Raw genomic sequence first — 54,665 nt, forward strand, 5'->3', positions numbered from 1 at the left:
GCGCCCATATTGACCACCGGACGTCGAGCTGATCGCATGCGAGTGCACGCACGCTTCTCACGTCAATCGATGTGTCCTCAACCAGTCTCTCAAAGCGTTGTTGATCCGCGTCTGCCAACCCTGTCCGGTCGCCTTGAAAGCTGACAAGATCTCCTCATCAAGACGAATGGTGGTCGCCGACTTTCGCGTTGCAGCGGTGCTGCCCACGGGCCGGCCACGACGACGCACAATGTCGTCGGGCTTATGCACACGAGCGTATTGGCCTTGCGCAGCCTGCTTCGCGCTTCGCAGCAGAGCTGCCTCAAATTCGGCAATCTCGGGATCAGGTTTCTTGGCCATCAAAGCTCTCCTTGAGTTTGGCTAGGAACGAGACAGGAAGATTGTCGAATTTGGCTTTGGCGTACACGATCAAGAGCACCACCTCACCATGGGCCAATCGCAGGTAATAGATCACGCGTGCGCCGCCGCGCTTTCCCATACCGCCGCGCGACCACCTCACCTTTCTACAGCCGCCAGAACCGGGGACAACGTCCCCCGCTTCAGGATTCTCCGCGATCCAGTCAACGAATGCCTCGCGTTCCGAATCACTCCACACCTTAGCCGCCCAAACACCAAATTCGCCCGTCTCAATAACGGTTAGCACGATTTAATTGTACTAACAATTTATTGATCAGCGCAAAGCTGGTTGAAGCGCCGCAGCCGACGTATTTGACCTTGGTTCGATACGCGCGCCATCGACCGACCACGCTATGCAGTTTTCGTCCTTCCACTTCGCTGGCCCCTCCGTTTAAACGCGGCAGTGCGAGCTGCGTGTTTTCGAACACTCAGCTTCTCGGATGAGATCAACGCTGCTCGCGAGGAGATTTATTGTGACGAAGCTGATCCGGCCGTTCCACGTGCGGAAGCTGAAATCAGACGAAGAGAAGCAAAAGCAGTCTTTTCGCCGAAAAGACAACTTCCGATTGAATGCGCGAATCTTCGGCTGATCACTTGCCGTCCCAGATGCGGAGGCGGTACCTAATAGGGGGGTTACGCCTCACAACGGCCGATTTTCAATCCAAGCCGAAAAGCGCAAAAGGTAGCCGTCTGGGTCTTGCACTAAAAACTGCTGCACGCCAATCTCGACTGCCCCGCTTCTGTACCATCGCTCCTCAGGCTCCCTGTACAACGGGCAATCGGCATCCCGCAACGTCCTGCACAGCCCGTCGATCGACTTCACCTTGATCTCGAAATTCACACCACGACCCAACGGTGCTTCAAGCGGTGCCGTGATCCAGCCGTCGTCGCCGCGGACCTCTTCGAGCATGAACTGTGCGCCCTCGCGGTCAAGGAAAACAAACCCCTCCTCTTCGCGCTGATAGACGACCTCGAAGCCGCACAAGTCGATCCAGAATTTCCGACTACGTGCGAGGTCTTTAACCATCAGCTCAGGGACCATGCGTGCTCGGTACGATTTATCTTCCATCGTCTCTCCTTTTTATTCGCGCCATCGTATCGCCCTTGACTGCACCGGGCCATGGAAGCCCCGCCAACTGCGACCCGCGTTACTTCCAGCTTTCCTTGCTCATCTCAAACCGGTTCGACGCTCCAACGGCCGGATCGAAGAAATACTTGGGCTCCCGATAAACCAGCCCCTGCAGCGCAGCATCCAGCTTCGGCAGTTGAAAGCTGGCAGCACTAGCCGCCTTCCGAAAATCCTCAACGCTGGCGGGCAGACGCTCCAGCGTCATCGACTCCAGCAAACACACCCATTCCCGCGCCAACAGCCCGCACGAATCCTTGACCATGACCGGCTGATCATCTGGCACCTTGAACCCATCCATCAGCACCACATCACCCGCTTTCAGCATGATCGTGGCCAACGGCGTAAACAGCAATTCCGTATTGACGCCGGCAACGGGCACCATCTCTGCCGCGCGTTCCGGGACGGCGCGCTTGGCCTCCTCCACCCAGCGATACTCCCGGGCAGCCTCATCGCAGCCGTTCCCAAAGCGCAGCGTGACCTCGCAGCCTGAGCCCAGCATGTCCTCGCTGGGTGACAGCGGCGTCCAGGGTCCCGTCTTCTTGTAATCGACATCCGCCGTCTCCTTCAGCGTCGCCATGCCGAGGTCTTTCAGATAATCCATCGATTTCGCGCGCGCATCCGTATCCGGCAACGCCGTGCGCGGCTGGTGATAGGTAATGCGATTGAGCCGGTATTCTCCGGGCCACACCGGAATCACCTGATACGCGACCGCGCCGCGCGTCGTCTGGAACATCGGCCCGAGATCGGCGGCATCGAACTTGTGTTTGCCTTGGCCCACCGTCATCGCGTATCCCTTCTCGGACACATGCTGCCAATGCATGAGCGTGCTGCTCTGGCGGGTGAATCGGTCCCGCGTAGCCGCATCATCAAAATCACGCTGTGGCTGCGCATCGAAATTGACGGTCGGGATCACCACCAACGCCATGTCCTCGCGAGCCTGGTCGAACAGCTTGTCGGTGTTTGCGCGATGCCGCTCCCTCATGGCTGTCGCTTCGGCCTGTAGCGCTTTGTCCGTGGGCGACTGTGCCAACGCGGCGAACGGGGCAAACAGCGCAGATACACACACAACGGCAAGCACGCGGCGAGACAGCGTCATCGGTCTTGGTTCCTCTGTGGGTTCAGTTATTGGGCAAATCAGCGGCTGCCACCCATCCGGCTGAACAGAGCCTGGGCGAGAGCGCCAGGGCATGATATCGCAGTGAGCATTCATGCAATGCGTCAAGCCGCGCCCGCTGCCAAACCGCATCACACAAGCGCCGCCCCCGCCGCACAGAGTAGACTGACACCCTCTCTCACCATTCCGAGTCCCCATTCATGCTCGTCAAAGCCCTGCGTGTCGGCCTGGGTCAAATCATTGTCCTGGGCGACGCACTGACCCGTCCGCGTCCGCAGAAGCGCTCGCCGCAAGGCCAGGCCGCCGTCAACGCCGACGCGGCCGCGCTCTCGCTGTATCAATTTCAGGCCTGCCCGTTCTGCGTGAAGACGCGCCGCGCAATGCACCGGCTCAACGTGCCGGTCGCGCTGAAGGACGCGAAAAACGACCCCGAAGCACGCGCCGCATTGCAGGCGGGCGGCGGCAAGGTGAAGGTGCCTTGCTTGCGCATCGAAGACGCCGATGGCACGCGCTGGATGTACGAGTCCAACGACATCATCGCGTACCTGGAAAAGCGCTTCGCCAACGTCGCCTGACCGCGCATAAAGCGAACGGCCTGCCGAAACATCCAGCAGGCCGTTTTCAATTGCACAAAGAACGCGTCAGAACCTTCCCCGCAGCGTCAGCAGCACACTGCGCGGCGCGCCGTAGTTGTTGCGGTTTTCCAGATAGCCCGGGTACTCGTAATAGACCTTGTCGAACAGATTGTTCACGTTCACCGCGGCGGTCCAATGCGAAGTCAGGTCATACGCAACGCGCGCGTTCCACACGCTATACGAAGGACGCCGCACGTTTGAAATCGTGTTCGTCAGCGCGCTCTGCCAATTGACACCCGCACCGACGCTCAACCGATTCAGGTCCCCCGGCAGGCGGTATTCGCTCCACACGCGCAGCATGTGCCGCGGCGTTTCCTCGCTGAAGGTCTGGCCCTCGCGCTCGGGGTCGCTCAGATACTTGTTGCTGTTGAACGTATAGCCCGCGGCCACTTGCAGGCCCGGCGCCAGTTCGCCGCTCATCTCGGCCTCGAAGCCCTGGCTGCGCACCTTGCCCGCCGCGCGCGAGCAATAGCCGCCATTGCAGACCGGTCCGACCTCGTAATCCTGCACCGCGCGATTCTTCTGGTCGATGCGGTAGACGGCGAACGACGTGTTCAGCCTGCCGTCCATCAACTCGCCCTTGATGCCCACCTCATAGTTGGCGCCCACGATCGGCTTGAGGACGCTGCCGTCCAGCGTGGTGGCGGTTTGCGGCTCGAAGATATCCGCATAGCTGGCATAGGCCGACCACTGCGGCGTCAGCGCGTAGACCAAGCCCAGGAACGGCGTGAACTCCGCGCTGGCTTTCGCGGTGCTCACGTCGCTCCACGTTGCGGCCTGCGTCGTGTAGCGGCTTTCAAACCAACTGAATCGACCGCCGGAGACCAGCGTCAGGTCGTCCGTCAGGCTGCTGCGCAACTGCGCATAAATGCCTTTTTGCACATGCGGGTCATAGCGGGACAGCCGCTGCGAGTCCGGAAAGCTCTCGGGCTTGGGTACATGCGGATCCGGATGGAACACATCCAGCGGCAGGTAGTTGGACGCGTACTCGATCCGATCGCTGGATTTCAGGCGCGACATGCTCACACCCACCGTCAGGTCCTGCGCCATGCCCCACGTCGTGAAGCGGCCGTTCACATTGGCATCAAACCCAAAGTGCTCAGCGGACTTGTCGTAGTTCCAGGCATTGCGCATCGGCCCCATCAACGTCACCGGGTCCACCGCACCCGTCGCATCCAGTGCCGACGTCAGACTGCTTTCCTTCACGTACGTGCCCGCGATGTTCAAGCGCCAGTCGTTGTTGAAGCGATGCGTCAGGTCGGCGAAGACCTGCGTCTCGTCGCGGTCCCATTGGTTCCAGTCCGCGCCCAGAAAGGTCGAGCGCTTCAGGTCCAGCGAGCGGCCGTCGCTGTAGCGCGGCAGCCCGCCAAAGAAGGGCGTCGACCGCACCCGCGACACAAGCACACCCGCGCCCACCGTCGTGCGCGGCGACACGTCGTAGTCCAGCGCAAAGTACAGGTTGGTGTTGCGCTCCTTCACCACGTCGATGAACGAACCCTTGGTGTCGTAGTCCAGCACCGCACGCGCCCGCAGACTGCCGTCGGCGTTCAGCGCGCCGCCCGCATCTAGCATGCCGCCCACGTGATCCCACGAGCCCGCGCGCGCTTCCATCAGCACCTGCGTCTCGGCCGTAGGCCGCTTGCGCACTAGGTTGACCGATCCGCCCGGCTGGCCCGCGCCTTCCATCAGGCCTTGCGCGCCCCGCAACACCTCGACGCGATCCAGATACGCCGTGCTGCCCGTGAAACTGTTGCCCACCGCGTAGAAGCTGCGCGACAGCGGCACGCCGTCGTACTGGATGTTCGTGATCTTGAAACCGCGCGAATAGAAATTGCGGCCACCGTCGGCCACTTCGCTGATCGTCACGCCCGTCGTGTTCTCCAGCACCTCGCTGATGGTCGACAGGTTCTGATCGTCCATGCGCCGGCGCGTGATCACCGTGACGGACTGCGGAATGTCCTTGAGCGCCTCTTCCGTCTTGCCGATGGTCGCCGCCCGGGCCGCGTAGGAGTTCGTGTTCTCGGTGGTCGCATTGAAGACGCCCGTCACCAGCACCGGCGCCAGCGTGCTGGCCGCGGACTGCGGCTCGGCCTCGATGCGGATGCCGCCATCCACATTGACGGCGCGATAACCCGTGCCAGACAGCAAGGCGCGCAAACCGTCTGCCACGCCATACTGGCCATTCAGGCCCGCGCTACGCGCACCGTTCAACTGCGCGGACGAGTACGCCAGCGAAATGCCGGCCTGTCTGGCGAATTCCGCCAGCGTGTCGTTCAACGGGCCCGGCGCGATCGCATAGGCGCGCGATGCAACAGAGGGCGAGTTTGCGGCGGACGCTGTCTGAGCGCGCGCAGTCGTCGGGTTGGCGGACAACGCGGCCAGACCGAGCGCCGCCGCCAGCGGCAGCAGAACGGCAAGGGAAGGGGTGGGGCAGGCGCGCAAGCAAGCCCGGGCGCCCGGCGCCGTGGCGGCCGGGTGTCGGTAGGTCTTCACGAAAGGGTTACTCCAATGAGGGTCGGTCCATCTTGGGCAGTGCGCACTGCTTCAAGCGGTATGACGAACGAATTCGCCGATCCCCTCAAATATTTTTCGCCAGGCGTTGTCCATCAGGCGCGCGCCCGCACCCGCGTCACGCGTCCGCCCCACCACAGACGGCCGGCTTGCGGTTCGATCGGCAGGATCTGACGCAGCAGCGCCAGCACCTTGCGCGTGTCGTCCAACTGGAACACGCCAGAGACGCTAAGCCGCGCCACCGCAGGGTCGCATTCGATTGCGCCGTGATAGCGCGACAGTTCCTGCAGGAATGCGGCGAGCGGCATGTCCCGCACCGACAGCGCGCCTTCGACCCAGGCGCCGGCATCCATCACGCGCGCGTCGGTTGGCCCCGCACTGAATACCTTCTGTCGCGTCATCCGCGCGGACTCGCCTGCCTGCAGTGTCTTTCCGGCCTCGTCGCCGCCATCGCGCGGCAGCATGGCGACCATGCCTTCGTCCACCGACACTTCACTGGCCTCGTCCCACTGACGTACCCGATAGCGCGTCCCCAACGCCCGCGCCTGACCATCGCGCGTCTCTACAAACAGCGGACGCGACAGCGGGTCGCTGCCGGAGATCAGATAGACCTCGCCGGCCAGCAACGTGATCCTGCGCGCTTGATCGCCATAATGGATGTTGACCGCCGTATCCGTGTTCAGCACCAGCGTGCCGCCGTCCGGCAACACGACCCGCCGCCGCTCGCCGCGCGACGTGGTCACATCCGCCAGCGCGTACTGAACCAACTGCGCGTCGCGCGCCTGCCACGCCATCCAGCCGCCCGCCGCCAGCATGCCCAGCGACATCAACGCCTTGCGCCGCGAACGAAGCGCCTGCGCCGTTCCCGTCTGCCGAAGAATTCGCGCCGCGGCTTCCGGCGGCATGTCCATCGCGGGCCGCTGCAAACGCGCGCTAAGCGCCTGCAACCGCTCCCAGACGAGCGCATGCGCCGGGCTCGCGCCCAGCCACGCGTCGAACGCCTGCCACGCTTTAGCGTCCGCTGTGTTGTATTGGAGTTTGATGCGCCAACGGATGGCGGCGTCCAGCACCGCCGCATCGCCCGCGCCGTTCAGGGTGGCATCCGCAACAGCGCCGGGCTTGCCGGACGCAACGCGATCAGCACTCATAGACCAGGCGATAGCAGTGTTGCAATGCCTGCGCCAGATAGCGCTCCACCGTCGCCACCGACTTGCCCACCTGCCGCGCGATCTGCGGGCAGGTATGGCCCTCCATCTGCGCCAGCAGGAACACTTCGCGCACCTCGGGCTTCAACCGGCCTAGCATCTGCGCGATCTGCTCCAGCGATTCCAGAATCAGCAGGCGCGATTCTTCGGACGGCCAATGCTGTTGGGGATAGGTCTGCAACACCGCCAGGTAATTGCGCTCGATTTCCTGGCGGCGCCAGTGGTCCACCAGCAGGCGATTGGCGATGGTGCGCAGATAGGCGCGCGGTTCGCGCAGGGCAGTTTCGGTCTGGGTGGTGGAATTGGCCGAGAGCAGGCGGACAAACGTGTCCTGCGCCAGATCCGCCGCGCGATGCGCGTCGCCGAGCTTCAGGCGCAGCCAGCCATGCAGCCAAGAATGGTGGTCACGGTAAATCGTCGAGATACCGGCGTCGGGACTGGCGCTGGGCTTGGCGGACATCGGACGGGCTTTGTTAATGGGAATGGTTCCCATTATAGGCGTGAAGGCGGAATGGGTCGGACTGGATGATGCGGGCGGCTTCGGGATGGGTTCTGCGCTTTGCGGCTGTCGGTCTGGCGTGAGTTTGGTATTTGAGGCCTAAGATGTCGCCCAAGGAGCGAGTATGGCCACCCAGAAAACAACACCATCGCTGAAGCTTTCCGTCCGCCGCGTCGCCATGACGCTATGCGCGACCAGCCTGCTTGCCGCATGCGAACCGTCACTGCCTCCACCGCCGGCTGGGTCGAAGCTCACCGCTGAAACTATCGCTACGCGCGAGGCGCCGGCTGAACATCAATTCAAGGGTGTGCTCGCGGGAAAGCCTATTCATCTGCTTGCGCACAACTGCAAGGTGTATCGGGTCGATCCTGCCGAAGGGGAGAACGTGAGCTGGACGCTGGTGCTGGAAGGCGATTTCTATCCCTTGCCGACGTCATGTTTGAGTCAATCCATCACGGAGGAGAAGGGCGGCTTGAAGGTCTTCATCGGGCGGCAGGCGCTTGGAGCGGGTGGGTGCTGCACGGGGACGCCGGAGTATCGGACGAAGGATGGCGTGACGTGGAAGCCGAACTGAAAGCGGACATCATCAACCAGAAATTCAGCTCAAGTGGCCGAGCCGCACCTTTTGCAGATACATCCCTGTACCCGGAAGCGGCTCGCCGTTGGTGTCGAACTTGAGACGGTGGAGTTCATGAATTCACATCGCCTCCGGCATTTTCCATATACCCGGCAGATCAGGAAAATGGCCCCAATGCGACCATTGCACACGACTCTCACCCGCCGGTCTAGAAGCAAGGCCCCATTCCGGGGGGTCCGGAAACCCGTGCCAAATATTTTGAATCAGGATCAGATCTTCGGCATCGAACGTAGCGTAGAAAGCGATGTCGTTTGAGCTAAACCAGGCGCGGTCATGACCGAAGATGCCGGACAGGGGGAACTCGTTCCTCGAAACTCGTTTCCAAGGGATCGGCTTGATAGCCCTTTCGTGAAAGCTTAGCTCTTGAACGTCGACGGCCGCACCCTGCATATCCCAGGGATGAGGCTCCCATTCCGGAAGCACGTCATCTCGGCGGTAAATGCTCGTGGTATGGGTGCGCAAAGTTCGTTCTCCTTCCCTGGCTTGCGCTAGTGCCTCGAATCCTTCGGCAATCTCTGAACTTAAGTCCCGCTTCTTCATGCCTTTATCTTCCCATCGTGTTCGAGCATGCCCTTGAACGCCTACGCAGGCATCGGCAATGAGCAGCTCATTATGAAGAGCCATCCTTCATCGATGAATTCTAAAGGCGCCAATATCAGACGACAGAACAATGCTCCGGACGAATTCGTGTCGCCCCCTTGAGTTCGGGTCGCATGGGCCACGGAGGTTGCCTCTCATGTCCCATTCCCCAAGTCAGCGCGATGACGCCGAACGCCCGCGCGTCATCGATTCCAGCACGCCATCCCGCCGCACCCAGCCATGAAACAACGCCGCGGCCAGATGCAGCAGCACCGTGGCGAACAGCAGGAAGGCCAGATAGCGATGCGCACCTCGCAGCCAACTGAACAGCGCCGCATCCGCAGGCGCAATGGGCGGCAGCTGCCAACCGCCCGCCACGATCGGATAGCCGCCCGCCGACAGCATCGCCCAGCCGATCAGCGGCATCGCGAACATCAGCGCATACAGCAAGACGTGCGAGGCCAGCGCCGCGTGACGTTGCCAGGCCGGCAGATCAGCCGGCAACGCAGGCGCACCCTCGAACAATCGTCTGGCCAGCCGAATGCATACCAGCGCCAGCAGCGCCAAGCCCAACGGCTTATGGATCTGCACCAGCCATTGATGCCGCTCGGACACCGACGCCACCATGCCCACGCCAATGAACAGCATCGCGAGTATGCCGGCCGCCATCGACCAATGGAGCACGCGTGCGAATAGGCTGAAGGTGGCGGGCGGCCGGCGGATTTGATTAGGCGACGAGATCATTGGGCGCGCTCCGGTTGAGTCGAATGGGATGACGCAACGGCGGCTTGAGGCGGCCCTTCGCCCGTGCGGCGTTCATAAGAGGCCGCATATGCCGCGGAACGCGCCGCCAGCAGCGGATCGTCGGAAACCGCAATGCCTTGCGGCAACACCGTCGGGTCGTAGTTCACATCGCGACAGGGACCATCGCTTTGCGGGGCGCTGCTGGTTATCACCACGGTGCCGGCGTCGACAGTCGGCCGGTCCGCCGGCCACTGGCGGGTTGCGTCGTTAGTTGAATCGCCGGGTTGTCCCAACGTGAGCAGCAGACGCCAACGCAACGGCCCTTGCGTCAGACGCTGCTGCAGGTCGGTTTGCAGATAGTCCGCATCGTGCCCCGGCTGCGCCAGAGGCGCCGCCGCCGCGTCCAACGGCGCCAACTGCCAGCGCACCGGCTGCCGCTTTCCATTTCCATCGATCAGGTAGAACGCGTTCAGACCGTAGTAGTCTTCGGTGGCGTAGCTGGCCGAAGGCTTGGCGGTCTTGGCCCACGCAAGGAACGCCGCCGCTTCAGGATGCGCCGCGAAGAAGGCCTGCATGCGCTGCGGATCGGGCTTGCCCGTCTTGGGATCGGGCCGGCCGGCAAGCTGCTGATCGTAGAACGCCTGCGGTGTCGACAGTGGAAACACCGGCATGCTGTTCATGCCGGTTCGCCACTGTTCGCCATTAGCCGACGTGAACATCAAGGCAAAGCTGCGGATCGGAACACTGGAGTCCGACGCGTAAGGATTGCCGCCGGGCAGGGCGAGCCGTCCCACCACCGGCGTGCTGCCCGGCGCGAACACCGAGGCGGTGGATAAGTCGTGGGCGGCGCCGCTGCTTTCGAAGCGGCCGATCACACAGACGCCTTTGGCGTGGTTGCGGCGGAAGCCCTCGTGGACGCCGCTGTTGGCTTCCAGGGCGTTCACCACGCGGTCTGGGGTCAGGCGCTGAGGGTCGAGCCAGCCGCCCACGTAGGCGAAGGCGGCGCCGGAGGCCAGCACGATGGAGCCGATTGCGGTGAGCCGAAGAAGGGCTTGCGGGGCGGTGAGCGGCCGAGGCTTCTGAGGCCGGTCATCCGGCAACTGGCCGTCTTGTTGCCGTGCACCCGGCGCCTGGCGATTCGGCGGCAGGCGGCCCGGCGGCTGGCTTCCCGGTGGCGTTTGACCCGGCGGCGGGCCGTTGCGGTCAGATCCTTGTTGCATAAGGCTCCTTGCCCATGGGGCGATGAATACCCCTGTAGGACGCCGTGCGAAAAAAGTTATTCCGTCATGGAATAAACCCGCCGGGGCGGCGTCTTACTGCATTGACCTGTAAGCTGGTTGCGCAGGCCTGTCCCAGGAACCCGCCATGATTCAACCGGTCCGCGTGCCGCCCGCCGCGCCGGCATCCCCCGACGACGAGATGCCAGCGGAAGAACTCTCCGACGCCGTGCTGCGCCAACTACTGCCGCGCCTGCGGCGTTTTGCGCTGCGCCTCACGCGCGATGCGGTCGCGGCCGACGACCTGGTGCAATCCACCTTGGAAAGAGCGCTCACCCGCTGGCGCGGCCGCCGTCCGCAAGGCGACGTGCGCGCCTGGCTCTTCACCATCCTGTACCGCCAATTCCTGGACGCCCAACGCCGCTCGCGCCGCTATGCGCGGCTGCTGTCATGGTTTACCGGGTCCGACGCCGCCGCGCCGTCGGCCGAGCGCGAAGTCATCGCGCGATCGTCCCTGGATGTCTTCGAACGCCTGCCCGAGACGCAACGCACGCTGCTGTGGCTCGTCAGCGTGGAAGGCATGAGCTACAAGGCCGTCGCCGATGTTTTAGACGTACCGCTGGGCACCGTCATGTCGCGCCTGTCCCGCGCGCGGAGTGCCTTACGTGAATTGCATGAGGGACAGGCCGGCGAGGCTCGTCTGAGGATATTGAAATGAAAGAACGCTCTATCGATGATCTGACGCGTAATGCGTATGTGGACGGGCAGTTGGATCCGTCGCAATTGCAGGAGCTGCAGGCGTATTTGCGGGCGCATCCTGATGAGGCGCAGGAGCTGGAGGCGTGGCGTCGGGATGCGCAGCGGCTGCGGGAAGGGGCTGGCGGGGATGGTTTGCCGGGTAATCCTGCGTTGGATCCTGCTGCGGTGCGTGCGGGGCTAAGAGTTCGTACGCGGCGGCGGATGGTGATGGCGGCTAGTCTCGTTATGGCGGTGGCGATTGGCGGCGTCACGGGATGGAGTGCTCGTGATACGGCCTTGGCGAATCGGGTGCTGCCGATGCAGGACGCAATGCAGGCTTATCGGTTGTTTGCGTCAGCGGATGCGCCGCAGCCGGATGTGCGTGCGGATGCTGGGGATTTGCAGGGGTGGTTGGATGCGTATTTTGCGCATGCCGAGCGGTTGCCTAATCTGAGCGACAGCGGGTTTAGGCCTGTTGCTGCGCGTTTGTTGGCTACCGATCAGGGGCCGGCTGCGCTTGTTATTTATGAGAACGCGGGGCAGCGAGCTACGTTTTATATCCGGCCACCTGGGCCGGGGGGGCAGTTTCTGGCGCAAGGGAGCCGAACAGATGGCGAGCTGGAGGCGCGGTATTGGTCGGGGCAGGGGTACAACTATGCGTTGGTGACGGCGGGGGATGTGCGCGGTCAGAACGTGCAAGTGGGTGAATCGTGACGCATCGGAGACTTTGACGCCCCAGATCGCGCACGTTTTCCTCGCAAACTAACGGCTCGAGCCTGCCGCAATCGCGGTAGGCCCGAGCCGCTTTTGCGCTTATTGAATCGAAGCAGGCGCGTTGTGTGTGGGATCGGCGCAATCGGCGTCTTGTGCGCACGCTCGTGCCGTTTCCAGCATGGCCTCTGTCATTACGCCCATGTGCTCACACAAACCTTCCACTCCGCCCAACAACGCGGCCACGGTCCATGCGTCCAGCGGCTGCGCACCGGTGGCGTCGGGTTCGGAGGCGCTGTTGCCGACGAGGCGAGCGATCGACGCGATTGCATAGCGGGCGCGGTCGATGTTGTAGAGGTGGGAGAGGGGAACCAGTCCGTGTTCGAGGTTGGTATCAACGGACCAGGGATTTTCGGTGAGGGGGTGGGATTGCATGAACTTCCTCCGACGATATGGGAATCCCGCTGCCCCACTTCCAAATAGGGCGGGCGGGCACAGGACAAGGTTGGAAGACCGGATCGTCGGAACCGGCGTGCGACTAGCGCACCCCTGCCAAGGCCCGCCCATTAGGCGTGCGAAGGCGTGCTGCCTGGGAGGTCAACACCGACGAATTTACCGGCTTCCACACCGGGCTACCATGGTGGCGGTAGTCGCACAAGTATAGGGTGTGAAGGTAGCACCGTGTGTAAGGAGGGATAAATTGGCGACTGGGAAATGGGGCGGTTATAAGCCTATCTCCTTACGACCCGTTCCAGGTTCAACGAGCGAGTCTGAGCGGCAACATTGCGATGGATATAGTCGATCATGACCGACGGAGAAACTAGTGCCGCCAGCTAATACCGCTCTTGAGAAGTGCAGCCTGCTGAAGTGGGGGTAGCCAGTCTCGAAGCGTCGGCTGGTCGGTGTATAGTACAGCGCAACCCGACTGTCACCTCTCCGCTAGGCTTGGCCACAAATGCGACCATTTTCAAATCCAGCACGGATCGCGGTCAAAAAAAACGAAGAAATATATCCTTATTACGCCGGTTTCTCTAATTTGTTCGCGAAGGACGCCCTTGAATGGGCGACGAGCGGTAACAGGGAAACGCTCGTCCTGGATCCCTGGAACGGGTCGGGTACCACCACGAGAACGGCAAGCCAGCTAGGCATCGATTCTATTGGCTTCGACTTAAATCCAGTGATGGTACTTGTCGCGAAGGCGGAACTGCTAGATCCGGCGGAAGCTTCGGTTCTTCTCCCCCTAGCGCGAAGAATTGTAAAGTCTGTTCGGAAACCCTGCGTCCAAGACGATCAGGAACCGCTCAATATCCTGTTTGACGTGAACACGTCTCGCGATATCGTTGAGCTGGCACGTTCAATTTGGCTTCACGTCGTTTCGACCGGTCTTCCGAAGACGTGGGAGGAGTCATCCTCCCTCTTTGAACACATGGCGCCTCTCGCAGGCACCTACTTCGTAGCCCTATTTAATTCCGTCAGACATTTTCTGCGAAGCCTTACCACCTCAAATCCCACGTGGCTTCGGATGCCCAAGGGCGCAGAGTCAAAAATTTCTGTTCCTCGAAAACAGATCATGGATGCATTTCTGTCCGAAGTGGACAGAATTCAAGGAATTACTTCAGCGCGGCGTGCTCTCGAATTAACACAGCCACCAAAAGTGGCATTGGCCGATTCGCGCTCACTTCCGCTACATGTGGGCTCAGTAAATGCAGTGGTGACCTCGCCGCCGTACTGCACCCGTTTGGACTACGGTCGCTCTACTATGCCGGAGCTGCTAATTCTCGAGTCCATTGGGGCAGCAAACTATCGCGAAGCGCGACAGCAATTGATGGGGGCGGCCACCGCAAAAAGACCAACTCAAGAAACCTCTTTGGGACCCACCTGTGAAGGCCTATTGGGAAAGATTCGATCTCACCCATCGAAGGCGTCGAGCACATATTATTTTCAATCTCATTTGGCATATTTTAACGATCTTGCGTCGTCAATGGCCGAAATTGGGCGCGTGCTCGCGCCTGGCGGGCGGGTATGTATGGTGGTGCAAGATTCCTATTACAAAGACCTGCACAACGACCTTCCAAAAATAATCGTCGAAATGGCTGAGAGCTGCGGCATCAGGCCAGTAGGTGCATTTGAATATAAGAAGCCAAAGTCGATGTGTGGAATAAACAAGGCATCCCAAGCCTACAGAGGCAGACGCACACCCATCGAAATGGCAATACTACTCACGAAGGAATGAAATGAGTGTATTAGATGACATCAACATTCACCGTACGGAGTTAAAAACAGACTCCTACACTACGACGATCAGCGATCTACTTGGCGCATATAAGCGCGGTGATCTCCGAATTGATCCAGAGTACCAACGACTATTTCGTTGGGACTTGGAGCGCCAGTCTGAATACATCGAATCGTTACTGCTCAATATTCCAACACCACCGTTGTTTTTTGCCACGAATCCGGATGGAAAAAGTGAGGTAATTGATGGCCTCCAAAGATTGAGTACGCTCATAAAGTTCTTCGCTCCAGAGGTTTTTGATGGCGAGATAGAAGTTGCGACTGCCGAAAATAATGAACAAGAGCAAAATAACCTCGAGGTAGCGACTCTCCTTCTTAGCGCTCCCCTCGTGGCTTCTATTGAGGGTTACAGCGTTAAGACGCTGCCCGAAGCTCTTGTGAGAACACTTCGATACACCAGAGTGCCGGTAATATTGCTCGAGAAGGAATCGTCCACACGCGCCCGCTATCATGTTTTCAAGCGGCTCAATCGCTCAGGGTCTGTGCTGTCCGATCAAGAGATTCGCAACTGCTCAGCTCGATTGTTCGGTAATGCTTTTCCTCAGATGCTTCGGGAACTTGCTTCTAAAGACGAGGTTCGGGCTGCTATCGGCCTTCCTGACGAGCACGTGCGCAAGATGGCGATTGAAGAGTACATGCTCAAACTCCTTGCGAATCTGTACAGTCCAGATCCTCTGAAGCACTCGGTTGTGGAGTTCTTGGACGATTTCATGCAATACGGATCCGAGGGCAAGTTCTCATTCGGCGAAGACAAAAAGCAGGTTGTTTTGCGCACCTTTGAACTACTTGCCAAGACTCTTCCTGGCGGACAAGCATTCCGTTATCACAGAGGGGGGGAACCGCGGGGTGCGGTCTCCCCTAACTTATTCGACATAGTCGCATATGGAGTTGCAAAGAATATCGATTATCTCGAAGGCAGGCCCGATATTTTGAAGGAGCGCGTCATAAAGCTTCACGAAGAAGAGCAGCTGAGAGAGTTGACTGGCGCGGGTTCAAATACCAAAAAGAAATACATTGGACGCTTGGAGCTTGGAGATAAATGGTTCTCCGAGCGGGCGAATTGACATGAGGCCGGAAGAAGCGCAGAGGTTGCGCGAGGAGATTAATTTTTCACGTGACAAGGAATGTTTGGCCACCTTGGCACGGATTCGCGTACTGGTGGGGGAAGTGACCTCAGATTCGGAAATGCTTAGGCTGATGGCTACGCCTATGCTGTACTCCGTGTGGGAACGTGTTTTTTCACTCTGCACGTCTATATGTCTTCGTGTAATACAGAGGGAATATGAGCGGGCTGCAGAGTGTCCTGCAAGTGCTCGCGCGTTTTGGCTTCGAAAAGCGGACTTCTTCAAAAGCTTTGTGAGCTCAGTTCGAGACCTCATGGAGCTTGAAAGAGAGGATTCCGCCTTTCAACAAAGCGGCGGTTTCAAGAAGAAGATCAGCAAGGGAGCATTTAATCTCTCTGTAGAAGTTCTTTCCAAACTGGACGACTGGCATAACAAGCCGCTCGATCACAAATCGGGCTGCGAGGATCTCGTTATCACCTATTCTAACGTGAACGATTCGGTAGTTACGACGAATGCCGAGGCCATTGGGTTGGCGGAATTGAACGCATACAAGTCATTAGATCTGACGAAGTTGGGCCAACTGGTCGGTATTCGAAACGGTATCGGACACGGGGCGAGCTTAATACCGCCCGGCCCGAGGGAATTAGGTGAGCTTATTGATTACAGCGAAGCTTTGGTTACCCAATACGTAAATGTGACATCGGAATGGATTGATCTACATACGGACAAATGAAAGATGTCCAGTCCGTTGAAAAAACTACTAGGTGATGATATAGGTTGGAACAGGGGCAAAAACTAAATCTAACGGTCCGTCTAATAATGCCGCAACAGTGCCAAACGTTGCCAGCGCCGCAAGGCGTGGTTCGTTTCCTACAATAAGCCTCCCGCCATCACACCGTTGGCAAAATATAAATCTATGGACTGGCTCACGTTCGTCAGCAAGTTAGTTGACTCTCTAGCATCGCCCGTGGCGTGTGTTCTTCTCGGCCTCATCTTTCGCAAAAAATTGTTTGACCTTATTCCGTTGCTCCGCAACCTCAAAGCAGGGCCTTTAGAGGCTGAGTTTGAGATCGCAACAAAGGAAGTCCTGGAAAGTGCGGCGGATTTGGCCCCGAAGCAGTCGACCGCAGAGCTCGCCCAAACTGGAGCCAAGCCGACCGTCAAGGACACAGCGGCGAAGTTGCTTTCGGCAAGATCTGAGCCTACAGCAACTATTATCGAAGGTTGGTCAACGCTTGACGGAGAACTTCACAAGCTTGGGCGACAAACTGGAGTTGTAGTTAATCCGCTCGAGAGTCAGATCAAAGTCTATAACGAGATCCTGGATTCCAACGTGCTACCAGTTGGAACAAAGCAACTGGTCCAAAGCCTGAGACAGTTGCGAAACCAAGTCGCGCACGCGAAAGTGATCCCTACTCCCGAATCCGCACAGGACTATTTATTGTCTGTCGAGCGTGTAGTCGAACTCATTCGCAACTATCGGAAGAACCTGCCTGGTTACACGGCCGACGTTCGATAAACGCTGCGCGTTATCTGCGAGATCTAACACAACAGCGCGCGGCCCGAAAAATCCAAAATTGGGGTCAGCCTTCGCTCGCCATCATCGGCTGTTCTTGGCCGTGATCCGCCCTTGATGACTTGCACACGGAGCGTTCGCCCCTTCTGCGGCGAAAAGAGGTCAATCCACGACCCAATCGAGTTTTCCCGCTGCCATTCGCGCCAATGACCACCACAGACCTCGGTACATCTGAGGTAGTGCATTTATCGGCGCGCCAAACCGTGTTTTGGTGCGATCTTCGGCAGGCTTGCTTACTCCAACGACTAGTCTTTACGCTCACACGATAGCTTTTCCTGAAGATGGCCAATCCGACCATGATACTCACTGGCAATGCGACGATAATCTTCCAATTTTCTGTGCTCAGAGGTATTGACATTAGTTGCCAATGCAACCGAATACTCCATCTCATCTTTTCGAACCTGAAGCGCTTCGATTTTTTTAAAAATACTGCAGTTCGCTGCGTAGCTTTCCAGCCTAGTCTGCGCCTCTTTATAAGCGTTCTGCCAGTTCGCATGGGAAGCCTGCCATTGAATTAAATTTTCCTGCGACTGCGAGAGTTTTCCTTCCAACTTCTCGTTTTGGGCAAGGAGGCGAGCGTTTTCTTTATGGAACACTTGAACCCTTTCGCCTGCTTCCTTCGATAGTTGCGTAAGCTCCGATACCCGCCGTTCCAATTGAATGATCGCTTCTGATTTGTTTCCTACGATCGTAGCTTGGCATGCGCCCCACCCAGCAACAAAAGCGGGAATTGCGGTGATTGCCACCACGTATAAAATATTGTTCTCAAGAGTTTGTTTGAGAGTCATTGAATGCGATTTTTCGGTGCGCGAAAATCAATGGCGGCTCGGCGCGTCCGCAGTAAAGATTAAGAAGCTATACGCCCCCTAGCAGAAACATTGATCGTACCAGTTTCACTAATTTGCAAAGCTTCGGCTCCCCAATCAGCTCAATTTTCTGCCCCTTACGGCGCACAGCGCCTTTCTTGTAAACAAGCCCATAAACAGCCGGGCGTTAGGGTATATAAGCGGGGAAGATTCCAGCGAATTGTTCACCTTGCGACCTCTCGATAAGCGCCTTCTTCACCAGCCAAAACTTACCCTGAATCGTCTCAGCCGTCATTGGTCTGATTGCACTTTTATTGAGTAACTGCTCAGCACTGGCCGGCAGCGTCGGCCTACTAGACTGCTTCGCGGACTCCCGCGCGCCGTCGTCGGTCTCCGTGAAAACTATCATAGGCCTGCACGCAAAAATCCGGACACCCCCTTAACGTTGCCGGCGAGGCATTGCTCAATCCCCACCCCGCCTCGCCAACCACACCGTCGCCCCACCGCACCCGGCATCCTCCACCACATGCCGCACCACCTCAAACCCATTCACCCCCAACAAGTCCCGATACTTCTCCCCCTCCAAACTCCCGTGATACAACGCCCTCCCTTCAAACTCCCCAATCGCCTCACCTAACCCGGGCCCACTCGTAAACATCAACATCGCCCCCGGCGCAGCCAGCCGCCCAAACTCCCCAAACATCCCCCGCTGATCCTCTGGCGATAAATGAAAAAAGCTATGCCAAGCGATCAACCCATCGAACGGCCCCGCAAGCGGCATCTTGCGCATATCCGCAGCAACCCACTGATGCTCAGGAAACGCCGCCTTCGCCCGATTCAATAACGGCACCGACGTATCCACACCCATAACCCGGCAACCACGCTCAATCAGATACTGAGCAATCGGCACCCCAAACCCGCACCCGATATCCAGCACTTGCGGACTCGCCCCCGGCAGCAGCGCCAAAAACGCATCCAGCCACGCGCGCTCGATCAGCCCCGTCCCACGCTGCCGCACAAACGCGACGGCATGCTCCCGATAGATCGACACCACGTCATCAGCAGGCGACTTGGACATCTTCAAACTCCCGTAACGGCGACCACAGAAAAGCGAGCCTTTTGAATCGAGCGAATCAACCGCAAACGCCCGAATCCCCATGGAAGCACTCCCAAGCCTCCGCCTCAATATCCTCAATCACAACCCCATCCTCACCCGCGATGGTGAACTGCTCCTGGCTATCGCCAATACTCGCCGCCCCATCCAACCCCAGCAGCAGCGAATACATCGTGTCCCGCAGCGCCAGATCCAGAACGCCACGCACGCCCTCAAGCTGCTCCGTCGACAACCCCAACCCCCGCACCTTGGTCGCGACGGCACTTCCACCATCCGCCGCCATGAACGTCTCCAACAGCTCGCCCCGCAGCGCATTCCAGTTGCCGACAAATTCCTTCGCGTCCATTCGATTCCCTTTATGTGTCCCAACCCGCGGCCGCATACCCAACCCCAACCGCGATCCAATCAACCCAAAAAAACAAGGGCCGCATAATCGCGGCCCCTGCATTCCCTACCTTCTAACCCTCATCAAGCCTTACGCACCTGCGCAATCAGCGCATCCAGCTGCTTCAGCATCGAATCCACTTCCTCAGCCGTCACATTCAGCGCGGGCATGAAGCGCAGCAGGTTCGGACGCGGGGCATTCAGCAGCAGACCTTCCGGCGCCTGATTACGCGCAGCTTCGACAATCGCCGGACCATCATCACGATCCATCACCAGCGCGCGCAGCAGACCCATGCCGCGTTCGCCCTTCATGCCGTACTTGGCGGAGATGGCCAGCAGGCCTTCGGACAGTTGCTTGGCGCGGGCATTGACCGCGTCCATGAAGCCAGGCGAGACCAGCGCGTCGAACACGGCCACGCCGACGGCGGTGGTCAGGGGGTTGCCGTTGTAGGTGCCGCCTTGGTCGCCGTGCTGGAACACGCTGACTTCCTGACGGGCCAGCAGGGCGGCCAGCGGCACGCCGCCGCCGATGCCCTTGGCCAGCGTCATGATGTCGGGGACGACGCCAAAGTGCTGGTAGGCGAACATCTTGCCGGTGCGGCCCATGCCAGTTTGCACTTCGTCGACGATCAGCAGCAGTTGGTTTTCGTCAGCCAGCTTGCGCAGGCCTTGCATGAATTCCTTGGTGGCGGGCAGCACGCCGCCTTCGCCCTGGACGGGTTCCAGCATGATGGCGACGGTCTTGTCGTCGATCAGCTTGCGCACGGATTCCAGGTCGTTCAGTTCGGCCTTGGGGAAACCTTCGACCTGCGGGGCGAACATCTTGTCCCAGCCCGGCTTGCCCGAGGCGGACATCGTTGCCAGGGTGCGGCCGTGGAAGCCGTGGTTCATGGTGATGATCTTGTAGGCGCCGTTCTTCTTGACCTGGCCCCACTTGCGCGCGAGCTTGATGGCGCCTTCGTTGGCTTCGCCGCCGCTGTTGGCGAAGAAGACGCGGTCGAAGTCGGACGCGCCGGTCAGGCGCTGGGCCAGCTCGATCGAGGGGATGTTGTAGAACGCCGGCGACGGGTTCATCAGCTTTTGCGACTGTTCGACCAGCGCGCGCTGCATTTCGGGCGCGGAGTGGCCCAGGGTGTTCACCGCCCAGCCCTGCACGAAGTCCAGGTATCGCTTGCCCGCGTGATCCTCCAGCCAGGATCCCTTGCCGCTGACGAACACGAGGTCCGGGCGGGAGGTGATCTCCATGAGGGTGTCGACGTTGAACTGGCTGAATTCCATGGCGGTTCCTGCGGGATGTAAGGACAGGGGATGAGGGAAATTTCGGGGGATTCCCCGGGGGGAAGCGCGAAAAGGCAAATGTAGCACCGACGGGGGGATGCTATCGTGACGCTACCCCTCCGATCTGCCCCGGGCCGGCCTCACAAGGGCTGCCAGCGCGGGCACTCTATTTTATGCAGGCGAGGCGCCCCTCGCGCGCAGTCCGCCGTCGCTTTTTACTGACCAATCATGAAACGTATTCTTTCCAGTCTTGCCGCCGGCCTGGCATTGGCCGCCGCCATGACGCCCGCCCACGCGGAATATCCCGACCGTCCCATCCGCCTGATCGTGCCGTTCCCTCCGGGGCAGGCGACCGACATCTTTGCGCGCGCGCTGGCCGAGAAGCTGGGCGCGGCGGTCAAGCAGCCGATCGTGGTGGAGAACCGCGCGGGCGCGGGCAGCAATATCGGGATGGAGCAGGCGACGCGCGCGGCGCCGGACGGTTACACGCTGGTGATCGCGGGTAGCGCGGCGGCGGTGAATCAGACGCTGTACAAGACCATCAATTACAGCCTGACGAAGGATTTTGCGCCGGTGTCGGGGGTGTTCTCGGTGCCGCTGATGTTCCTGGCGACGCCGGCCTCGGGGATTACGTCGCTGCAGCAGTTGGTGACGCAGGCGCGGGCGAATCCGGGTGAGTTGGCGTACGCCAGCGCGGGGATTGGCGGCACTCAGCATTTGTCGGCCGAGATGTTCAAGGCGGCGGCGGATATTGATATTCGCCATATTCCGTACAAGGGCAGTGGTCCGGCGCAGGCGGATTTTCTGGGGCATCAGGTGCCGCTGATGGTGGACTCGGTGACGGCGGGTTTGCCGCACGTGCAGAGCAAGAAGGCGGTGGCGCTGGCGGTGACGACGGCGAAGCGGTTGCCGCAGTTGCCGAATGTGCCGACTGTGGCGGAATCGGGCTATCCGGGGTTTGAGGCGATTGGCTGGGCGGCGGTGTTGGCGCCTAAGGGGACGCCTGCGGAGATTACCGGTTCGCTTAGCAAGCAGATCGGGCAGGTGTTGAATACGCCGGAGATGCAGAAGTTTTTCCGGGATCGTGGCGCGGAGCCGATGCCGTTGACGCCGGAGGCGACTGGGACGTTTATGGCGGCCGAGGTTGAGAAGTGGGGCAAGGCGGTGAAGCAGTCGGGCGCGCAGGTGGATTGAGCGCGTTACTCGATTGACGTTGCTGCAAGCCGCCCCTGAATCAGGGGCGGCTTTTTTGTTGCCGGTTACGGGACACCCCCCGGCCGCGCGCCTCGATTGGGTGGTTTTTCTGGATGATCCATCCAGCTTCAGGTGGTTTATCGGGCGCGGGCGCTTGCCTAAGCTCGTAGCTCCATCGACACCTGAAGGAGATTTTCCATGGCGGACCATTCGATCAAAGGCAAGGTCGCGATCATTGCGGGCGGGGCAAAGAATCTGGGCGGGCTGATTGCGCGCGATCTGGCCGAGCAGGGCGCCCGCGCGGTGGCGATCCATTACAACAGCGCGGCGTCGAAGGCCGAGGCCGAGGCGACCGTGGCAGCGGTGCAGGCGGCGGGCGCCAAGGCGGTGGCGTTGCAGGGCGACCTGACGACGGCGGCGGCGGTGGAGAAGCTGTTTGCCGATGCGGTGGCGGCCGTGGGCCGGCCGGATATCGCGATCAATACGGTGGGCAAGGTGCTCAAGAAGCCCTTCACGGAGATCAGCGAAGCCGAGTACGACGAGATGACGGCGGTAAATTCCAAGACGGCGTTTTTCTTTCTGCGCGAGGCGGGCCGGCACGTGAATGACAACGGTAAGGTGTGCACACTGGTGACGTCGCTGCTGGGCGCCTTCACGCCGTTCTATGCGGCCTACGCGGGCACGAAGGCGCCGGTGGAGCATTACACGCGCGCGGCGGCCAAGGAGTTTGGCGCGCGGGGGATTTCGGTGACGGCGGTGGGGCCGGGGCCGATGGATACGCCGTTCTTCTATCCGGCCGAGGGCGATGATGCCGTGGCGTATCACAAGACCGCGGCGGCGCTGTCGCCGTTCAGCAAGACGGGGCTGACGGATATCGAGGACGTGGTGCCGTTCATCCGCCATCTGGTCAGCGACGGCTGGTGGATCACGGGGCAGACCATCCTTATCAACGGCGGCTACACGACCAAGTAGGCGTCAGACCAGGGAGAGCGGCATGCATATGGCGATGGTGATCGGAGGCGGCGCGGTGCTGTTGGGCGTGTTTCTGCTCTTCGGCAAGCTGTGGGGCGGCGATGCGGCGGCGCTGGCGGTGGCAGCCAAGGCGTTCATTCCCGTCTGGCTGGTGGTGGCGCTGGTGAATATGTGGGTGGGCGTGACGCACGCCGGGTACACCGTGCGCGAGGAATTGCCGATTCTGGCGGTCGTGTTTCTGGTGCCGGCGGCGCTGGCTGCCGTGGCGATCTGGCGCAGCGGCTGACACGGCCGGATCGGATCCCGATCAGCCCCCAATTGCGGCTATGCTTTTCATGCATTGCGCGCGCCCCCGGCATCGGGAAGGCGCGCGCTTCCCGTTGCACCGCCCCCCGCATCATCGCCACAGGCCGCTCATGGACCGATTCGACCAGTACCGCGTGTTTGCGCAGGTTGCCGAGATGGGCAGTTTCATCAAGGCGGCGCACGCGCTGGACGCGCCCCGCGCGTCGGTGTCCGCCGCCATCCAGCAACTGGAAACCCAGCTTGGCGTGCGGCTGCTGCATCGCACGACGCGGCAGGTTCGGCTGACGGCGGACGGCGAGCAACTGCTGGAACGGGTGCTGCCGCTGCTGGCCGAGGTCGAAGACATCGACCAACTGTTCCAGGCGAGCGATCGCCAGGTGTCCGGCAAACTCAGCATCGACGTGCCGAGCCGCGTGGCGCGGCGGTTGATCGCGCCCCAATTGCCCGGCTTGCTTCGCCGACACCCGCGCCTGCAGGTTGTTCTCAGTTCAACCGACCGCGCCATCGATCTGGTGCAGGAAGGGGTGGATTGCGCGGTACGCATCGGTACGCTGCACGACAGCAGCCTGGTGGTGCGGCCGCTGGGCAGCATTTCGCTCATCAATTGCGCCAGTCCGGCCTACTTGAGCGAACACGGCGAACCCGCGCGGCCGGAAGATCTGGCGAGCGGGCATTGGGCCGTGGGATATGCGTCGCCCACTACGGGACGGGAGCTGCCCTGGGAGTCGCCGTCAGCCGATGGCGGCGTGCGCCAGGACTCGGTGCGCAGCCGGGTGGTGGTGAACAACGCCGAAAGCTATATCGCCTGCTGCCTTGCCGGGCTGGGTCTGATCCAGATTCCCCGGTTCGACGTGCAGCATCTGCTGGATGCGGGCGAGTTGGTCGAAGTCATGCCCACCGCACGCGCGGCGTCCATGCCGGTGTCGCTGCTGTATCCCCACCGCCGCCAGCGGTCGCGGCGGCTGGCTGTTTTTCATGAGTGGTTCGCGGGCGTGATGGCGCCCTATATCGACGGCTGACCCTCGACGCCCGCATCTCGACGGCCGCATCCGGAAGTCTGATTCAACACCTGCCCCGCAGCGCGCACCGTCCAAAGCAGTGCCGGCATGCGCGCTCGCGGCGCATCGGCCGCACCATGACGGGGCGAGGAATGCACCACCCCCGCGTCGCTCCCAGTACATGAGACATGGCATGGAACTTGCATTGAATGCGTTTGTATACCGACTTGGTGTGCAACGCATTGACCCGGCCGGGCAGTGCGGGCCCTGGAGAGTTCCTTATGAAACGCAGATCCCTGTTGCTGTCCCTTTGCGCCGCCGCCACGCTGCTGGCCGCTCCTGTGTCGCACGCCGACGCGCTGGACGATATCGTCAAAGCGGGCGTCATCAAGATCGCCGTGCCGCAGGACTTTCCGCCGTTTGGGTCGGTGGGCGCGGACATGAAGCCGCTGGGCTATGACATCGACACCGCGCAGCTCATCGCCAAGCAGTTGGGCGTGAAGCTGGAGCTGGTGCCGGTCACCAGCGCGAACCGCGTGCCTTACCTTCAGACGAAGAAGGTGGATCTGGTGATCTCCAGCATGGGCAAGAATGCCGAGCGCGAGAAGGCCATCGATTTTTCCGACGCGTACGCGCCGTTCTTCAACGGCGTGTTCGGACCCGCTGACCTGAAGGTGTCGTCCGCCGCGGATCTGGCCGGCAAGACCATCGGCGTGACGCGCGGCGCGGTGGAAGACATCGAGCTGACCAAGATTGCGCCCGCGTCCGCCACGGTCAAACGTTACGAGGACAACAACGGCACGATCACCGCCTTCCTGTCGGGCCAGGTGCCGATGATCGCAACGGGCAACGTGGTGGCCGCCGCTATCCTGGCGCGCAATCCGCCCAAGAAGCCCGAGACGAAATTCCTGATCAAGAACTCGCCGTGCTACATCGGCCTGAACAAGGACGAGCCGAAGCTGCGCGCCCGCGTGAACGACATTCTGGCGGCCGCCAAGCAGGACGGCTCGTTGTCGGCGATTTCGCAGAAATGGCTGGGCGCCGCACTGCCCAAGGATCTGTAGCCTAAGCGGCGGCTGTCATGGCTTACCAGTACGACTTCGCCTCGGTGTTCGAGTACACGCCGGTGCTGCTCAAAGGCATCGGCGTGACGATCGAACTGATTGCGTTCGGAGCGGTGGCGGGCGTGGCGATCGGCATCGCGTGCGCGTGGGTGCGCACGCAGGGCCCGACGTGGCTGCGCGCGCCGGTCACCGCATATGTCGAGCTGATCCGGAATACACCGTTTCTGATCCAGCTGTTTTTTGTGTTCTTTGGCCTGCCGTCGCTAGGCATCCAGCTTGGGGAAATGCAGGCGGCGTGTTTGGCGATGGCGCTGAATCTGGGCGCCTACAGCACCGAGATCATCCGCGCCGGCATCGACGCCACGCCGCGCGGGCAGTATGAGGCGGGCGCGAGCCTTGCGCTGTCGCGGCTGCAGGTGTTCCGGCACGTCGTGCTGATGCCTGCGCTGATGCGGATCTGGCCGGCGCTGTCGTCGCAGATCGTGATCGTGATGCTGGGGTCGGCGGTGTGCTCGCAGATCGCGGCCGAGGACCTGACGTTTGCGGCGAACTTCATTCAGTCGCGCAACTTCCGGGCGTTCGAGGTGTATCTGGTGACGACCGGCATCTATCTGGCGCTGGCGGTGCTGCTGCGGCAGATCCTGCGCATGACCGGGCGGCGGCTGTTCCGCAAGGCGGCACGATGATCGAATTTTCCACCTGGGACATCGTGCGCAACCTGCTGCTGGCGGCGCGCTGGACGATCATCCTGTCTCTTGCAGCCTTTGCGGGCGGGGCGCTGATGGGCGTGCTGGCGCTGATGATGCGCACGTCGCGCGTGGCCGCGATGCGGCGCATCAGTTGGGCGTACATCGAACTTTTTCAGGGCACGCCGCTGCTGATGCAGCTGTTCCTGGCGTTCTTCGGCCTGTCGCTGATCGGCGTGGAGGTGCCGCCGTGGCTGGCCGCGGGCGCGGCGCTGACGTTGTGGTCGGGCGCGTTTCTGGCCGAGATCTGGCGTGGCTGCGTGGAGGCGATACCGAAGGGACAGTGGGAAGCGTCGGCCAGCCTGGCGCTGGGCTACGTGCAGCAGATGCGCTACGTGGTGCTGCCGCAAGCGCTGCGCATTGCGGTGGCGCCCACCGTCGGCTTTGCGGTGCAGATCGTCAAGAGCACGGCGCTGACGTCCATCATCGGCTTCACGGAACTGTCGAAGGCGGCCACGGTTATCACCAACGCCACCTTCAGTCCCTTCACCGTCTATGCCTGCGCGGCGCTGATCTACTTCGCGCTGTGCTGGCCCCTGTCGCGCCTCAGCCTTCGGCTGGAAAGGAAGTTGCATGCCCCTCATCGCCCTTGAAGACGTCCGCAAGCGGTTCGGCGACAACGAAGTGCTGAAAGGCGTGACGCTGCGCGTCGAGCCCGGCGAGGTCATTGCCATCATCGGCAAGAGCGGCTCGGGCAAGAGCACGCTGCTGCGATGCATCAACGGGCTGGAGCAGATCGACGGCGGCGCGATCATGGTGGCCGATGCGCAGTTGGGCGACGATGAGCTGCGGCTGCGTGCGCTGCGGCTGAAGGTGGGCATGATCTTTCAGCAGTTCAACCTGTTTCCGCACCTGACCGTGGGGCGCAACGTGATGCTGTCGCCCATGGTGGCCAAGCGTGTCCCCGAGCGCGAGGCCGAGGACATGGCCCGCGCGATGCTGACCCGCGTGGGCCTGGCGCACAAGTTCGACGCCTGGCCGGACGAATTGTCGGGCGGGCAGCAGCAGCGCGTGGCGATTGCGCGCGCGCTGGCGATGCAGCCGCTGGCGCTACTGTGCGACGAGATTACGTCGGCGCTGGATCCGGAGCTGGTCAACGAAGTGCTGGCGGTAGTGCGCGAACTGGCGGCCGACGGCATGACGCTGTTAATGGTGACGCATGAGATGCGCTTTGCGCGCGAGGTCTGCGATCGCGTGGTGTTCATGCACCAGGGCCGGGTGCACGAGATCGGCCCGCCCGAACAACTGTTCACTGCGCCGGCCACGGCGGAGTTGCGGCAGTTCCTGGGGATGACGAAGCTGGCGTGAGCCGCAGGTAAAAATGCACCACCTGTCCTGGTGCGCATGCCTCTATCGCGGGTGCGGCGCGGTTCCTATATTGGACTTGTCCGCCGCCGGACTCCGGGTTTCCCCGGCGCGGTTTCACCCCACCTGAAACCTGAGGATCGATGACATGGACAAGGACCGCATCAAGGGCGCCGCCAAGGAAGTGAAGGGCGCGATCAAGGAAACAGCTGGCAAGGTGACGGGCAGCACCCGCACCGAAGCCGAAGGAAAAGTGGAGAAAGCCGAGGGTAAAGTGCAGCGCAATGTGGGCGAAGCGAAGGATCAGGCACGGGACTTGCTGGACAAGTAATTGCGGCTGCCGATCGGCATGACCGCAACGTCCAATGAACGCCCGAAGGAGAAGAAAATGACCCACCGTATTTGGCTTGCACTGATGCTCGCGATTACCGCCGTGACCGCCGGTTGCAACACGATGGAAGGTGCCGGCAAAGACATTGAAAGGGGCGGGGAAAAGATCCAGCAGCAGGCCAAGTAGGCGCTTGCGGGCTGTATCCAAAGGTCGGCGCGTTGACGGCGCGCCGGCCTTTTTTCGTTCCTGCGACCCGCGGCAGGGGAGGACTTGAGGGGTGAACGGTCGATCGTGACCGTGCACCGCGCTAGCTAACCGCCCCCTCAGAAGGACCTATTAGCGCGAGAAGCCGCGCGCCGAGATTTCCCAGATATCCTCGACCACGCCGTCCCGCACCACCACCAGCCCATCATGCAGGTTGAACGTGGGGTCCACGTGTGACGGCACCAGGCGCAGCACCGCGCCCAGGTCGGGCTCCTGCGCCCCCGGCTCCACGCGCACGACGCCGTGCTCATCATTGATGGCGGTATACGTCAGACCCGGTTCGCCGAAGATGGCGGGCGGGCCGCATTCGGCCGTGGTGGATTTGAGCCCCGCGTCCAGGATCACCCGGTCGGGCGCCGGCTTGCTCATGACCGTGGCCAGCACGAACAGGCTGTTTTCAAACGCCAGGGGGCCGTCCCACTCGTTGGCGCCGTAGTCGCCGTCCATGAAGGCGTAGGAGCCGGCCTGCAATTCGGTGTAGACGCCGCTGGCCGCATCGAATTCGGCGCTGCCCGTGCCGCCGCCGGTGATGGTGTCGCAGGCGATGCCGCTCTCGCGCAGCAGTTGCGCGTAGGACGCGGCAATGCGCGCCGCCTGGCGGCAGACCTCGGCGCGCTCCTCGCGCGTGCGGTAATGCTGAACCGACCCGTGATAGGCCTGCAGGCCGGCGAAGTTCACGCCGGGCAGGTCACGCGCCTGCTGCGCCAGCGCCAGCACGAGGGCGTCGTCCGACACCCCGCAGCGGCCCTGGCCGACATCCACTTCCACCAGCACGTCGATCTGCGCGTCCGCCTGCACCATGGCCTGCGAGACCTGCGCCAGGTTGTGCGCGTTGTCGACGCACACGCTGACCTTCGCCACGCGCGCAAGCTGCCCCAGCAGCGCCAGCTTGGCGGGACCGACGACTTCGTTGCTGATGTGGATGTCCTGGATGCCTGCGGCCACAAAAGGCAGGGCTTCGCTGACTTTCTGGCAGCAAATGCCGCGCGCGCCCAGCTCAAGCTGACGCAGGGCGATCTGCGGACACTTGTGCGCCTTGGCGTGCGGCCGCAGCGCGACGTCGTGGCGGTCGGCCCAGGCCTGCATCGCGCGCAGGTTGGCCTCGAAGGGCGTCAGGTCCAGCACGAGGCTGGGCGTATCGACGCTGGCCAAGGGATCGCCCGGTTGCGCGGGCGGGGGCAGCGCAATGCCGCGTATGACTTCCTGGGACATCCTGATGACTCCGTAGTCTGACTGCTTGAGAGGTAACACGCGCATAACCAAAGCGGGACCACCCATAACCAAACGGGCGATTCACCCCCAGGTAAACGATAGCCCCGTAACCATTGGCTACCAGTGGGCGGCATGACAGAATTTCATCATGAAAACGGCCCCCCAGGGGAGGCCCATTTCCGGCGCGGCAACGCTGTCGCGCCGGCGATGACAAGACGACCCACGTCACCCGACAGACCTGTCAACAAGTACCGGAGAAGCTCGCATGAAACTCAAGCACTGGATCACCGCCCTGACCGTCGCGGTCGCCGCTGTCGGCGCCACCAGTTCGGCACAAGCCCAGCAGTTTTTCCGCATCGGCACGGGCGGAACCGCGGGCACGTACTACCCGATCGGCGGCATCATCGGCAACGCGGTGTCGCAACCCGGCAAGCTGATCGCCACGGCGGTTGCCTCCAATGGGTCGGTCGCCAACATCAACGGCATCATGGGCGGCTCGTTTGAAGCCGGCTTCACGCAGTCGGACGTGGCGTTCTGGGCCTATAGCGGCACGGGCACGTTCGAAGGCAAGCCCAAGGCGCAGGACCTGCGCCTGATCTCCACGCTGTATCCGGAAAGCATCCACCTGGTGACGCGCAAGGGTTCCGGCATCAAGGGCGTGGCCGACCTGAAGGGCAAGCGCGTGTCGATGGACGAGCCGGGCTCCGGCACGCTGGTCGACGTGCGCCTGATCCTGGGCGCGTACGGCATGACCGACAAGGACGTGAAGGCCGAATACCTGAAGCCCAACCAGGCGGGCGACAAGCTCAAGGACGGCGGCCTGGACGCGTTCTTCTTTGTGGGCGGCGCGCCTGCCGGCGCCATCGCCGAGCTGGCCTCCACGGGCAACATCGAGCTCGTGTCGCTGGTCGGTCCGGAAATTGATGCACTGCGCGCCAAGCAGGAGTTCTTCACGCCGGATGTCATCACCGCCAACACGTACCAGAACATTCCCGAGGTCAAGACGATTTCGGTGAACGCGCAGATGGTGACGTCGGCCAAGATCCCCGAGCAGACCGTGTATGAAGTGACCAAGGCGCTGTACAGCGACGCCACGCGCAAGACGCTGGACGCCGGCCACGCCAAGGGCAAGCTGATCACGCGCGAGAACGCGACGAAGGGCGCGGGCATCCCGTTCCATCCCGGTGCCGAGAAGTTCTACAAAGAAATCGGTTTGATCAAGTAACTCGACCCCGACGCGTCTGCGGCGCCTATTGTTGGCGCCAAATCTGAGCAGGGCCGCCGTTGTGCGGCCCTGCTTGTTGAATCATCTTGAGAATCACCGCGATGGAAATCGATCACGAGAAAACCCAGAAGCTGGCGGAAAAGTACGATTCGGAAATCCGCTTCCGGCCGCTGGACAAGACTGCCACGTGGATCGTCTCGGGCCTGCTGGTCAGCCTCTCGATCTTTCATTACTACACCGCCGGCTTCGGCCTGCTGCGCGAGGCGACGCACCGCGGCGTGCACTTGGCCTTTGTGCTGAGCCTGATCTTCCTGGTCTTCGGCTTTTCCAAGTCGCATTACCAGCGCGAACCCAAGTCGACCTGGTATGCGCCGGGCGGCATTCCGCTTTACGACTGGATCATCGCGATCGCGCTGGCGCTGTCTGTGCTGTACATCCCGTACATTTTCGAGGATCTGGCGTTCCGCGTGGGCAATCCGCTGCCGCAGGACGTGCTGATGGGCTCGATCCTGCTGATCGGCCTCTTGGAAGCCACGCGGCGCGCAATGGGCTGGCCGCTGCCGATCATCGCGATCGTGTTCATGGCATACGCGATGTTCGGGCCGTACTTCCCCGGTCTGCTCAAGCACGCGGGCAATACGTGGTCGCAGGTCGTCAACCATATGTATCTGACCAGCCAGGGCGTGTACGGCGTGGCAGTGGGCGTGGTGGCGACCTACGTGTTCCACTTTGTGCTGTTCGGCGTGCTGGCCACCCGCATCGGGCTGGGACAGTTGTTCCTGGATGTGGCCTCGACCGTGGCGGGGCGCTATGCGGGCGGGCCGGCCAAGGTATCGGTGTTCGGCTCGGCGATGTTCGGCATGATCTCGGGGTCGTCGGTGGCGAACGCCGTGACGGTGGGGTCGCTGACCATTCCGGCGATGATCCGCGTGGGCTATCCGCGGCACTTCGCCGCGGGCGTGGAAGCCGCCAGCAGCACGGGCGGGCAGATCACGCCACCCATCATGGGCGCGGCCGCGTTTCTGATGATCGAGTTCCTGGGCATTCCGTACCAGCAGATCGCGATCGCGGGCATTTTTCCGGCGTTCCTGTACTTCTTCGGAATGTTCATGCAGGTGCACTTCGAAGCCAAGCGCGAAGGCCTGCGCGGGCTGACCGCCGAGGAAATGCCCAAGCTCAAACAGTCGTTCAAGATGCGCTGGCCGACGCTGATCCCGCTGGCGATGCTGATCGGCATGCTGGCCAGCGGCCGCACGCCGTATCTGGCAGCCTTCGCGGGCATCACGGGCTGCATCGTGGTCGGCATCCTCAATCCGTACACGCGGCTGCGGTTGCGCGACCTATACGAAGCCTTCGAAACCGGCGCGAAGTACGCGCTGGCTGTCGGCGCAGCGGCCGGCACGGTGGGCATTGTGATCGGCGTGGTGACGCTGACGGGTGTGGGCTTCAAGATCTCGTACATCGTGATCGCCGCCTCGCAGGCGCTGGCGGCAGGCGCGGCGTTCTTCCTGCCCGAGGCGTTGACGGACATGCAGTCGCTGACGCTGATCGCGGCGCTGGTAATGACCGGCATCGTCTGCATCCTGATGGGCTGCGGCGTGCCCACGACCGCCAACTACCTCATCATGGTGGCCGTCGCGGCGCCCACACTCGTGCAGTTGGGCGTGCAGCCCATTGCGGCCCACTTCTTCGTGTTCTATTTCGGCATCCTGGCGGACATCACGCCCCCGGTGGCGCTGGCCGCGTACGCGGCGGCGGGCATGGCGGGCAGCGATCCCTTCAAGACCGGGAACACGGCGTTCCGGCTGGGCATCACCAAGCTGATCGTGCCGTTTGTCTTCGTGTTCTCGCCGTCGCTGCTGATTTCGGTGCAGGGCTTCACTTGGTACGAGTTCTTCGTGACCCTGCTTGGCTGCATGGTCGGCCTGGTGTTGCTGTCGGCGGCCTTGTCGCGTTTCATGCTGGTCGGCATGAAGAGCTGGGAGCGGTGGCTGTGCACCATTGGCGCGCTGCTGACCATCATTCCGGGCCTGACCAGCGGCATCATCGGGTTGGTGATCTGCATCCCCGTTTTCATTCGCCAGCTGGCGGGCCTGAAACTGGAGAACGCGCCCAAGGTGGCGTAACGCAGGACGCGCAGATCAAAAAAGGGGCGGACCCACGCGGCACCGCCCCTTTTTTGCTGAATCAGCCATTTTGTCAGCATTTGGGTGCAAAATGGGCGCCCTTGCGTGCAAGGTGACGTAGTACAACATCCGCCTTTTCCCCGGTTGCCCGGCAAAATAAATCGGCGTAAAGTAAAATTCATGTTTGCTGGTCTGCCGATATGCGGGCCGACTGTGCAAACAGGCACAAACTGCGCCATATGTTCGATATCCTGGTCTATCTGTTCGAGAATTACTACACGCCTCAGGCCTGTCCTGCTGCCGATGTGCTCGCCAAGCGGCTTGCCGCTGCCGGTTTCGAGCACGAGGACATCGACGACGCGCTCGGTTGGCTGTATGGCCTTGCCGAGACCACCGAACGGTGCGTTGACCTGGCCCAGGCGCCCACGTCCGGAACCCGGATCTACACCGACAACGAATACCAACAGCTCGGCACCGAGTCCATCGGCTTCATCGCCTTCCTGGAATCGGCCGGCGTGCTGCCCGCGCCCCTGCGCGAGATCGTCATCGACCGAGGCCTGGCCTCGCCGGAAACGCCCGTGCCGCTCTCCAAGATCAAGATCATCGCCCTCATGGTTCTCTGGAGCCAGGAAGCCGAGATCGACAATCTGGTCCTCGAAGAGCTGCTCGACGAAGAAGGCGGGCGCCTGCTGCATTGAGCACGCGTTCACGCGCCGCACTTTCCAACCCCTCAGCCCGCGCACTTGTGCGGGCTGAAGTCTTGTCCACGTCCCCTTGAATTACGTTGGCCGCTTCGCACCCAGCCCCAGCGGACCGCTGCATGCGGGCTCGCTGGCGACCGCGCTGGCAAGCTGGCTGGACGCGCGCGCGCAACGTGGGCGCTGGCTGCTGCGCATTGAAGACGTGGACACGCCCCGCACGGTGCCGGGCGCCGCGGACGTCATCATGGGGCAGTTGCAGGCGCTGGGGCTTGTCTGGGACGGCGAGATCGTCTGGCAGTCTCAACGCAACGACGCCTACCAGGCGGCGTTTGATGCACTTGCCGCGCGGGGTCTGATCTATGGCTGCGGATGCACACGGCGCGAGATCGCCGATTCGGCGCTGCGCGGCCAGACAGCACCGGGCGCCGACGGCGAAAGACCGTATCCCGGCACCTGCCGTCACGGACTGCCGGCGGGACGCGAGGCCCGCGCTTGGCGGTTGCGCGTGCCTGAAGGGCTGGAGCGCTTCGAGGATCGCTGGCTCGGCGCGCAGGAGCAAGACGTGGCGCAGGCAGTCGGGGATTTTGCGCTGCGGCGGGCCGACGGGCTGTGGGCGTATCAATTAGCCGTGGTGGTGGACGATGCCGCGCAGGGTGTGACTGACGTGGTGCGCGGCGCCGATCTGCTCAGCTCCACGGCGCGCCAGCGCGTGCTGGGGCGCTTGTTGGGCTTGCCGCCACTGCGCTACATGCACGTGCCGTTGATTCTGGATCCCGCCAGCGGTTTGAAACTTTCGAAGCAGAATGGGGCGCCGGCGATCGACACGCGCTCGCCGCTGCCGGCCTTGCAGGCCGCGTGGGCGGCATTGGGATTTACGCCGCTGCCCGCTACGGATGTCGCGTCGTTCCTGCAGGACGCCACCGCGCGCTGGGCCGAGCGGTTTCCGGGCTGACCGGCGGCTCTGCGCGACTGATTGCATCCGCGCGAATCCGGGTCAGACCGGCGTCCACCGGAAACGCCCGGCATACTTAACGCTGCCTCCGTTCACAACGGCTGCAGATCCGCCCCCAGCATCCGCACCAACAACGCTTCGCCGTCGTCGGCCACGCGCAGCTCGCCAAAACGCGCGACTTCATACCGCGCCGCTTCGCCTTCCGGGAAGAACCACGCGTTGGTCACGATGCGCACGCCATTGCCGCGCACGCGATAGCGCAGCGGCACTTCGGTTTCGGCGTGCGGGTGAACATCGGGCTGGATGCGCACGGGCTGCGCTACGCCGCGCGCGTCCGGTGTCAGCATCACGTAGCCGTCGGGCTCGTACCCCATGACGCCGTCCACGTCGGTACGGTCCCCGCCCAGCCGCAAGCGCGTCACTTCGCGCCCGGCCGCGAAATTCAGGGCCATGTAGTCGCCCTGCATGAGCGAGCGCGGATCGACCGGGGCAAGCTCAAGAATGACCACCTTGCCCGACGCCAGCAGCTTTTCGCGCTCCCAGATGCCAAAGTTGGCCGCCGCCAGCACCAGCGCCAGACCGCCCAGAATGGCCGCGGTGCGCCAGCGCAGAGCTGGGGACACCGGCGGCATCGGGCGTGCCTGCACGGGCGCCTGCGTGCGCATCAGGCGCGGCACCAGCCACACCGCGGCGCGCAGGACGAACAGCAGGAGCGCCGCGCCACTCAGCCACAGTGCTTTTTGCAGCAGCGGCAGTTCCAACTGGTAGTAATAGACACCCAGATACGCCAGCAGGCTGGCCGCGCCGAAGATCATGACGCGCGACTGGTTCAGGCCGAACCCCAGCAACAGCCACGTCAGGGCGAATCCGACGCCCGGACTGGGCAGCCAGAACAGCGCCAGCAGCAGCAGACCGATCGGCACGCCCCAGGTGACGCCGGCGGTCAGCAGGCGGCGGCGCGGCCACAGGACGGCCAGCGCCGCAGCCATGGGCAGCAGCGCGCCCGCCACGATCAGGATGGCGGTTCGCGGCGCCAACTGCCAGATGGCGGGCAATTCAATAACCGAAATGCCGCTCGCCAGCCAGACCATGCCCTGCACGGACAGCAGGAAGGCCCACGCCAGCGGCTGCAGCGCATGGCCGCGCCGCGCGCCCACGCGGTGGCTGACGGTCAGGATGACGGCCGTGGCCCACGCGCCGATCACGCCGATGGGCAGCCACAGGAAGGTGGCCCGGGTCGCGTCGAAGCGGATCCACGCGTCCATCAGGTCTTCCTGCATGAGGTCGGGCGACAGGCCGCGCCAGATCAGGGCGGCGCTGGCCAGGGCGATCAGGAGACCGCTCAGGAATCGCAGGATCACGTCGGGACCCAGCGCATACACGGCAGCCGCCATCAGCAGCACGAAGAAGCTGGCGCTGGCGAACGAGGTCGAGCTGGACAGCCCGAAGATGATGAGGATCTGCCCCGTGAAGGCCATGGCCGTGCCGCATTGCCGCCAGAACGGACCGGCATCGCTGCGCAGCACCGCCACACCCGCGGCGCACAGCACCAGCCCGGCGACCAGCGCGCCGCCTTCGGTGGTGATCAGATTGGAAAACGCCACGAACAGCAGCAGAAGCAGGGTGGCCAACCAGGCGGACAGGCCCAGCAGACACTGCACGTACCAGGGCGGCTCGGCGCGCGGCACGGCGGCGGGGGCCAGCTGGGCGACGGGCGCGCCGGAGTCGGCGGGGTCCACGGCGTTGCCGGCCGACGCGCCGGCGGGTTCGGCGTCCGCGGCGGGCACGGGGACCGGCGCTTCGTTGCTGAGGCCACGCAGCCAGCGGGCGGCGACGACGGCCTCGGCCATGAGCAAGGCGGCCAGCGGCAGCGCCGCCCACACGCCGGGCTCCAGCCGCCACAGCCATTCGCCGACGACGCGCAGCGACACGCAGATGACGCCGGCGGCCAGCATGGCCAGGATGACAAGATCGCGCCGGCCGCGCTGATAGTAAAGACCCAGGCCCAGCGTGACGACGACCCACGCAATGCCGTTGTAGGTGCCCAGCCCGCCGACGATGGAGTCGCCGAACATCAGGGCCAGGACCAGCACGCTGATCGCGATGGCGGCAAGAATGCGTGGTCCGAAGACGGTGCTGGCGCGCCAGCGGCGCGCGGCCATTTCCCAGCCAAAGAGCATAAGAAGGTTCAGGACGGCCATGAGCAGACTGGGCAGACCTGGACCGCCAAAGATCATCATCCAGGTGAAGACGCGTTCACCCAGCCACAGCGCGGCCGCAAGATTGAGCACCAACGCCCACAGCAGCCACACCGCCTGACTGCCCGCGGCAAGCGCCCACGGCAGCAGCAGCACTGCCCACCACGCGAACAGTTCCCAGGTATCGGCACCCGTCTGATATGTTTGGCCCAGCAGCGCGAGCAGCGCGCCGAGCAGAATGCCGGCCAGTGCAAGCAGCGCGCCGGGGATGCTGCGCCGCACGCCGGGCCGGGCGCGCAAGCGCAATCCGCACCACGCGGCGGCCAGCGCGCACACGGCCAGAAGACCCTGCACGCCGGCAAAGCGCTGCATTTTTGTCATGTCTTGCCAGTTGGCGGCAACCCAGCAAACGGCAGCGCTGCCCAGCAGCAAAACCCCTAGCCACAAGGTGCTTCGCGACAAAAATTGACGCCAAGCGTGCAGTTCGGATCCCGCTTTGCTTTCAGTGCCGACTTGCATCTGGCGAATCTCCGATCTTATTATCCGCGCTGATACGGCGGGACTACCGCCACTGGATACACATGAATAAAACGCTGATTATTGCCGAGAAGCCCTCGGTGGCCCTTGATATATCACGCGCCTTGGGAGGCTTTGCGCGCGAGGGCGACTATTTTGAAAGCGAACGTTACGTCCTCGCTTCCAGCATCGGCCATTTGCTCAGCTTGGTCGCGCCCAACGATCCGGTCAAGGGAAAGTGGAGCTTCACGCACCTGCCCGTGATTCCGCCTGCCTTCGAATTGGGCCCGACCGACAAGAAGTCCGCCGAACGCCTTAAGCTGCTTGTCCGCCTGGCCAAGCGCAAGGACGTGGACGCCATCATCAACGCCTGTGACGCGGGACGTGAAGGCGAACTGATCTTCCGCTACATCGTTCAATATGCGGGCGTGAAGAAGCCGATTCAGCGCCTGTGGCTGCAGTCGATGACCCAGGCCGCCATCCGCGAGGCCTTCGCCAACCTGCGCGACGATACGCAGATGAAGCCGCTGGAAGCCGCCGCGCGCTCACGCGCCGAAGCCGACTGGCTGGTTGGCATCAACGGCACGCGCGCCATGACCGCCTTCAACAGCAAGGACGGCGGTTTCTTCAAGACGCCGGTCGGACGGGTGCAGACGCCCACGCTGGCCATCGTGGCCGAACGCGAAGAACGTATCCGCCGCTTCGTGCCGCGCGACTACTGGGAAGTGCGCGCCACCTTCGTCGCAGCCGCGGGCCTGTACGAAGGCCGCTGGATCGACCCGCAGTTCAAGAAAGACGAAAAAGATCCCGAAAAGCGCGAATCGCGCCTGTGGTCGGCCGCCGCCGCGCAAAGCGTGGTCGCCGCCTGCCGCGAGAAGCCGGGCAGCGTGACCGAAGAATCCAAGCCGTCCAGCCAGATGTCGCCGGCCCTGTACGACCTGACGTCGCTGCAGCGCGAGGCCAACGGCCGCTTCGGCTTCTCGGCCAAGACCACGCTGGCGCTGGCGCAGACGCTGTACGAACGCCACAAGGCGCTGACCTATCCGCGTACCGATTCGCGCTACCTGCCCGAGGACTACATCAGCACGGTGCAGGAAACCATGCGCGCGCTGGCCAAGGGCGGTTCCAACGCCGTGGGCGGCCTGGCGCGCCATGCCGACACCGTCGTCAGCCATCAGTGGGTCAAGCCGAACCGCCGCATCTTCGACAACAAGAAGGTGTCGGATCACTTTGCCATCATCCCCACGCTGCAGATTCCGCACGATCTGAGCGAAGCCGAAGCCAAGCTCTACGACCTGGTGCTCAAGCGCTTCCTGGCGGTGTTCTTCCCCGCCGCGGAGTACCGCGTCACGACGCGCCTGACCGAAGTGCAGGGCCACCGCTTCCGCACGGACGGCAAGGTGCTGGTCAATCCGGGCTGGCTGACCGTCTACGGCAAGGAAGCCCAGGGCGAGGACGCCAATCTGGTGCCTGTGGCGGACGGCGAGACCGTGCGCACGGAAGACATCGAAGCCGTCGGCCTGTCGACCAAGCCGCCCGCGCGCTTTAACGAAGGCACGCTGCTGTCGGCCATGGAAGGCGCGGGCAAGCTGGTGGACGACGAGGAACTGCGCGAGGCCATGTCCGAGCGCGGCCTGGGCACCCCGGCCACGCGCGCGGCCATCATCGAAGGCCTGCTCAACGAAAGCTACCTGCGCCGTGAAGGCCGCGACCTGGTGCCCACCGCCAAGGCGCGCCAGCTCATGACGCTGCTGTCGGGCCTGGACGTGGCCGAACTGACCTCGCCCGAACTCACCGGCGAATGGGAGCACAAGCTCAAGCAGATCGAGCAGGGCGGTCTGGGCCGCGAGGCCTTCATGCGCGAGATCGCGCAGATGACGCAGGTCATCGTCAAGCGCGCCAAGGAATACGAGCGCGACACGGTGCCGGGCGACTACGCCACGCTGACCACGCCGTGCCCCAAATGCGGCGCGGTGGTCAAGGAAAACTACCGCCGCTACGCCTGCACGGCCTGCGACTTTTCCATCGGCAAGCACCCGGGCGGCCGCACGTTCGAATTGCCGGAGGTCGAGGAACTGCTGGCCAAGCGCGAAATCGGTCCGCTGCAAGGCTTCATCAGCAAGATGGGCCGGCCGTTTGCCGCCATCCTGCGCATCAGCGATGAGTACAAGCTGGAATTCGACTTCGGCCAGAACGACGAGGACGACAACGAAGCGGTGGACTTCTCCGGCCACACGCCGGTGGGGCCATGCCCGAAATGCCAGTCGCGCGTGTTCGAGCACGGCATGAGCTACGTCTGCGAAAAGTCCGTCGGCCCCGAGAAGTCGTGCGATTTCCGGTCGGGCAAGGTCATCCTGCAGCAGGAGATCTCGCGCGAGCAGATGGAAAAGCTGCTGACCAACGGCCGCACCGATCTGCTCGATGGCTTTGTCTCCAGCCGCACGAACCGCAAGTTCAAGGCGTTCCTGGTGCGTCAGCCGGACGGCAAGGTCGGGTTCGAGTTTGAGCCGCGCCCCGAGAAGCCGGGCCGCGCGCGTGCGCCGGCCAAGACAGCGACGAAGACCGCCACCAAGACGGCGGCCAAGACGGCTGCGAAGAAGGCGCCCGCCAAGAAGGCAGCGACCAAAACCGCAACCAAAACGGCAACCAAAACCGCCGCCAAGAAGGCCGTGAAAAAGGCTGCACCCAAGAAGACCGCGGCGTAATCCGCGCCGCGCCGCACGACCGAACGCCCGGGAAACCGGGCGTTTTCCATTGTTGGGCAGCAATCGCTGGGGTATTGTTGACGCCAAACAGCTGCAACCCAGACACTTCGAGGACGACATGACCCGTAGCTCCGACTTCACCACCCGCCGCCGCGTGCTGGCTGCTGCGTCCGCCTTTGCCGGCATCAGCCTGCTCAATGGGCGCGTCGTTTTCGCGCAGCCCAAGCTGGGCAAGGTCGTGTACGGCCAGGGCAGCATCGACCCCTTTTTCGCGGCCGGCTATGTGGCGATGAAGAAGGGCTTCTTCGGAGAAGGCGGGCTGGAGGTCGAGTACCTGAATTCGCAAAGCGGTCCGCGCACCAACCAGTTGCTGGCCGCCGGCCAGATCGTGTTCGGCGCCACGGCGGCCACCGCCGCGCCCGCGCTGACCATCGCGGGCAAGCCCGCCGCGCTGGTGTTCGGGTTTGACCGCAAGCTGACCTACGCCAACGTGATCGTGCGCCGCGAAGACTTTGAAAGCGGCAAGATCAAGTCGCTAAAGGACCTGGCGGGCAAGCGCGTCGGCGCGACGCAGCCGCAGTCCAGCACGTGGCTGATGGCGCTGTACCTGATGCAGAAGGCCGGCGTGGCCGACAAGGTCGACATCCGCCCGCTGGGCGATCTGGCGACCATGCTGGGCGCGCTCAAGACCGGGTCGGTCGCCGCCAGCATGGCCACCATGTCGATGATGGAACAGGCGCGCCAGGAAGGTTGGGGCGTGCCTATTTTCGACGCCACCACGGAAGCGTCGTGGAACGAGTTCATGGGCGGCGACGTGCCCGGCATCGCGGCGTTGACGCTGCAGGACACCATCCAGAAGCGGCCCGAGGTCGTGCAGGCCTTTGTGACCGCCATGGTCAAGGCGCAGGACTTCATCACGGCGAACAGCGCGGCCGCAATTACGGACGTGATCTACGACGATTACCTGAGCGCCTTCCCGCGCCCCGCCATCGAGAAGACGCTGGGTGTCTACAAGGAGACGGTGTTCTTGAAGGACAACATCATCACCGAGGACGCGTACAACCGCATGACGGCCATCATGGGGGACGGGCGCCAGTTCTCGAATGAAGAAATCAAGACCGTGCCCTACGCCAAGTGCGTGAACATGAGCTTCGTGCGAAAGGCCCGGGGCCTTTGATGATTACGCTGGACAAGGTAGGCAAGGCGTACCAGTCGCGCCAGGGCACGACGCACGCCGTCGGCGAGGTCAGCCTGACCATCAACGAAGGCGAATTCGTGTCCATCGTCGGGCCGTCGGGCTGCGGCAAAAGCACGCTGCTGAACATGATGGCGGGCTTTCTGCGTCCCACCACCGGCACCATCACGGTGGACGGGCGCGTGGTGGATGGGCAGGTGCCGCCGGCGCTGGGCTACATCTTCCAGAAGGACACGCTGCTGCCGTGGTTCAGCGTCAGGAAGAACGTGGCGCTGGGGCTGAAGTTTCAGGGAGTGCCGGCCGACCGCATCGCCAAGCGTGTCGCCGAGCTGCTGGAACTTGGTCACCTGAGCGCCTTTGCCGACGCCTTTCCGCATCAGTTGTCGGGCGGCATGCGGCGGCGCGTGGCGCTCTTGATGAGCCTGGCCGTCGAGCCGCGCATCCTGCTGCTGGACGAGCCCTTCGGCGCACTGGACACCCACACCAAGACGCACCTGCATCGCGAGCTGATGGAAATCTGGCGCAAGCTGGGCCAGACCATCGTGATGGTCACGCACGACCTGGACGAAGCCATCCTGCTGTCCGATCGCGTGGTGGTGCTGTCCGGCCCGCCCAGCCGCGTGCTGCTGGACGAGCGCATCCAGATCCCGCATCCGCGCGACGTCTTCACGCTGCGCGAAACGCCGCAGTTCGTCTCCCACGTGCAAAGCCTCTGGAGCGTGCTGGGCCAGCAGTTCCGCGCCGCCGCCTGAACCGATACGCGTCATGACCTCGATTGATACCGCTGACACCCTGCAGGACCAGCTGCGTCTGGACCGACGAGCCGCCGTCGCGCGCCGCGTGCGCATCACCTTGTGGCAGGTCCTCATCCTTGCCGTCATCCTGGGCTCGTGGGAAACGCTGACGCGCATCCCGTGGTTTGCGCAGAACACGCTGTTCGATCCCTTTTTCATCAGCCAGCCCTCGCGCGTTGCCGTGCGGTTGTGGGAATGGCTGCAGCCCGGGCCGCGTTCAGTCTGGCCGCATTTGTGGCTGACGCTGCAGGCCACGCTTGTCGGATTGGTGGTGGGCGTGGGCAGCGGCTTCGTGGTGGGCATGACGCTCAGCCGCAGCCGCTTTCTGGCCGACGTGTTCAACCCGTTCATCGTGGCGTTCAACTCCATGCCGCGGATCGCGTTCGTGCCGCTCATCACCATGTTCTTCGGGCTGGGCCTGGCATCCAAGGTGGTCACGTCGTGGTTCGTCGTGTTCTTTCTGGTGTTCTTCAACACCTACAAGGGCGGGCGCAGCGTAGAACGTGAGCTTGTCGATTTCTGCCGCACGCTGGGCGGTTCGCCGCGCCAGATCCTGTGGCGCGTGCGCATTCCGACGGCGGCGGCCTGGACGTTTGCCGCGCTGCCCAATGCCATCAGCTTTGCGCTGATTGGCGTGGTGCTGGCGGAATTCGTGGGCTCCACCACAGGCATGGGCTATCTGATGATCACCGCGCTGGCGACGCTGAACGCCACCGACATGTTCGCGGCGGTGACGCTGCTGTCCATCGTCGGCATTGCGCTGGTTTATTGTGTGACGTGGATTGAACGGCGGCTCTTGCACTGGGCGCCGGAATTCCGGGAATGAGCGAGGCCCGATTGATGAAGACACTTCCGTATCTGCGCAATTTCGACCTGACGGGACAGGTGGCGCTGGTGACCGGCTCGGCGCGTGGGCTGGGCTTTTGCATCGCGCGGGCCCTGGCCGGCTGTGGTGCGCGCGTGCTGATCAACGGCCGCAATGTTGAAGCGGTCAACGCGGCGGTGGGTGAGCTGACCGGCGCGGGGCTGGACGCGCATCCGCTGCCGTTTGACGTGAGCAACGACGCGGCGATGGCAGAGGCGTTCGAACGCATCGACAGCGAGCACGAGCGCCTGGACATCCTGGTGAACAACGTGGGCGCGCGCAATCGCAAGACGCTGCGCGACACCAGCCCAGTCGAAATCCGCGAGCTGATCGACACCGATCTGGTGGCCGGCATGCTGCTGGCCAAGTTCGCGGCCGAGCGCATGATGCGTCAGGGCGGCGGGCGGCTGATCGCGATTACGTCGGTGGTGGGAGAACTGGCGCGCGCGGGCGACGCGGTGTATCCCGCGGCCAAGCAAGGGTTGACCGGCATGGTGCGTGCGCTGGCGGCGGAGTTCGGCCCGCACTACATCACCAGCAACGCCATCGCGCCGGGGACGTTTGCCACGGAAACCAATGCGGAGATGGTCGCGGACCCGCAGTTCGGCCCGCGCGTGGCGGCACGCAATCCGACGGGTCGGTGGGGAGAGCCGGAGGAAATTGCGGGTGCCGCCGTGTTCCTGGCTTCGCCTGCGGCGTCGTATGTGAACGGCCACGTGCTGGTGGTGGACGGCGGGCTGTCGATCCAGTTTTGAAGACGGCGCGGGTGTCGGCGACTGCAAGGCGTCTGACACCCACTCCGGCAACGTCTCAGGTCGTCTCGTCCTGATACCAGACGCCTTCGGCCAGCATCATCTTCTGGTGGCCATGCCCCGCAGGCATCATCGGGAAGCAGTTTTCCTGCGCCGTGACCGCCACGTCCAGGAAGTACGGACCGTCATGCGCCAGGCACTCAGCCAGCGCCGCATCCAGCTTGGCAGGATCATCCACCCGCGCCGCCCCCCAGCCGAACGCGCGCGCCAGCGCCACGAAATCCGGCAGTGACGCGTTGTAGCTGTGGCTGTAGCGGCCGCCGTGGATCAGTTCCTGCCATTGGCGCACCATGCCCATGTAGCCGTTGTTGCACAGCACGACCTTGACGGGCGTCTCGTGCTGCATGGCGGTGGACAGTTCCTGGATGTTCATCAGCACCGACGCGTCGCCGCTGACGCAGACGACCGTCTTGTCCGGATGCGCGACCTGCGCGCCGATGGCGGCGGGCACGCCGTAGCCCATGGTGCCCGCGCCGCCCGACGTCAGCCAGCGGTGGGGACGGTCAAAGCGCAGGTATTGCGCGGCCCACATCTGGTGCTGGCCCACGTCGGTGGAGACGATGGCATCGCGGTCGGCCAGCGCGGCGTTCAGGCGCGACATCAGGTGCTGGGGCAGGATGGCGTCGGGCGCGGGCGTGAAGCCCAGGCAGTCCTGCGCGCGCCAGGCGTCGATGCGCTTGAACCAGGGCGCCAGACGCGCGGGCTCCAGCGGCGTGTCGCCCAGCTCGGCGCGCAGTGCGCGCACCAGCGGCAGGCAGTCGCCGACCAGCGCCACGTCCACGCGCACGACCTTGTTGATCGAGGCGGGGTCGATGTCGATATGGATCATGCGGGCGTGCGGGCAGAATTCCGACAGCTTGCCGGTGATGCGGTCGTCGAAGCGCGCGCCGATGCAGACGACGAGATCCGAATTGTGCATGGCCAGATTGGCCTCGACCGTGCCGTGCATGCCCAGCATGCCCACGAATTGCGGATCGGACGCGGGGAACGCGCCCAGGCCCATCAGCGTCAGCGTGCAGGGCGCGCCGGTGTGGCGCACCAGGTCGGTGAACGCCTCGCAGGCCTCGGGGCCGGCGTTCACCAGGCCACCACCGCCGTAAAAGATGGGCCGCTTGGCCTGCGCAATCAGCGCGGCGGCGCGGCGCACGGCCGACTGCGGCAGCTTGGCCGCCAGCTTGCCGGACTGGCGGCGCGCGCGCAGCGCGGCCAGCTTGTGCTGCGACGGCGCGTCCAGGCCATCGCAGTCGCGCGGCACGGCAAGCTGCACGTCCTTGGGAAAATCCACCAGCACCGGGCCGGGACGGCCCTGGCGCGTCAGTTCAAACGCACGGGCCGTCACGCTGGCCACGTCGTCCACCGCGCGGATCTGGGTATTCCACTTGGTGACGGAACGCGAAATGCCGATGGCGTCGCATTCCTGGAAGGCGTCGGTGCCGATCGCCGCCGTGGCCACCTGGCCGCTGATGCACAGCACCGGGATCGAATCGCACATGGCATCCAAGAGGCCAGACGTCGTGTTCGCCATGCCGGGGCCGGACGTCACGAACACCACGCCCGTGCGGCCGGTGGTGCGGGCGTAGCCCTCGGCGGCATGGACGGCGGCCTGCTCGTGGCGCACCAGCACGTGACGCAGCCGGGGCTCAGCGTACAGGGCGTCGTACAGGGGCAGGACCGCCCCGCCCGGATACCCGAAGACCGTGTCGACACCGTGCGCAATCAGCGTGTCGAGCAGAATTTTCGCCCCGTTCTCAGGGGCGGCTTCGGTGGCGGTTTCGGTGGCCGCAAGTGCGGCGGCGGCGGTGGGGTGCAGGCGATCGTTCATGCTATCCATCTTATTGGTAGATTCGAAGAATTTTTATCTTCTTTTCCACGGATAACGGACGAACGGAGTAAATTCATCTTTGATTTGGAGGAATCAAAGAAAATGAACCTAGACAAGTTCGACTTGGCCATTTTGAAGGTGCTGCAGGACAACGCGCGCGCCAGCCTGAACGACATCGGCGCGGCGGTCGGTTTGTCGTCCACGCCGTGCTGGAACCGCATCAAGCGCATGGAAAGCGCCGGGGTCATCCGCGGCTACACGGTGGACATCGATCCGGCCAGCCTGGGCTTCATGGACACGGTCATCGTCCACGTGACGCTGGAGAGCCACAGCGAAGAGACGCTGTACGAATTCGGGCGCGCGCTGGCCCAGATACCGGAGGTGCTGGAGGCGTTTCTGGTGTCGGGCGACTACGACTATTACATCCGCATCGCCGTGCGCGACACCCGCGACTACGAGCGCCTGCTGCGCGAACAGCTCTACCGCATCCCCGGGATCCGGCACAGCAAGTCCTGCTTCGTGCTGCGCCGGTTGAAGGAAACAAAGCTGCCGCTGACGGGGCCGGGGGCCGGGCCGGCGGCGTAGGGCAGCGCCAGTGGCATAGGACAGCGCCAGTGGCGATGGGCAGCGCCAGTCGCGATGGGCAGCGCCAGTCGCGATGGGCGGCGCCAGTCGCGATGGGCGGCCCCATCGCCACGGCCGGCATTCCAACGTCCTCAGCGCAGCACGTAATCCACGGGCACTGCCGGCTCCGGCAGCGGCCGCACGCCCAGCCCTTCGAGCAGATCGATCTCGATCACACGGGCCAGCGCCGACAGCGGCAGGTCGTTTTCGTCCGCGCCGAAGGGATCTTCCAGCTCGTCGCCCAACGCGTCCAGGCCGAAGAACGTATAGGCGACGATGGTCACCGCAAGCGGCGTCAGAAACTCCAGCGTGCCCACCAGACCGAAGGGCAGCAGCAGGCAGAACAGCCATGCGGTGCGATGCAGCAGCAGCGAGTAGGCGAACGGACAGGGCGTGAACTTGATGCGTTCGCAGGCCGCCTGGATCGCGGCGCACTGCGCGACGCGCTGGGTCAGCCCCTGATACAGGATGTCGGTCAGTTCCCCCCGCCGCAGGCAGGCCGCGAGATCCCGGTTGATGGACATGAGCAGCGCATCGGGCACGTTGCGGCAGCCAGCCAGGGAATCCAGCTCGTCCTGCTGCACCCACGGACGCACGGCCTCGACCATGTCCTGTCCGCGCAGCCGCGCCGCCAGCCCATACCCGAAACCGATGCAGCGCCGCACCAGCCGTTCCTGCACCGGATTGGCGGTGCTGGCCGCCAGCAGCACGGCGCTTTCGCGCGCCAGGCTGCGCGCCTGCACGACGAGGTCGCCCCACTGCTTGCGGGCTTCCCACCAGCGGTCATAACAGACGTTGTTGCGAAAGCCCATGAAAACGGACAGGGCCAGACCGAAGAGCGAAAACGGCACCGCGGTCAGGTGCGCGGGCGAGAAGAACTGGCGGTGGTACATCCACACCACCACGCAGGAGAGCACCGTGATGACGATGATCCTGCTGAGGATGCGCGGAATGATGGAACCGCGCAGTACAAAGAACAAAGCCAGCGCGGAGGGCCGCGGACGGACGATCATGATGAATATCAAGCAAGGGACAAGGCGGCGCCAACTATACGCCTGTCATCGCGCAATAAAGCCGCCGATATAATTCTGTTTCGTCTCACCGCCACCCTCGAGCCTCAATGACCACCGAAGACACCCCGATCAAGCCCTGGTATGCCGTCCGCCGCTCCAAGCTGCACGGCAACGGCGTCTTCGCCGCCCGCAAGATCCCTGCGGGCACGCGCATCATCGAGTACGGCGGCGCGCGCATCAGCGCCAAGGAAGCCGACCGCCGCCATCCCACGAATCCAGACGATCCCTTCCACACGTTCTTCTTTGCGCTCAGCTCCGGCCGCGTGATCGACGGTGGCGACGAAGGCAACGATGCGCGCTGGATCAATCATTCCTGCCAGCCCAACTGCGAGGCGCAGGAAGGCAAGCACGGCAAGCGCGTCTACATCGTGGCGCTGCAGGACATCCCGCGCGGCACGGAACTGTCTTACGACTACGGTCTGGTCCTGGACGGCCGCATCACGAAGGCGCTGAAGGAAGGCTACAAGTGCCTCTGCGGCACGCCGCCTTGCCGCGGCACGATGCTGGCGCTGCCCAAGAAAAAGGCGAAGAAGGCCGATGCGGACAAGGCCACTAAGACCGATGCCGGCAAGGCCAGGAAAGCCAACGCTGCCAAGACCGCGAAAACTGAAACATCCGAGGCCGCCAAGGCCGCCTGACGGAAAAAGGGGCCCGTCGCCCCATTTCCCAAGACCCCAACCGCAATAAGCATATTCAGCCCCGCGCTGCGGACAGGCGTACAATCGACCGGTCGTTAACACGACATGCAGTACGTCTTCAGGGCGGGGTGCAATTCCCCACCGGCGGTATGCCATGCAATGTGGCGAGCCCGCGAGCGCCCGGCCAAGCTTTGGCCGGGGTCAGCAGATCTGGTGAGATGCCAGGGCCGACGGTCATAGTCCGGATGAGAGAAGATGTGCCGGCACATACTCGGCTGCGCCGGGCGCGTTTGCGCCTTGCCTGGCCGTATTGCGTTCGGCTGTCGATTAGCCCTGAAACGTTTTTCGCCCCATCCTTTTGCGAGAGCGTTTCAATGTCCAACGTTGCCTTCACCCAGCAGTCCCCCATCCCCAGCCTGGCTTCGCAGCCCTTTGCCGTGCGCCTGTCGCGCGCGTTGCATCATCTGCGCCTGGGCCGTCCCGTCATCCTCATGGACGACTTTGACCGCGAAAACGAAGCGGACCTGATCGTCGCGGCCGACAAGCTGACCGTGCCCGTCATGGCGCAGCTCATCCGCGACGGCAGCGGCATCGTCTGCCTGTGCCTGCCCGGCGACACGCTGGATCGCCTGGAATTGCCGCCGATGGTCCAGCGCAACCAGAGCCGCTTTGCCACAGCCTTCACCGTGTCGATCGAGGCGCGCGAAGGCGTGAGCACTGGCGTGTCCGCCGTCGACCGCGTCACCACCATCCGCGCCGCCATCTCGCCGTCGGCGCAGCCCGACGACATCGTCAGCCCCGGCCACGTGTTCCCGCTGCGCGCGCAACCGGGCGGCGTGCTGACGCGCCGCGGCCACACCGAAGGGTCGGTGGACCTGGCCGTGCTGGCCGGCATGCGCCCGGCGGGGGTGCTGTGCGAACTGATGAATGCCGACGGCACGATGATGCGCGGCGCGGCGCTGGATCGCTACGCCGCCGAGCACGGGCTGGTGGCGCTGACCATCGCTGAACTGGCCGACCATCTGCAAAAGCTCAAGGACGGCCAAGCCGAAGCGATCGACGACGAAGTGCTGGAGATGGCGGCGACGGTCTGAACGCACTCGTAGAACGCACCCGCGGCTGCGCTTGCCGCGGGCGGCGTCGACTGGGTGAGTTGTTGAACGAGCATTTGAACGAGTGCGCGCGCCCCGATCGCGGGCATGAGCGGATGGCATAATTCGCGCGAAGCGATGCAGGTCCATGGCCGCCTGGCGGCCGCGGCGCCCGACCACGATCGGCCGGCCTGTCATCGCGTGCCGCCAATTCAATGAGCCATTGCTCACGTTTGATTCTCGCCCTTTGCCTCACTCATGACCGTCATTCCCCAGCCCCGGAAATCACCGCGCCAACTCAGATCGCAGCAAACCGTCGACACCATTCTCCAGGCCACGGCTCAGGTTCTGGCCTCACACGGGTATGCCGGCACCAACACGAATCTGATCGCGGAAACGGCGGGCGTGAGCGTGGGCTCGCTCTATCAATACTTTCCCAACAAGAACGCGCTGATCGCCGCGCTGCATGACCGGCACGACAACCAGATGCTGGACGTGATCGACGATGTGCTGAACGGCAACCCGGCTGCCACGCTGCGCGAGCGCGTGGGCGCGATCGTGCAGGCGATGCTGCACGCGCATCTGCTGGAGCCCGCGCTGCACCGCGTACTGGAAAGGGAGTTTCCGCTGTTCGACCAGCCGCACGAGCACAGCCGCGCGGACCAGGACATCCACCGCCGCATGCGGCATCTGCTGGAGTTGCACCGCGCCGAAGTCGCGCAGCAAGACCGGGATCTGGCGACCTACGTGGTGTTGCGGATCATGGAGTCGCTGGTGCACGCGGCCGCGCTCGAGCCGCCCGCGGGCTTCACGCCCAAGCAGTTGGAAGGCGCGGTGGTCGATGCGGTCATGGGATACCTGGGCGCGTCTGGAAACGCCGCGCCGGGCAAGACAAGCAGGGCAGTCAAAGCGGCCCCGAAGGCGGCCAGAACGGTCAGCGCAGACAAGCCGGCCAAAGCCATCAAGACAGCCAGCGCCGCCAAAAAGGCGAAGCCGGCGCGCGCCTAGCTGCCGGACTCAGACGCCGGACTCAAGCGCCGCGCGCCATTCTGGCCAGGCAGTCCGCCGGGCCGCCCGTCACGATGCGCGCGCTGCACGCCAGCATCAGATTGAGATTCAGCCCGAAGTCCTCGACGGTATGGCCTTGCGCGTCGACCATGCGCGAGGCACCGTCGTCCGCCGCCGCCCCCACCGCCACCTGATCGATCAGCGTGCCGGCCTGGTTTGTGTAGCCCCACACGGGCTTGCCGCAGGCGATCGCGTAGCCCACTTCAAAAGCCGTGCCCGAATCAGGCTCGGCGCCGCGAAACGGATTCAGGTTCGCCATCACCATGTCGGCCCGACGGATCAGCGCGACGTTCGCGCGGTAGATCCATTCTGCAAGCGCCTGCCCGGCAAGTTCCGGCGGCGCAGCGTTGTCCAGCGGGAACAGGCCCTCGAAACCGTAGGTGGCGCACAGGGTCTTGAGCCGTTCGCCGTGCGCCACGGCATCGGGCAGAAAGACATCGAAACCCGCCAGGTACACACTGCGCATGGCCCTTACTCCGGATCGGCGACGTTGAAGGCTTCGCCGGTGGCGAAGAAGGAGCCGCCGGCCAGGTAGTGCACCGACCGGCGCTCGTTGTCCGGAAAGTGCCAGCGGTTGCCGGAAAACACGTCCGGCGCCGCCCACGCGGCCACGACCTCGCCGATGAAGAGATCGTAGGCCTGCTGGTTGTGCGGTTCGGAAATGACCTTGCATTCCAGCCAGCCCAGGCAACCCTCGATGAGCGGTGCGCCGATCTTGCTGGCGGGAAACGTCGTCAGGCCGCTGGCCTGAAACTTGTCGTCGTCGCGCCCGGACTGCGAGCCCACGACCATCGTGGCGCGCGCTTGCGCCCGCGACGGAATGCACAGCGCGAACTCGCCCGACGCTTCGATGAGTTCGCGCGTCCAGGTGTTCTTGTCGACCACGACCAGCATCTTGGGCGGACTGAAGTCCAGCGGCATGGCCCACGCCGCGGCCATCACGTTGCGGGCATCGCCGTGCGCGCTGGTGACCAGCACAGTCGGGCCGTGGTTCAGAAGGAGATAGGCGCGGGGCAGGTCAACGGGTTCGATCATGGACACCTAGAACATGCCGTTCTTGTTGGCGGGATTCTCGGGGATTTCCTGGCTGACGTCCCAGTGTTCGACGATCTTGCCGTCCTGGACGCGGAAGATGTCGACCACGGCCTGGCCGCGGTCTTCGGGAGAATCGCGCCACAGGTTGTGGATCATGACGAGGTCGCCCTCGGCGATGACGCGCTTGATCTCGACGATGGCCTGCGGGTGCTGCTCGAAATAGCGCGGGAAAAAGTCGACCATCGGCCCGACGCCGTCCTGCATGTACGGATTGTGCTGGGTGTAGTTCGAGCCGACATACAGGCGCACCGCCTCGTCGACATCGCGGTCCTGGAACATCATGCGGAAGAACGCAACGGCGATTTCCTTGTTCGATTGCGGCGCGGCGGCAAGCGCCGGCGCAGTTGCCACGCAACTGGCGGCGACCAGCAGGCAGGCGGCCAAGGATTTCCACTTCTTACGCATACAGGACTACTCAGATGACGCCGATTGGCGGCCTGCCAGTTTACAAACAAACGCGTCCGAGGATCAGTATCCGACGGTATAACGGCGGCGCGAATGCTGGGGCGTCTCGATCTCGTCGGCCAGGGCGATCGCGTAGTCTTCCATCGAAATCCAGCTCTTGCCGTCGTCGTCGGCCAGCAGATGATCGTCGCCCACGCGGAACGTGCCAGTGCGCTCGCCGGGTTCGAACATGGCCGAAGGCGACAGGAAGGTCCAGTTCAGCACCTTTTCCTGACGCAGGGTGTCCAGGAACACGACGCCTGCTCGGGCCTCGGGCTTGTAGGCATCGGGGAATTCGGGGGTGTCGATCAGCATCTTGCCGGGTGCGACCAGCAGGCTGCCGGCGCCGCCCACCACCAGCAGACGCGGCACGCCGGCGTTCTTGACGGCGGCCAGCAGCGGCTTGGCGTCGGCGGACACGAAGCGCGTGGCGCTGATGACGGCGTCGTGGCCGGCCAGGATGGGGGTCAAACCTTCGGGATCGGTGGCGTCGCCCTGGCGGACGGTCAGGCCCGGCTGCTCGTTCACTTCGCCTTGGGTGCGGGCGATGCCCGTCACTTGATGACCGCGCTTGAGCAATTCGTCTGCCACGCGCGAACCCACGCGCCCGGTAATGCCGATCAATGCGATTTTCATGGTCTTGCTCCTGGAAGGAATGGGCCGGGAACAGGCGCCGCACGATTGCGGCGGAACAGGGTCCGGCTCAAGGCAAAGCCATACTATTCGGTCAAATCCGAACGAAAAACCCGTCAAACAGGAAGAGTTCTTTGCAATCCATGCACCAATGCGCTGGATGGCGGCGGGCGGCTGGGGTTTGACCGGGCGTGCACGCAGCAGCGGCACGCCCGATCAGTGTGCGCCCGGCGGCCCCGCTTGAACAGGGGCCGCCCCCGCGATCAGCGGGCGGCGCGTTGCGCCTGATAGACCTGCAGATGCGAATAAGCCACGCGCAGGTAAGTCGCGTCCACGCCCAGCGTGCGGGCACGGCGGACCATGTCGCCGACGATGTGGTCGGCCTCGACGGGCAGGCCCTGGCGCAGGTCGCGGAACATGGAGGCGGTCATGGGCTGGGTGCGGTCCGACAGCAGCTTGCGCACGGTGGCGTCCGCGTCGGGCCGCACGGTGTGACCGGAGGCTGCGGCCACCGACTGCGATTCCTGCAGCAGACCGAGCAGGATGTCGACGCCGTCGTCGGTGGACGCGATCTCGCCGACCGAGCCGCGCATCAGGCAGGTGGCTGCGGCCAGCGTCGTCAGCATGACGTACTTTTCCCAGATGTCCTGATAGATGTTTTCGCTGAGGCGGCTGACGTATTCGCCGCCCGCCAGCGCCTGCTCCAGCGCCACGCAGCGCTCGCTGCGGGCGGGGCCGGCGCGTTCGCCGAACACCAGGTTGGCGTGCTTGCCCAGGTGGACGACTTCGCCTTCGGGGCCGAGCGTGGCGTTGATCTGGCACAGGCCGCCCAGCACGCGATGCGGCTCGAACTCGCGGTCCAGCACGTCGTACTGAAGCACGCCGTTCATGATGGGCAGCACGGCGGTGTCCGGCCCGACGGCGGGGCGGATGGCCTCGATGGCGCTGTCCAGGTCGTAGGCCTTGCAGGACAGCACGACGACGTCATAGCTTTCCTGCAGCGTCTGCTGCGTAACCAGTTTGGGGTGCAGCGTGGCGTCGCCCAGCGGGCTCTGGATGCGCAGCCCGTGTTCGCGGATGCGCGCGGCGCGCGGCTCGCGCACCAGGAACGTCACATCCGCGCCGGCCTGCGCCGCGCGTCCGCCAAAGTATCCGCCGGTGCCGCCGGCGCCCAAGAACAACAACCGCATGCCTGTCTCCTGTTGGCTGCCCGCGTCGGGCGCGGGCCGATGCGGGCATTATGCGCCCGGGCCGCGCCGCCGCGCACGCGCGACGGCCGATGGATCATGCGCTGGACGCTTCAGGCTTGCGGCTCCACGCGTGGGGCCTGCCCAAGACGCACCAGGCTTGCTGACCTGGACGCCTCACGCCTGCTGTTCGCGTTCCGCCCAGGCCTCGTAGCCGCCGCGCAATGCCCAGATCTTGCGGTAGCCGGCCGCGCGCAGCCGCGAGGCGAGCAGGGCGGCGGACACTTCATTCGGGCACGCGCAATAGACCACGATGTCGGAATCGATCGCGCCGGGATCCAGCGCGGGCAACGGCTGCTTCAGGTCCACGGCCACGGCGCCCGGAATGCGCGCGGCATCGCGCTGCGCCTCGGGCCGCACGTCGAAGACCAGCGCCTCGCGGCCATCCTGGCGCCATTGCATCAGCTCGTCGACCGACAGCCGCGGAATGACGCGCAGGCTGCGCAGCAGGATCTTGCGCCGCAGAAAGCGCGCAACGATGTAGAGCGCCAGCACGGCCGCCAGCACCGCCAGCCCCATCGGACCGTAGGTGCCCAGGATGTCCAGCACGTCATTGATGACGCTGTGGAACAGGCCGCCCAGCAACAGGGCCGAGCCCACCCAGATCAGCGCGCCGGCCAGGTCATAGAGGAAGAAGCGGCGGTAAGGCGTGTTGGTCAGCCCGGCCATGACGGTGGAAAGCGCGCCCGCGCCCGGCAGGAACTTGCACACCAGCAACGCGCGCACGCCGATGCGCAGGTACAGGCGCTGCGTCTGGCGGATGCACGAGTCCTGCGACAGCGACAGTTTGCACACCACGCCCAATAGGCGCGATCCGTAGCGCCGTCCCGCCCAGTACCACAGGCTGTCGGCGATGATGCAGGCGGCCGTGGCGGCCAGCAGCGGCACAAGCCAGCCGGCGGCGCCGGCCAGTGCACCGGCGGCGATCATCATGGGATAGGCGGGCACCGGCAGGCCGGCCTGCTCGATGAGGACGTTGGCGAACACGAGCCACCCGCCGTACTGTTCGAGCAGCAATTGAATATCTTGCATTGGGGTTTCCAGCTTGCCGCGCGCGGCGCGGGCGCGGCTCATGCGCGCAATTTTAGGCGTGCGGCCTCGCGCCTGGGGCATAGACCCTGCCGTCCGCGCGGCAACACTGCGTTCCATTGCAGTGCGTCGCACGACCCGCCGGTGTCCATCCATCGGGACACCACGCACCAAACTGGTGCCACGCTTCCCCGCGAGGGTGCCTATAATCCTGCCCGGCCATCAGGTTTCCCCGCCTTGTCGCGGGAACGCCCCGTGGCATACATATTGCTTCGCCAGGACAGGCTGAGAACTCGACCATTTGGCCGGGTGCGCCGCCTGGCGCTCCCATCCGATGACCGATCCCACGCCCCCGTTCACGCACGATCTGCCCGGCACGACTGCCGGCGGCAGCGGCCTCCGTGCGGCGGGCGGCATCCCCCCATCCCTCCATTTCCTGTCCTTCCCCGCGTAGGAGTCACCTGCATGAAATCCCTTTCCCTTTCGTCCGCCGGCGGCATCGCCCGCCGCGGCCTGCTCAAGCTGGCCGCAGCGGCCGCCGGCGCGCTGCTGTTCTCGGGCGCGGCCCTGGCGCAGGCGCCCGCCAAGATCAAGGTCGCCGCCGTCTACACGGTGCCGGTCGAACAGCAATGGGTGTCGCGCATCCACATCGCGCTGTCCGCCGCGCGCGACCGCGGCGAGATCGACTACACGTTCTCGGAAAACGTCACCAACGCCGACTACGAGCGCGTGCTGCGCCAGTACGCCGAGCAGGGCAACAAGCTGATCGTGGGCGAAGCCTTCGCGGTTGA

The 54,665-nt window shown here is 63.6% G+C and carries 58 protein-coding genes and 1 riboswitch (1 of these 59 running past the window's edge); of the genes, 32 read left to right on the forward strand and 26 right to left on the reverse strand.

Features of this window, described 5'->3' with window-relative positions; all coding sequences use genetic code 11:
- Window positions 1-57: 57 nt before the first annotated feature.
- The 5 genes from AC6CIE_RS26160 to AC6CIE_RS26180 form a co-directional block, all read right to left on the reverse strand.
- A complete protein-coding gene (locus tag AC6CIE_RS26160; protein ID WP_427984445.1) occupies window positions 58-339 on the reverse strand; it encodes a BrnA antitoxin family protein in 282 nt (93 codons plus the stop codon).
- A complete protein-coding gene (locus AC6CIE_RS26165) occupies window positions 323-643 on the reverse strand; it encodes a transcriptional regulator (RefSeq protein ID WP_313702428.1) in 321 nt (106 codons plus the stop codon). The genes AC6CIE_RS26160 and AC6CIE_RS26165 overlap by 17 nt, the downstream gene beginning before the upstream one ends.
- On the reverse strand, window positions 627-824 hold the full coding sequence (locus AC6CIE_RS26170; protein ID WP_498094657.1) for a hypothetical protein: 198 nt from the start codon (window positions 822-824) through the stop codon (window positions 627-629). The genes AC6CIE_RS26165 and AC6CIE_RS26170 overlap by 17 nt, the downstream gene beginning before the upstream one ends.
- Before the next feature lie 212 nt (window positions 825-1,036).
- Complete coding sequence (locus AC6CIE_RS26175) at window positions 1,037-1,465, reverse strand: bleomycin resistance protein (RefSeq protein WP_498094659.1); 429 nt, start codon at window positions 1,463-1,465, stop codon at window positions 1,037-1,039.
- A gap of 79 nt (window positions 1,466-1,544) precedes the next feature.
- On the reverse strand, window positions 1,545-2,621 hold the full coding sequence (locus AC6CIE_RS26180; RefSeq protein WP_498094661.1) for a hypothetical protein: 1,077 nt from the start codon (window positions 2,619-2,621) through the stop codon (window positions 1,545-1,547).
- A 218-nt stretch (window positions 2,622-2,839) separates the two neighbouring features.
- Between AC6CIE_RS26180 and AC6CIE_RS26185 the strand changes: the two genes are divergently transcribed.
- Window positions 2,840-3,214, forward strand: coding sequence for a glutaredoxin family protein (locus AC6CIE_RS26185; RefSeq protein WP_313066955.1), 375 nt, complete (start codon window positions 2,840-2,842; stop codon window positions 3,212-3,214).
- A gap of 66 nt (window positions 3,215-3,280) precedes the next feature.
- Here AC6CIE_RS26185 and AC6CIE_RS26190 read toward each other — a convergent pair whose 3' ends face one another.
- The 3 genes from AC6CIE_RS26190 to AC6CIE_RS26200 form a co-directional block, all read right to left on the reverse strand.
- On the reverse strand, window positions 3,281-5,767 hold the full coding sequence (locus AC6CIE_RS26190) for a TonB-dependent siderophore receptor (RefSeq protein ID WP_498094663.1): 2,487 nt from the start codon (window positions 5,765-5,767) through the stop codon (window positions 3,281-3,283).
- Between the two features lie 113 nt (window positions 5,768-5,880).
- Window positions 5,881-6,933 carry a FecR domain-containing protein gene (locus AC6CIE_RS26195; RefSeq protein ID WP_498094665.1) on the reverse strand — a complete coding sequence of 351 codons (1,053 nt, stop codon included), beginning with the start codon at window positions 6,931-6,933 and terminating at the stop codon, window positions 5,881-5,883.
- On the reverse strand, window positions 6,923-7,450 hold the full coding sequence (locus AC6CIE_RS26200; RefSeq protein ID WP_291382982.1) for a sigma-70 family RNA polymerase sigma factor: 528 nt from the start codon (window positions 7,448-7,450) through the stop codon (window positions 6,923-6,925). The genes AC6CIE_RS26195 and AC6CIE_RS26200 overlap by 11 nt, the downstream gene beginning before the upstream one ends.
- Before the next feature lie 163 nt (window positions 7,451-7,613).
- On the opposite strand from AC6CIE_RS26200, the gene AC6CIE_RS26205 reads away from it, so the two are divergent.
- Window positions 7,614-8,063, forward strand: coding sequence for a hypothetical protein (locus AC6CIE_RS26205; protein ID WP_498094667.1), 450 nt, complete (start codon window positions 7,614-7,616; stop codon window positions 8,061-8,063).
- A gap of 123 nt (window positions 8,064-8,186) precedes the next feature.
- On the opposite strand, the gene AC6CIE_RS26210 is transcribed toward AC6CIE_RS26205, so the two are convergent.
- The 3 genes from AC6CIE_RS26210 to AC6CIE_RS26220 form a co-directional block, all read right to left on the reverse strand.
- Window positions 8,187-8,666: a hypothetical protein gene (locus AC6CIE_RS26210; RefSeq protein ID WP_498094669.1), complete on the reverse strand. Its 480-nt coding sequence runs from the start codon at window positions 8,664-8,666 to the stop codon at window positions 8,187-8,189.
- A 213-nt stretch (window positions 8,667-8,879) separates the two neighbouring features.
- Window positions 8,880-9,449: a cytochrome b gene (locus AC6CIE_RS26215; protein WP_498094671.1), complete on the reverse strand. Its 570-nt coding sequence runs from the start codon at window positions 9,447-9,449 to the stop codon at window positions 8,880-8,882.
- Window positions 9,446-10,669: a catalase family peroxidase gene (locus AC6CIE_RS26220; protein WP_498094673.1), complete on the reverse strand. Its 1,224-nt coding sequence runs from the start codon at window positions 10,667-10,669 to the stop codon at window positions 9,446-9,448. The genes AC6CIE_RS26215 and AC6CIE_RS26220 overlap by 4 nt, the downstream gene beginning before the upstream one ends.
- 199 nt (window positions 10,670-10,868) lie before the next feature.
- Between AC6CIE_RS26220 and AC6CIE_RS26225 the strand changes: the two genes are divergently transcribed.
- Both AC6CIE_RS26225 and AC6CIE_RS26230 read left to right on the forward strand, forming a co-directional pair.
- On the forward strand, window positions 10,869-11,384 hold the full coding sequence (locus AC6CIE_RS26225; RefSeq protein ID WP_498094798.1) for a sigma-70 family RNA polymerase sigma factor: 516 nt from the start codon (window positions 10,869-10,871) through the stop codon (window positions 11,382-11,384).
- The gene (locus AC6CIE_RS26230) at window positions 11,381-12,118 is read left to right on the forward strand and encodes an anti-sigma factor family protein (RefSeq protein WP_498094675.1); all 738 of its coding nucleotides are present in this window, start codon (window positions 11,381-11,383) and stop codon (window positions 12,116-12,118) included. The genes AC6CIE_RS26225 and AC6CIE_RS26230 overlap by 4 nt, the downstream gene beginning before the upstream one ends.
- Window positions 12,119-12,217: 99 nt before the next feature.
- Here the strand turns inward: AC6CIE_RS26230 and AC6CIE_RS26235 are convergent, their stop codons facing one another.
- Window positions 12,218-12,550, reverse strand: a complete 333-nt coding sequence (locus AC6CIE_RS26235; protein WP_498094677.1) for a hypothetical protein — start codon at window positions 12,548-12,550, stop codon at window positions 12,218-12,220.
- A 520-nt stretch (window positions 12,551-13,070) separates the two neighbouring features.
- Here AC6CIE_RS26235 and AC6CIE_RS26240 point away from each other — a divergent pair.
- The 4 genes from AC6CIE_RS26240 to AC6CIE_RS26255 all read left to right on the forward strand — a co-directional run bounded on the left by AC6CIE_RS26240 (window position 13,071) and on the right by AC6CIE_RS26255 (window position 16,990).
- A complete protein-coding gene (locus tag AC6CIE_RS26240; RefSeq protein ID WP_498094679.1) occupies window positions 13,071-14,348 on the forward strand; it encodes a DNA methyltransferase in 1,278 nt (425 codons plus the stop codon).
- A gap of 1 nt (window position 14,349) precedes the next feature.
- The gene (locus AC6CIE_RS26245) at window positions 14,350-15,471 is read left to right on the forward strand and encodes a GmrSD restriction endonuclease domain-containing protein (RefSeq protein ID WP_498094681.1); all 1,122 of its coding nucleotides are present in this window, start codon (window positions 14,350-14,352) and stop codon (window positions 15,469-15,471) included.
- 121 nt (window positions 15,472-15,592) lie between these two features.
- Window positions 15,593-16,204 (forward strand): MAE_28990/MAE_18760 family HEPN-like nuclease, encoded by a 612-nt coding sequence (locus AC6CIE_RS26250; RefSeq protein ID WP_498094800.1) that lies wholly within the window; start codon window positions 15,593-15,595, stop codon window positions 16,202-16,204.
- A 183-nt stretch (window positions 16,205-16,387) separates the two neighbouring features.
- Entirely contained in the window at window positions 16,388-16,990 is a 603-nt protein-coding gene (locus AC6CIE_RS26255; RefSeq protein ID WP_498094683.1) for a hypothetical protein, read from the forward strand.
- Between the two features lie 302 nt (window positions 16,991-17,292).
- Here AC6CIE_RS26255 and AC6CIE_RS26260 read toward each other — a convergent pair whose 3' ends face one another.
- The 4 genes from AC6CIE_RS26260 to AC6CIE_RS26275 all read right to left on the reverse strand — a co-directional run bounded on the left by AC6CIE_RS26260 (window position 17,293) and on the right by AC6CIE_RS26275 (window position 20,629).
- Window positions 17,293-17,835 (reverse strand): hypothetical protein, encoded by a 543-nt coding sequence (locus tag AC6CIE_RS26260; RefSeq protein ID WP_498094685.1) that lies wholly within the window; start codon window positions 17,833-17,835, stop codon window positions 17,293-17,295.
- A 481-nt stretch (window positions 17,836-18,316) separates the two neighbouring features.
- Window positions 18,317-18,931, reverse strand: a complete 615-nt coding sequence (locus tag AC6CIE_RS26265; protein WP_498094687.1) for a class I SAM-dependent methyltransferase — start codon at window positions 18,929-18,931, stop codon at window positions 18,317-18,319.
- A gap of 55 nt (window positions 18,932-18,986) precedes the next feature.
- Window positions 18,987-19,313, reverse strand: a complete 327-nt coding sequence (locus tag AC6CIE_RS26270; RefSeq protein WP_498094689.1) for a hypothetical protein — start codon at window positions 19,311-19,313, stop codon at window positions 18,987-18,989.
- Between the two features lie 122 nt (window positions 19,314-19,435).
- Window positions 19,436-20,629 (reverse strand): acetylornithine transaminase, encoded by a 1,194-nt coding sequence (locus tag AC6CIE_RS26275; protein ID WP_498094691.1) that lies wholly within the window; start codon window positions 20,627-20,629, stop codon window positions 19,436-19,438.
- A gap of 228 nt (window positions 20,630-20,857) precedes the next feature.
- Here AC6CIE_RS26275 and AC6CIE_RS26280 point away from each other — a divergent pair, with 228 nt between their 5' ends.
- The 10 genes from AC6CIE_RS26280 (at window position 20,858) to AC6CIE_RS26325 (ending at window position 27,731) form a co-directional block, all read left to right on the forward strand.
- Window positions 20,858-21,823: a Bug family tripartite tricarboxylate transporter substrate binding protein gene (locus tag AC6CIE_RS26280; protein ID WP_498094693.1), complete on the forward strand. Its 966-nt coding sequence runs from the start codon at window positions 20,858-20,860 to the stop codon at window positions 21,821-21,823.
- 198 nt (window positions 21,824-22,021) lie between these two features.
- A complete protein-coding gene (locus tag AC6CIE_RS26285; protein ID WP_105236850.1) occupies window positions 22,022-22,795 on the forward strand; it encodes an SDR family oxidoreductase in 774 nt (257 codons plus the stop codon).
- Window positions 22,796-22,817: 22 nt separating this feature from the next.
- A complete protein-coding gene (locus AC6CIE_RS26290; RefSeq protein WP_175136998.1) occupies window positions 22,818-23,081 on the forward strand; it encodes a hypothetical protein in 264 nt (87 codons plus the stop codon).
- A 130-nt stretch (window positions 23,082-23,211) separates the two neighbouring features.
- A complete protein-coding gene (locus tag AC6CIE_RS26295; protein ID WP_498094695.1) occupies window positions 23,212-24,120 on the forward strand; it encodes a LysR family transcriptional regulator in 909 nt (302 codons plus the stop codon).
- Between the two features lie 260 nt (window positions 24,121-24,380).
- On the forward strand, window positions 24,381-25,163 hold the full coding sequence (locus AC6CIE_RS26300) for a transporter substrate-binding domain-containing protein (RefSeq protein ID WP_498094697.1): 783 nt from the start codon (window positions 24,381-24,383) through the stop codon (window positions 25,161-25,163).
- 17 nt (window positions 25,164-25,180) lie between these two features.
- The gene (locus tag AC6CIE_RS26305) at window positions 25,181-25,849 is read left to right on the forward strand and encodes an amino acid ABC transporter permease (protein ID WP_105236846.1); all 669 of its coding nucleotides are present in this window, start codon (window positions 25,181-25,183) and stop codon (window positions 25,847-25,849) included.
- Window positions 25,846-26,502, forward strand: a complete 657-nt coding sequence (locus AC6CIE_RS26310; RefSeq protein ID WP_218342426.1) for an amino acid ABC transporter permease — start codon at window positions 25,846-25,848, stop codon at window positions 26,500-26,502. Before AC6CIE_RS26305 ends, AC6CIE_RS26310 begins: the two co-directional genes overlap by 4 nt.
- Complete coding sequence (locus AC6CIE_RS26315) at window positions 26,483-27,217, forward strand: amino acid ABC transporter ATP-binding protein (protein WP_498094699.1); 735 nt, start codon at window positions 26,483-26,485, stop codon at window positions 27,215-27,217. The genes AC6CIE_RS26310 and AC6CIE_RS26315 overlap by 20 nt, the downstream gene beginning before the upstream one ends.
- 145 nt (window positions 27,218-27,362) lie before the next feature.
- Window positions 27,363-27,545 (forward strand): CsbD family protein, encoded by a 183-nt coding sequence (locus AC6CIE_RS26320; protein ID WP_076518134.1) that lies wholly within the window; start codon window positions 27,363-27,365, stop codon window positions 27,543-27,545.
- Between the two features lie 57 nt (window positions 27,546-27,602).
- Window positions 27,603-27,731 carry an entericidin A/B family lipoprotein gene (locus AC6CIE_RS26325; RefSeq protein WP_056327784.1) on the forward strand — a complete coding sequence of 43 codons (129 nt, stop codon included), beginning with the start codon at window positions 27,603-27,605 and terminating at the stop codon, window positions 27,729-27,731.
- A gap of 150 nt (window positions 27,732-27,881) precedes the next feature.
- On the opposite strand, the gene AC6CIE_RS26330 is transcribed toward AC6CIE_RS26325, so the two are convergent.
- On the reverse strand, window positions 27,882-29,021 hold the full coding sequence (locus AC6CIE_RS26330; RefSeq protein ID WP_498094700.1) for a DSD1 family PLP-dependent enzyme: 1,140 nt from the start codon (window positions 29,019-29,021) through the stop codon (window positions 27,882-27,884).
- Window positions 29,022-29,286: 265 nt separating this feature from the next.
- On the opposite strand from AC6CIE_RS26330, the gene AC6CIE_RS26335 reads away from it, so the two are divergent.
- The 4 genes from AC6CIE_RS26335 to gluQRS all read left to right on the forward strand — a co-directional run bounded on the left by AC6CIE_RS26335 (window position 29,287) and on the right by gluQRS (window position 34,025).
- Complete coding sequence (locus AC6CIE_RS26335; RefSeq protein WP_175185511.1) at window positions 29,287-30,246, forward strand: TAXI family TRAP transporter solute-binding subunit; 960 nt, start codon at window positions 29,287-29,289, stop codon at window positions 30,244-30,246.
- Window positions 30,247-30,347: 101 nt separating this feature from the next.
- Window positions 30,348-32,372 (forward strand): TRAP transporter permease, encoded by a 2,025-nt coding sequence (locus AC6CIE_RS26340; protein ID WP_498094702.1) that lies wholly within the window; start codon window positions 30,348-30,350, stop codon window positions 32,370-32,372.
- A gap of 239 nt (window positions 32,373-32,611) precedes the next feature.
- On the forward strand, window positions 32,612-33,070 hold the full coding sequence (locus AC6CIE_RS26345) for a Smg family protein (protein ID WP_056565848.1): 459 nt from the start codon (window positions 32,612-32,614) through the stop codon (window positions 33,068-33,070).
- 76 nt (window positions 33,071-33,146) lie between these two features.
- The gene (gene gluQRS / locus AC6CIE_RS26350; RefSeq protein ID WP_498094704.1) at window positions 33,147-34,025 is read left to right on the forward strand and encodes a tRNA glutamyl-Q(34) synthetase GluQRS; all 879 of its coding nucleotides are present in this window, start codon (window positions 33,147-33,149) and stop codon (window positions 34,023-34,025) included.
- Window positions 34,026-34,117: 92 nt separating this feature from the next.
- Here the strand turns inward: gluQRS and AC6CIE_RS26355 are convergent, their stop codons facing one another.
- Window positions 34,118-36,742: a GDYXXLXY domain-containing protein gene (locus AC6CIE_RS26355; protein WP_498094706.1), complete on the reverse strand. Its 2,625-nt coding sequence runs from the start codon at window positions 36,740-36,742 to the stop codon at window positions 34,118-34,120.
- 62 nt (window positions 36,743-36,804) lie between these two features.
- On the opposite strand from AC6CIE_RS26355, the gene AC6CIE_RS26360 reads away from it, so the two are divergent.
- The 5 genes from AC6CIE_RS26360 to AC6CIE_RS26380 all read left to right on the forward strand — a co-directional run bounded on the left by AC6CIE_RS26360 (window position 36,805) and on the right by AC6CIE_RS26380 (window position 43,053).
- A complete protein-coding gene (locus tag AC6CIE_RS26360) occupies window positions 36,805-39,444 on the forward strand; it encodes a DNA topoisomerase III (RefSeq protein WP_498094708.1) in 2,640 nt (879 codons plus the stop codon).
- A 118-nt stretch (window positions 39,445-39,562) separates the two neighbouring features.
- Complete coding sequence (locus tag AC6CIE_RS26365) at window positions 39,563-40,621, forward strand: ABC transporter substrate-binding protein (RefSeq protein ID WP_498094710.1); 1,059 nt, start codon at window positions 39,563-39,565, stop codon at window positions 40,619-40,621.
- A complete protein-coding gene (locus tag AC6CIE_RS26370) occupies window positions 40,621-41,391 on the forward strand; it encodes an ABC transporter ATP-binding protein (RefSeq protein WP_199778220.1) in 771 nt (256 codons plus the stop codon). Before AC6CIE_RS26365 ends, AC6CIE_RS26370 begins: the two co-directional genes overlap by 1 nt.
- Before the next feature lie 13 nt (window positions 41,392-41,404).
- A complete protein-coding gene (locus tag AC6CIE_RS26375; RefSeq protein WP_191578354.1) occupies window positions 41,405-42,259 on the forward strand; it encodes an ABC transporter permease in 855 nt (284 codons plus the stop codon).
- A gap of 14 nt (window positions 42,260-42,273) precedes the next feature.
- Entirely contained in the window at window positions 42,274-43,053 is a 780-nt protein-coding gene (locus AC6CIE_RS26380; protein ID WP_498094712.1) for an SDR family oxidoreductase, read from the forward strand.
- A 55-nt stretch (window positions 43,054-43,108) separates the two neighbouring features.
- Here the strand turns inward: AC6CIE_RS26380 and ilvB are convergent, their stop codons facing one another.
- On the reverse strand, window positions 43,109-44,941 hold the full coding sequence (gene ilvB / locus AC6CIE_RS26385; protein ID WP_498094714.1) for a biosynthetic-type acetolactate synthase large subunit: 1,833 nt from the start codon (window positions 44,939-44,941) through the stop codon (window positions 43,109-43,111).
- 93 nt (window positions 44,942-45,034) lie between these two features.
- On the opposite strand from ilvB, the gene AC6CIE_RS26390 reads away from it, so the two are divergent.
- Entirely contained in the window at window positions 45,035-45,517 is a 483-nt protein-coding gene (locus AC6CIE_RS26390) for an Lrp/AsnC ligand binding domain-containing protein (protein ID WP_495602486.1), read from the forward strand.
- 131 nt (window positions 45,518-45,648) lie between these two features.
- On the opposite strand, the gene AC6CIE_RS26395 is transcribed toward AC6CIE_RS26390, so the two are convergent.
- Window positions 45,649-46,569 (reverse strand): bestrophin family protein, encoded by a 921-nt coding sequence (locus tag AC6CIE_RS26395; protein WP_286938053.1) that lies wholly within the window; start codon window positions 46,567-46,569, stop codon window positions 45,649-45,651.
- A 107-nt stretch (window positions 46,570-46,676) separates the two neighbouring features.
- On the opposite strand from AC6CIE_RS26395, the gene AC6CIE_RS26400 reads away from it, so the two are divergent.
- From AC6CIE_RS26400 to AC6CIE_RS26410, 3 genes are all read left to right on the forward strand, one after another.
- Window positions 46,677-47,267: an SET domain-containing protein gene (locus tag AC6CIE_RS26400; protein WP_218342437.1), complete on the forward strand. Its 591-nt coding sequence runs from the start codon at window positions 46,677-46,679 to the stop codon at window positions 47,265-47,267.
- Window positions 47,268-47,377: 110 nt separating this feature from the next.
- A riboswitch (FMN riboswitch) is annotated at window positions 47,378-47,528 on the forward strand.
- Window positions 47,529-47,641: 113 nt separating this feature from the next.
- Complete coding sequence (ribB, locus tag AC6CIE_RS26405) at window positions 47,642-48,361, forward strand: 3,4-dihydroxy-2-butanone-4-phosphate synthase (RefSeq protein ID WP_056565879.1); 720 nt, start codon at window positions 47,642-47,644, stop codon at window positions 48,359-48,361.
- Window positions 48,362-48,616: 255 nt separating this feature from the next.
- The gene (locus AC6CIE_RS26410) at window positions 48,617-49,366 is read left to right on the forward strand and encodes a TetR/AcrR family transcriptional regulator (protein ID WP_498094716.1); all 750 of its coding nucleotides are present in this window, start codon (window positions 48,617-48,619) and stop codon (window positions 49,364-49,366) included.
- A gap of 22 nt (window positions 49,367-49,388) precedes the next feature.
- Here AC6CIE_RS26410 and AC6CIE_RS26415 read toward each other — a convergent pair whose 3' ends face one another.
- From AC6CIE_RS26415 to AC6CIE_RS26440, 6 genes are all read right to left on the reverse strand, one after another.
- Window positions 49,389-49,892: a nucleoside 2-deoxyribosyltransferase gene (locus AC6CIE_RS26415; protein ID WP_175125832.1), complete on the reverse strand. Its 504-nt coding sequence runs from the start codon at window positions 49,890-49,892 to the stop codon at window positions 49,389-49,391.
- Window positions 49,893-49,897: 5 nt separating this feature from the next.
- Complete coding sequence (locus AC6CIE_RS26420) at window positions 49,898-50,467, reverse strand: flavin reductase family protein (RefSeq protein WP_498094718.1); 570 nt, start codon at window positions 50,465-50,467, stop codon at window positions 49,898-49,900.
- Window positions 50,468-50,926 (reverse strand): nuclear transport factor 2 family protein, encoded by a 459-nt coding sequence (locus tag AC6CIE_RS26425; protein WP_498094720.1) that lies wholly within the window; start codon window positions 50,924-50,926, stop codon window positions 50,468-50,470.
- A gap of 63 nt (window positions 50,927-50,989) precedes the next feature.
- Complete coding sequence (locus AC6CIE_RS26430; protein WP_175125835.1) at window positions 50,990-51,601, reverse strand: NAD(P)-dependent oxidoreductase; 612 nt, start codon at window positions 51,599-51,601, stop codon at window positions 50,990-50,992.
- Between the two features lie 260 nt (window positions 51,602-51,861).
- Window positions 51,862-52,788: a 2-dehydropantoate 2-reductase gene (gene panE / locus AC6CIE_RS26435; protein WP_343738717.1), complete on the reverse strand. Its 927-nt coding sequence runs from the start codon at window positions 52,786-52,788 to the stop codon at window positions 51,862-51,864.
- Between the two features lie 174 nt (window positions 52,789-52,962).
- Window positions 52,963-53,877, reverse strand: a complete 915-nt coding sequence (locus AC6CIE_RS26440; RefSeq protein WP_498094722.1) for a DedA family protein/thiosulfate sulfurtransferase GlpE — start codon at window positions 53,875-53,877, stop codon at window positions 52,963-52,965.
- A 462-nt stretch (window positions 53,878-54,339) separates the two neighbouring features.
- Here AC6CIE_RS26440 and AC6CIE_RS26445 point away from each other — a divergent pair, with 462 nt between their 5' ends.
- Window positions 54,340-54,665, forward strand: the start of a protein-coding gene (locus AC6CIE_RS26445) for a BMP family protein (RefSeq protein WP_175125838.1). 706 nt of this gene lie beyond the right edge of the window; 326 of the gene's 1,032 nt are visible here — the first part of the coding sequence; the start codon lies at window positions 54,340-54,342; its stop codon lies off the right edge, out of view.

It is taken from the genome of Achromobacter sp. GQ309, from assembly GCF_059759315.1.

Excerpts from the sequence above, each read along its gene's own strand:
- AC6CIE_RS26160 (WP_427984445.1), bottom strand. The coding sequence starts at position 339 with ATGGCCAAGAAACCTGATCCCGAGATTGCCGAATTTGAGGCAGCTCTG.
- AC6CIE_RS26175 (WP_498094659.1), bottom strand. The coding sequence starts at position 1,465 with ATGGAAGATAAATCGTACCGAGCACGCATGGTCCCTGAGCTGATGGTT.
- AC6CIE_RS26180 (WP_498094661.1), bottom strand. The coding sequence starts at position 2,621 with ATGACGCTGTCTCGCCGCGTGCTTGCCGTTGTGTGTGTATCTGCGCTG.
- AC6CIE_RS26185 (WP_313066955.1), top strand. The coding sequence starts at position 2,840 with ATGCTCGTCAAAGCCCTGCGTGTCGGCCTGGGTCAAATCATTGTCCTG.
- AC6CIE_RS26195 (WP_498094665.1), bottom strand. The coding sequence starts at position 6,933 with ATGAGTGCTGATCGCGTTGCGTCCGGCAAGCCCGGCGCTGTTGCGGAT.
- AC6CIE_RS26200 (WP_291382982.1), bottom strand. The coding sequence starts at position 7,450 with ATGTCCGCCAAGCCCAGCGCCAGTCCCGACGCCGGTATCTCGACGATT.
- AC6CIE_RS26205 (WP_498094667.1), top strand. The coding sequence starts at position 7,614 with ATGGCCACCCAGAAAACAACACCATCGCTGAAGCTTTCCGTCCGCCGC.
- AC6CIE_RS26210 (WP_498094669.1), bottom strand. The coding sequence starts at position 8,666 with ATGAAGAAGCGGGACTTAAGTTCAGAGATTGCCGAAGGATTCGAGGCA.
- AC6CIE_RS26215 (WP_498094671.1), bottom strand. The coding sequence starts at position 9,449 with ATGATCTCGTCGCCTAATCAAATCCGCCGGCCGCCCGCCACCTTCAGC.
- AC6CIE_RS26220 (WP_498094673.1), bottom strand. The coding sequence starts at position 10,669 with ATGCAACAAGGATCTGACCGCAACGGCCCGCCGCCGGGTCAAACGCCA.
- AC6CIE_RS26225 (WP_498094798.1), top strand. The coding sequence starts at position 10,869 with ATGCCAGCGGAAGAACTCTCCGACGCCGTGCTGCGCCAACTACTGCCG.
- AC6CIE_RS26230 (WP_498094675.1), top strand. The coding sequence starts at position 11,381 with ATGAAAGAACGCTCTATCGATGATCTGACGCGTAATGCGTATGTGGAC.
- AC6CIE_RS26235 (WP_498094677.1), bottom strand. The coding sequence starts at position 12,550 with ATGCAATCCCACCCCCTCACCGAAAATCCCTGGTCCGTTGATACCAAC.
- AC6CIE_RS26240 (WP_498094679.1), top strand. The coding sequence starts at position 13,071 with ATGCGACCATTTTCAAATCCAGCACGGATCGCGGTCAAAAAAAACGAA.
- AC6CIE_RS26245 (WP_498094681.1), top strand. The coding sequence starts at position 14,350 with ATGAGTGTATTAGATGACATCAACATTCACCGTACGGAGTTAAAAACA.
- AC6CIE_RS26250 (WP_498094800.1), top strand. The coding sequence starts at position 15,593 with ATGCTTAGGCTGATGGCTACGCCTATGCTGTACTCCGTGTGGGAACGT.
- AC6CIE_RS26255 (WP_498094683.1), top strand. The coding sequence starts at position 16,388 with ATGGACTGGCTCACGTTCGTCAGCAAGTTAGTTGACTCTCTAGCATCG.
- AC6CIE_RS26260 (WP_498094685.1), bottom strand. The coding sequence starts at position 17,835 with ATGACTCTCAAACAAACTCTTGAGAACAATATTTTATACGTGGTGGCA.
- AC6CIE_RS26265 (WP_498094687.1), bottom strand. The coding sequence starts at position 18,931 with ATGTCCAAGTCGCCTGCTGATGACGTGGTGTCGATCTATCGGGAGCAT.
- AC6CIE_RS26270 (WP_498094689.1), bottom strand. The coding sequence starts at position 19,313 with ATGGACGCGAAGGAATTTGTCGGCAACTGGAATGCGCTGCGGGGCGAG.
- AC6CIE_RS26275 (WP_498094691.1), bottom strand. The coding sequence starts at position 20,629 with ATGGAATTCAGCCAGTTCAACGTCGACACCCTCATGGAGATCACCTCC.
- AC6CIE_RS26280 (WP_498094693.1), top strand. The coding sequence starts at position 20,858 with ATGAAACGTATTCTTTCCAGTCTTGCCGCCGGCCTGGCATTGGCCGCC.
- AC6CIE_RS26285 (WP_105236850.1), top strand. The coding sequence starts at position 22,022 with ATGGCGGACCATTCGATCAAAGGCAAGGTCGCGATCATTGCGGGCGGG.
- AC6CIE_RS26290 (WP_175136998.1), top strand. The coding sequence starts at position 22,818 with ATGCATATGGCGATGGTGATCGGAGGCGGCGCGGTGCTGTTGGGCGTG.
- AC6CIE_RS26295 (WP_498094695.1), top strand. The coding sequence starts at position 23,212 with ATGGACCGATTCGACCAGTACCGCGTGTTTGCGCAGGTTGCCGAGATG.
- AC6CIE_RS26300 (WP_498094697.1), top strand. The coding sequence starts at position 24,381 with ATGAAACGCAGATCCCTGTTGCTGTCCCTTTGCGCCGCCGCCACGCTG.
- AC6CIE_RS26305 (WP_105236846.1), top strand. The coding sequence starts at position 25,181 with ATGGCTTACCAGTACGACTTCGCCTCGGTGTTCGAGTACACGCCGGTG.
- AC6CIE_RS26310 (WP_218342426.1), top strand. The coding sequence starts at position 25,846 with ATGATCGAATTTTCCACCTGGGACATCGTGCGCAACCTGCTGCTGGCG.
- AC6CIE_RS26315 (WP_498094699.1), top strand. The coding sequence starts at position 26,483 with ATGCCCCTCATCGCCCTTGAAGACGTCCGCAAGCGGTTCGGCGACAAC.
- AC6CIE_RS26320 (WP_076518134.1), top strand. The coding sequence starts at position 27,363 with ATGGACAAGGACCGCATCAAGGGCGCCGCCAAGGAAGTGAAGGGCGCG.
- AC6CIE_RS26325 (WP_056327784.1), top strand. The coding sequence starts at position 27,603 with ATGACCCACCGTATTTGGCTTGCACTGATGCTCGCGATTACCGCCGTG.
- AC6CIE_RS26330 (WP_498094700.1), bottom strand. The coding sequence starts at position 29,021 with ATGTCCCAGGAAGTCATACGCGGCATTGCGCTGCCCCCGCCCGCGCAA.
- AC6CIE_RS26335 (WP_175185511.1), top strand. The coding sequence starts at position 29,287 with ATGAAACTCAAGCACTGGATCACCGCCCTGACCGTCGCGGTCGCCGCT.
- AC6CIE_RS26340 (WP_498094702.1), top strand. The coding sequence starts at position 30,348 with ATGGAAATCGATCACGAGAAAACCCAGAAGCTGGCGGAAAAGTACGAT.
- AC6CIE_RS26345 (WP_056565848.1), top strand. The coding sequence starts at position 32,612 with ATGTTCGATATCCTGGTCTATCTGTTCGAGAATTACTACACGCCTCAG.
- AC6CIE_RS26355 (WP_498094706.1), bottom strand. The coding sequence starts at position 36,742 with ATGCAAGTCGGCACTGAAAGCAAAGCGGGATCCGAACTGCACGCTTGG.
- AC6CIE_RS26360 (WP_498094708.1), top strand. The coding sequence starts at position 36,805 with ATGAATAAAACGCTGATTATTGCCGAGAAGCCCTCGGTGGCCCTTGAT.
- AC6CIE_RS26365 (WP_498094710.1), top strand. The coding sequence starts at position 39,563 with ATGACCCGTAGCTCCGACTTCACCACCCGCCGCCGCGTGCTGGCTGCT.
- AC6CIE_RS26370 (WP_199778220.1), top strand. The coding sequence starts at position 40,621 with ATGATTACGCTGGACAAGGTAGGCAAGGCGTACCAGTCGCGCCAGGGC.
- AC6CIE_RS26375 (WP_191578354.1), top strand. The coding sequence starts at position 41,405 with ATGACCTCGATTGATACCGCTGACACCCTGCAGGACCAGCTGCGTCTG.
- AC6CIE_RS26380 (WP_498094712.1), top strand. The coding sequence starts at position 42,274 with ATGAAGACACTTCCGTATCTGCGCAATTTCGACCTGACGGGACAGGTG.
- ilvB (WP_498094714.1), bottom strand. The coding sequence starts at position 44,941 with ATGGATAGCATGAACGATCGCCTGCACCCCACCGCCGCCGCCGCACTT.
- AC6CIE_RS26390 (WP_495602486.1), top strand. The coding sequence starts at position 45,035 with ATGAACCTAGACAAGTTCGACTTGGCCATTTTGAAGGTGCTGCAGGAC.
- AC6CIE_RS26395 (WP_286938053.1), bottom strand. The coding sequence starts at position 46,569 with ATGATCGTCCGTCCGCGGCCCTCCGCGCTGGCTTTGTTCTTTGTACTG.
- AC6CIE_RS26400 (WP_218342437.1), top strand. The coding sequence starts at position 46,677 with ATGACCACCGAAGACACCCCGATCAAGCCCTGGTATGCCGTCCGCCGC.
- ribB (WP_056565879.1), top strand. The coding sequence starts at position 47,642 with ATGTCCAACGTTGCCTTCACCCAGCAGTCCCCCATCCCCAGCCTGGCT.
- AC6CIE_RS26410 (WP_498094716.1), top strand. The coding sequence starts at position 48,617 with ATGACCGTCATTCCCCAGCCCCGGAAATCACCGCGCCAACTCAGATCG.
- AC6CIE_RS26415 (WP_175125832.1), bottom strand. The coding sequence starts at position 49,892 with ATGCGCAGTGTGTACCTGGCGGGTTTCGATGTCTTTCTGCCCGATGCC.
- AC6CIE_RS26425 (WP_498094720.1), bottom strand. The coding sequence starts at position 50,926 with ATGCGTAAGAAGTGGAAATCCTTGGCCGCCTGCCTGCTGGTCGCCGCC.
- AC6CIE_RS26430 (WP_175125835.1), bottom strand. The coding sequence starts at position 51,601 with ATGAAAATCGCATTGATCGGCATTACCGGGCGCGTGGGTTCGCGCGTG.
- panE (WP_343738717.1), bottom strand. The coding sequence starts at position 52,788 with ATGCGGTTGTTGTTCTTGGGCGCCGGCGGCACCGGCGGATACTTTGGC.
- AC6CIE_RS26440 (WP_498094722.1), bottom strand. The coding sequence starts at position 53,877 with ATGCAAGATATTCAATTGCTGCTCGAACAGTACGGCGGGTGGCTCGTG.